The 45,361-nt window shown below is 60.9% G+C and carries 48 protein-coding genes; 34 read left to right on the top strand and 14 right to left on the bottom strand.

Translation table 11 applies throughout. The features are described 5' to 3' along the window. Nucleotides 1-143 precede the first annotated feature (143 nt). Together ACODTD_RS27945 and ACODTD_RS27940 are read right to left on the bottom strand one after the other, a co-directional pair. Nucleotides 144-1,364 carry a CaiB/BaiF CoA transferase family protein gene (locus ACODTD_RS27945; RefSeq protein ID WP_489105412.1) on the bottom strand — a complete coding sequence of 407 codons (1,221 nt, stop codon included), beginning with the start codon at nucleotides 1,362-1,364 and terminating at the stop codon, nucleotides 144-146. Between the two features lie 13 nt (nucleotides 1,365-1,377). Beyond that, nucleotides 1,378-2,559, bottom strand: coding sequence for an acyl-CoA dehydrogenase (locus ACODTD_RS27940; protein WP_011331834.1), 1,182 nt, complete (start codon nucleotides 2,557-2,559; stop codon nucleotides 1,378-1,380). Nucleotides 2,560-2,717: 158 nt separating this feature from the next. Between ACODTD_RS27940 and ACODTD_RS27935 the strand changes: the two genes are divergently transcribed. The 10 genes from ACODTD_RS27935 to ACODTD_RS27890 all read left to right on the top strand — a co-directional run bounded on the left by ACODTD_RS27935 (nucleotide 2,718) and on the right by ACODTD_RS27890 (nucleotide 12,560). Next, the gene (locus ACODTD_RS27935; protein ID WP_011331833.1) at nucleotides 2,718-3,617 is read left to right on the top strand and encodes a LysR family transcriptional regulator; all 900 of its coding nucleotides are present in this window, start codon (nucleotides 2,718-2,720) and stop codon (nucleotides 3,615-3,617) included. Between the two features lie 434 nt (nucleotides 3,618-4,051). Beyond that, complete coding sequence (locus ACODTD_RS27930) at nucleotides 4,052-5,173, top strand: Re/Si-specific NAD(P)(+) transhydrogenase subunit alpha (RefSeq protein ID WP_011331831.1); 1,122 nt, start codon at nucleotides 4,052-4,054, stop codon at nucleotides 5,171-5,173. A gap of 15 nt (nucleotides 5,174-5,188) precedes the next feature. Continuing rightward, on the top strand, nucleotides 5,189-5,509 hold the full coding sequence (locus tag ACODTD_RS27925; RefSeq protein ID WP_003220416.1) for an NAD(P) transhydrogenase subunit alpha part 2: 321 nt from the start codon (nucleotides 5,189-5,191) through the stop codon (nucleotides 5,507-5,509). Then, nucleotides 5,509-6,942: an NAD(P)(+) transhydrogenase (Re/Si-specific) subunit beta gene (locus tag ACODTD_RS27920; protein ID WP_489105411.1), complete on the top strand. Its 1,434-nt coding sequence runs from the start codon at nucleotides 5,509-5,511 to the stop codon at nucleotides 6,940-6,942. The genes ACODTD_RS27925 and ACODTD_RS27920 overlap by 1 nt, the downstream gene beginning before the upstream one ends. Nucleotides 6,943-7,156: 214 nt before the next feature. Next, nucleotides 7,157-8,650 (top strand): succinyl-CoA:acetate CoA-transferase ScpC, encoded by a 1,494-nt coding sequence (scpC, locus tag ACODTD_RS27915; protein ID WP_201819604.1) that lies wholly within the window; start codon nucleotides 7,157-7,159, stop codon nucleotides 8,648-8,650. 321 nt (nucleotides 8,651-8,971) lie between these two features. After that, nucleotides 8,972-9,187, top strand: coding sequence for a DUF1127 domain-containing protein (locus tag ACODTD_RS27910; protein WP_007911656.1), 216 nt, complete (start codon nucleotides 8,972-8,974; stop codon nucleotides 9,185-9,187). A 333-nt stretch (nucleotides 9,188-9,520) separates the two neighbouring features. Beyond that, complete coding sequence (locus tag ACODTD_RS27905) at nucleotides 9,521-9,838, top strand: DUF2388 domain-containing protein (protein ID WP_007953908.1); 318 nt, start codon at nucleotides 9,521-9,523, stop codon at nucleotides 9,836-9,838. 107 nt (nucleotides 9,839-9,945) lie between these two features. Next, nucleotides 9,946-10,254, top strand: a complete 309-nt coding sequence (locus ACODTD_RS27900) for a DUF2388 domain-containing protein (RefSeq protein WP_011331827.1) — start codon at nucleotides 9,946-9,948, stop codon at nucleotides 10,252-10,254. Between the two features lie 27 nt (nucleotides 10,255-10,281). Continuing rightward, the gene (locus ACODTD_RS27895; protein WP_011331826.1) at nucleotides 10,282-10,602 is read left to right on the top strand and encodes a DUF2388 domain-containing protein; all 321 of its coding nucleotides are present in this window, start codon (nucleotides 10,282-10,284) and stop codon (nucleotides 10,600-10,602) included. Next, nucleotides 10,599-12,560 carry a DUF7844 domain-containing protein gene (locus tag ACODTD_RS27890; protein ID WP_108558948.1) on the top strand — a complete coding sequence of 654 codons (1,962 nt, stop codon included), beginning with the start codon at nucleotides 10,599-10,601 and terminating at the stop codon, nucleotides 12,558-12,560. Before ACODTD_RS27895 ends, ACODTD_RS27890 begins: the two co-directional genes overlap by 4 nt. Before the next feature lie 67 nt (nucleotides 12,561-12,627). On the opposite strand, the gene ACODTD_RS27885 is transcribed toward ACODTD_RS27890, so the two are convergent. From ACODTD_RS27885 to trpB, 3 genes are all read right to left on the bottom strand, one after another. Further along, a complete protein-coding gene (locus tag ACODTD_RS27885; protein WP_197869030.1) occupies nucleotides 12,628-13,071 on the bottom strand; it encodes an anti-virulence regulator CigR family protein in 444 nt (147 codons plus the stop codon). Nucleotides 13,072-13,193: 122 nt separating this feature from the next. Then, a complete protein-coding gene (gene trpA / locus ACODTD_RS27880) occupies nucleotides 13,194-14,006 on the bottom strand; it encodes a tryptophan synthase subunit alpha (RefSeq protein ID WP_489105410.1) in 813 nt (270 codons plus the stop codon). Continuing rightward, nucleotides 14,006-15,238, bottom strand: a complete 1,233-nt coding sequence (gene trpB, locus ACODTD_RS27875) for a tryptophan synthase subunit beta (RefSeq protein WP_236192574.1) — start codon at nucleotides 15,236-15,238, stop codon at nucleotides 14,006-14,008. Before trpB ends, trpA begins: the two co-directional genes overlap by 1 nt. A 112-nt stretch (nucleotides 15,239-15,350) precedes the next feature. Between trpB and ACODTD_RS27870 the strand changes: the two genes are divergently transcribed. Further along, nucleotides 15,351-16,268, top strand: a complete 918-nt coding sequence (locus ACODTD_RS27870) for a LysR family transcriptional regulator (RefSeq protein ID WP_489105409.1) — start codon at nucleotides 15,351-15,353, stop codon at nucleotides 16,266-16,268. On the opposite strand, the gene ACODTD_RS27865 is transcribed toward ACODTD_RS27870, so the two are convergent. Next, nucleotides 16,241-16,567, bottom strand: a complete 327-nt coding sequence (locus tag ACODTD_RS27865; protein WP_011331820.1) for an ElaB/YgaM/YqjD family protein — start codon at nucleotides 16,565-16,567, stop codon at nucleotides 16,241-16,243. The two genes, ACODTD_RS27870 and ACODTD_RS27865, sit on opposite strands and share 28 nt — an antisense overlap. A 156-nt stretch (nucleotides 16,568-16,723) precedes the next feature. Here ACODTD_RS27865 and ACODTD_RS27860 point away from each other — a divergent pair, with 156 nt between their 5' ends. Both ACODTD_RS27860 and ACODTD_RS27855 read left to right on the top strand, forming a co-directional pair. Further along, nucleotides 16,724-16,939, top strand: a complete 216-nt coding sequence (locus tag ACODTD_RS27860; RefSeq protein ID WP_007953919.1) for a dodecin — start codon at nucleotides 16,724-16,726, stop codon at nucleotides 16,937-16,939. Between the two features lie 128 nt (nucleotides 16,940-17,067). Then, the gene (locus tag ACODTD_RS27855) at nucleotides 17,068-17,292 is read left to right on the top strand and encodes a DUF1161 domain-containing protein (RefSeq protein ID WP_011331819.1); all 225 of its coding nucleotides are present in this window, start codon (nucleotides 17,068-17,070) and stop codon (nucleotides 17,290-17,292) included. A gap of 61 nt (nucleotides 17,293-17,353) precedes the next feature. Here ACODTD_RS27855 and ACODTD_RS27850 read toward each other — a convergent pair whose 3' ends face one another. Next, a complete protein-coding gene (locus ACODTD_RS27850) occupies nucleotides 17,354-18,355 on the bottom strand; it encodes an LLM class flavin-dependent oxidoreductase (protein ID WP_489105408.1) in 1,002 nt (333 codons plus the stop codon). Nucleotides 18,356-18,598: 243 nt separating this feature from the next. Between ACODTD_RS27850 and ACODTD_RS27845 the strand changes: the two genes are divergently transcribed. Continuing rightward, nucleotides 18,599-19,030, top strand: a complete 432-nt coding sequence (locus ACODTD_RS27845; protein ID WP_011331817.1) for an OsmC family protein — start codon at nucleotides 18,599-18,601, stop codon at nucleotides 19,028-19,030. Between the two features lie 102 nt (nucleotides 19,031-19,132). After that, complete coding sequence (locus tag ACODTD_RS27840; protein ID WP_007953935.1) at nucleotides 19,133-19,372, top strand: DUF1161 domain-containing protein; 240 nt, start codon at nucleotides 19,133-19,135, stop codon at nucleotides 19,370-19,372. A gap of 6 nt (nucleotides 19,373-19,378) precedes the next feature. Here the strand turns inward: ACODTD_RS27840 and ACODTD_RS27835 are convergent, their stop codons facing one another. Both ACODTD_RS27835 and ACODTD_RS27830 read right to left on the bottom strand, forming a co-directional pair. Continuing rightward, complete coding sequence (locus ACODTD_RS27835; RefSeq protein ID WP_108558944.1) at nucleotides 19,379-19,798, bottom strand: PA0061/PA0062 family lipoprotein; 420 nt, start codon at nucleotides 19,796-19,798, stop codon at nucleotides 19,379-19,381. A 40-nt stretch (nucleotides 19,799-19,838) separates the two neighbouring features. Further along, on the bottom strand, nucleotides 19,839-20,261 hold the full coding sequence (locus ACODTD_RS27830; RefSeq protein WP_489105407.1) for a PA0061/PA0062 family lipoprotein: 423 nt from the start codon (nucleotides 20,259-20,261) through the stop codon (nucleotides 19,839-19,841). Nucleotides 20,262-20,319: 58 nt separating this feature from the next. Here ACODTD_RS27830 and ACODTD_RS27825 point away from each other — a divergent pair, with 58 nt between their 5' ends. Continuing rightward, entirely contained in the window at nucleotides 20,320-21,405 is a 1,086-nt protein-coding gene (locus ACODTD_RS27825) for an aminopeptidase (RefSeq protein WP_489105406.1), read from the top strand. 3 nt (nucleotides 21,406-21,408) lie between these two features. Here the strand turns inward: ACODTD_RS27825 and ACODTD_RS27820 are convergent, their stop codons facing one another. Both ACODTD_RS27820 and ACODTD_RS27815 read right to left on the bottom strand, forming a co-directional pair. After that, nucleotides 21,409-22,059 (bottom strand): HAD family hydrolase, encoded by a 651-nt coding sequence (locus ACODTD_RS27820; protein ID WP_489105405.1) that lies wholly within the window; start codon nucleotides 22,057-22,059, stop codon nucleotides 21,409-21,411. A 28-nt stretch (nucleotides 22,060-22,087) separates the two neighbouring features. After that, the gene (locus tag ACODTD_RS27815; RefSeq protein ID WP_064379538.1) at nucleotides 22,088-22,633 is read right to left on the bottom strand and encodes a gamma carbonic anhydrase family protein; all 546 of its coding nucleotides are present in this window, start codon (nucleotides 22,631-22,633) and stop codon (nucleotides 22,088-22,090) included. Nucleotides 22,634-22,695: 62 nt separating this feature from the next. On the opposite strand from ACODTD_RS27815, the gene prlC reads away from it, so the two are divergent. From prlC to ACODTD_RS27800, 3 genes are all read left to right on the top strand, one after another. Then, the gene (prlC, locus tag ACODTD_RS27810) at nucleotides 22,696-24,774 is read left to right on the top strand and encodes an oligopeptidase A (RefSeq protein ID WP_282475185.1); all 2,079 of its coding nucleotides are present in this window, start codon (nucleotides 22,696-22,698) and stop codon (nucleotides 24,772-24,774) included. Then, entirely contained in the window at nucleotides 24,771-25,061 is a 291-nt protein-coding gene (locus tag ACODTD_RS27805) for a YheV family putative zinc ribbon protein (RefSeq protein ID WP_197869021.1), read from the top strand. The genes prlC and ACODTD_RS27805 overlap by 4 nt, the downstream gene beginning before the upstream one ends. Nucleotides 25,062-25,175: 114 nt before the next feature. Beyond that, complete coding sequence (locus ACODTD_RS27800) at nucleotides 25,176-27,218, top strand: M3 family metallopeptidase (RefSeq protein ID WP_489105404.1); 2,043 nt, start codon at nucleotides 25,176-25,178, stop codon at nucleotides 27,216-27,218. Here ACODTD_RS27800 and ACODTD_RS27795 read toward each other — a convergent pair. Next, nucleotides 27,205-27,849: a phosphatase domain-containing protein gene (locus tag ACODTD_RS27795; protein WP_221615853.1), complete on the bottom strand. Its 645-nt coding sequence runs from the start codon at nucleotides 27,847-27,849 to the stop codon at nucleotides 27,205-27,207. The genes ACODTD_RS27800 and ACODTD_RS27795 overlap by 14 nt on opposite strands. A gap of 296 nt (nucleotides 27,850-28,145) precedes the next feature. Here ACODTD_RS27795 and ACODTD_RS27790 point away from each other — a divergent pair, with 296 nt between their 5' ends. From ACODTD_RS27790 to ACODTD_RS27765, 6 genes are all read left to right on the top strand, one after another. Continuing rightward, nucleotides 28,146-28,892 carry a gluconate 2-dehydrogenase subunit 3 family protein gene (locus ACODTD_RS27790; protein ID WP_221615852.1) on the top strand — a complete coding sequence of 249 codons (747 nt, stop codon included), beginning with the start codon at nucleotides 28,146-28,148 and terminating at the stop codon, nucleotides 28,890-28,892. 2 nt (nucleotides 28,893-28,894) lie between these two features. Continuing rightward, the gene (locus tag ACODTD_RS27785; RefSeq protein WP_011331807.1) at nucleotides 28,895-30,679 is read left to right on the top strand and encodes a GMC family oxidoreductase; all 1,785 of its coding nucleotides are present in this window, start codon (nucleotides 28,895-28,897) and stop codon (nucleotides 30,677-30,679) included. A 12-nt stretch (nucleotides 30,680-30,691) separates the two neighbouring features. Further along, nucleotides 30,692-31,993: a c-type cytochrome gene (locus tag ACODTD_RS27780; RefSeq protein WP_489105403.1), complete on the top strand. Its 1,302-nt coding sequence runs from the start codon at nucleotides 30,692-30,694 to the stop codon at nucleotides 31,991-31,993. A gap of 74 nt (nucleotides 31,994-32,067) precedes the next feature. Continuing rightward, complete coding sequence (locus ACODTD_RS27775) at nucleotides 32,068-33,126, top strand: PA0069 family radical SAM protein (protein WP_489105402.1); 1,059 nt, start codon at nucleotides 32,068-32,070, stop codon at nucleotides 33,124-33,126. A 237-nt stretch (nucleotides 33,127-33,363) separates the two neighbouring features. Further along, nucleotides 33,364-34,095, top strand: coding sequence for a carbonic anhydrase (locus ACODTD_RS27770; RefSeq protein WP_064592510.1), 732 nt, complete (start codon nucleotides 33,364-33,366; stop codon nucleotides 34,093-34,095). A 90-nt stretch (nucleotides 34,096-34,185) separates the two neighbouring features. Then, nucleotides 34,186-35,712: a SulP family inorganic anion transporter gene (locus tag ACODTD_RS27765; protein ID WP_489105401.1), complete on the top strand. Its 1,527-nt coding sequence runs from the start codon at nucleotides 34,186-34,188 to the stop codon at nucleotides 35,710-35,712. Between the two features lie 50 nt (nucleotides 35,713-35,762). Here ACODTD_RS27765 and ACODTD_RS27760 read toward each other — a convergent pair whose 3' ends face one another. Beyond that, entirely contained in the window at nucleotides 35,763-36,395 is a 633-nt protein-coding gene (locus ACODTD_RS27760; protein ID WP_489105400.1) for a hypothetical protein, read from the bottom strand. Nucleotides 36,396-36,764: 369 nt separating this feature from the next. On the opposite strand from ACODTD_RS27760, the gene coxB reads away from it, so the two are divergent. The 4 genes from coxB (at nucleotide 36,765) to ACODTD_RS27740 (ending at nucleotide 41,059) form a co-directional block, all read left to right on the top strand. Then, entirely contained in the window at nucleotides 36,765-37,892 is a 1,128-nt protein-coding gene (gene coxB, locus ACODTD_RS27755; RefSeq protein WP_011331801.1) for a cytochrome c oxidase subunit II, read from the top strand. Nucleotides 37,893-37,974: 82 nt separating this feature from the next. Next, entirely contained in the window at nucleotides 37,975-39,567 is a 1,593-nt protein-coding gene (ctaD, locus tag ACODTD_RS27750; RefSeq protein ID WP_007953983.1) for a cytochrome c oxidase subunit I, read from the top strand. Between the two features lie 27 nt (nucleotides 39,568-39,594). Continuing rightward, nucleotides 39,595-40,146 (top strand): cytochrome c oxidase assembly protein, encoded by a 552-nt coding sequence (locus tag ACODTD_RS27745; RefSeq protein ID WP_011331799.1) that lies wholly within the window; start codon nucleotides 39,595-39,597, stop codon nucleotides 40,144-40,146. Nucleotides 40,147-40,171: 25 nt separating this feature from the next. Next, nucleotides 40,172-41,059: a cytochrome c oxidase subunit 3 gene (locus ACODTD_RS27740; protein ID WP_011331798.1), complete on the top strand. Its 888-nt coding sequence runs from the start codon at nucleotides 40,172-40,174 to the stop codon at nucleotides 41,057-41,059. Between the two features lie 9 nt (nucleotides 41,060-41,068). Here ACODTD_RS27740 and ACODTD_RS27735 read toward each other — a convergent pair whose 3' ends face one another. Further along, nucleotides 41,069-41,272 carry a twin transmembrane helix small protein gene (locus ACODTD_RS27735; RefSeq protein ID WP_064379555.1) on the bottom strand — a complete coding sequence of 68 codons (204 nt, stop codon included), beginning with the start codon at nucleotides 41,270-41,272 and terminating at the stop codon, nucleotides 41,069-41,071. Between the two features lie 72 nt (nucleotides 41,273-41,344). Here ACODTD_RS27735 and ACODTD_RS27730 point away from each other — a divergent pair, with 72 nt between their 5' ends. From ACODTD_RS27730 to ACODTD_RS27710, 5 genes are read left to right on the top strand one after another with little or no spacing between them, the layout of a single operon-like run. Beyond that, entirely contained in the window at nucleotides 41,345-42,085 is a 741-nt protein-coding gene (locus tag ACODTD_RS27730) for an SURF1 family protein (protein ID WP_011331796.1), read from the top strand. Beyond that, entirely contained in the window at nucleotides 42,051-42,644 is a 594-nt protein-coding gene (locus ACODTD_RS27725; RefSeq protein ID WP_489105399.1) for a hypothetical protein, read from the top strand. Before ACODTD_RS27730 ends, ACODTD_RS27725 begins: the two co-directional genes overlap by 35 nt. A 10-nt stretch (nucleotides 42,645-42,654) precedes the next feature. Further along, the gene (locus tag ACODTD_RS27720) at nucleotides 42,655-43,734 is read left to right on the top strand and encodes a COX15/CtaA family protein (protein ID WP_011331794.1); all 1,080 of its coding nucleotides are present in this window, start codon (nucleotides 42,655-42,657) and stop codon (nucleotides 43,732-43,734) included. Further along, nucleotides 43,722-44,621, top strand: coding sequence for a heme o synthase (cyoE, locus tag ACODTD_RS27715; RefSeq protein WP_041475094.1), 900 nt, complete (start codon nucleotides 43,722-43,724; stop codon nucleotides 44,619-44,621). The genes ACODTD_RS27720 and cyoE overlap by 13 nt, the downstream gene beginning before the upstream one ends. Then, entirely contained in the window at nucleotides 44,618-45,253 is a 636-nt protein-coding gene (locus ACODTD_RS27710; protein WP_007953994.1) for an SCO family protein, read from the top strand. Before cyoE ends, ACODTD_RS27710 begins: the two co-directional genes overlap by 4 nt. The last annotated feature ends 108 nt before the right edge of the window (nucleotides 45,254-45,361 follow it).

The following is a 45,361-nucleotide window of genomic DNA, read 5'->3' as shown; positions in this document are numbered from 1 at the left end:
GTGGGGCGAATTATAGAGACTCAGAATCTGCCGTCAACCCTTAATTTCGCTTTTCTTTCAATAAGTTGCGGACAGGCCAAAAAACACTCAAGACCCTCTATATAAAAGAAGGATTCAGCACCCCTTCTTTATAGAGAGAACTTTCAGAGCACTCCATCCTCTTTCATCGCAGCCACTGCTCCAGCTCCAAGACCCAGCACCCGCTGCAAAACCTCCAACGTATGCTCGCCCAACAAAGGAGGCGCATGGCGATACTCAACAGGCGTCCGCGACAACCTAATCGGACTGGCCACCTGCGGCACCATCCCCGCCAGCGCGTGAGGCAGCTCAATCGCCAACCCGCGAGACTTCACCTGTGGATCCTCGAACACCTGTGACAGATCATTGATCGGTCCACACGGTACACCCGCCTGCTCCAGCTGAGCCACCCACTCAGCGGTCGTCTTGAAGACTGTTGCCTGACGGATCAACGGAATTAGAACAGCCCGGTTCGCCACTCGCAGCTTATTAGTCGCAAAACGCGGATCGTCCGCCCACTGCGGCTGCCCCGCCACTTCGGCAAATTTACGGAACTGCCCGTCGTTGCCCACCGTGAGAATGAAGTCGCCGTCAGCCGTAGGAAAATCCTGATACGGCACGATGTTCGGATGCGCATTCCCCAGCCGCTTCGGCGCAGTGCCCGTCGTCAGGTAATTCATCGCCTGGTTGGCCAGACATGCCACCTGTACATCCAGCAGCGCCATGTCGATATGTTGCCCACCGCCATCGTGATCACGATGAGCCAGCGCCGCCAGGATCGCCACGGTCGAATACAGGCCCGTCAGGATATCGGTCAGCGCCACACCCACTTTCACCGGCCCGGCCCCCTCATCACCCTCGGGTCGCCCGGTCAGACTCATGAGCCCGCCGAGACCCTGAATCATGAAGTCATAACCCGCACGCTTGGCATACGGTCCGGTTTGACCGAAACCGGTGATCGAGCAATAGATCAGATCTGGATTGATTGCCTTCAGCGACTCGTAATCCAGGCCGTAAGCCGCCAGGCCACCCACCTTGAAGTTCTCGATCAGGATGTCGGACTTGGCTGCCAGCTCCCGAACCAGCTTCTGACCTTCGGGACGCGTGAAGTCGATCGTCACCGATTGCTTGTTGCGGTTGGCCGACAAGTAGTAAGCCGCCTCGCTGGTGTTCTCGCCATAGGCGTCTTTAAGGAAGGGCGGCCCCCAGGCGCGAGTGTCGTCACCATTACCCGGGCGCTCGACCTTGATCACTTCCGCCCCAAGATCAGCCAGAATCTGACCAGCCCATGGGCCGGCCAGCACTCGCGATAAATCCAGTACCCGTAGATACGACAGCGCGCCCATGGTCGCTCTCCTGTTAATAGAACGCCTGCAGGCCGGTCTGCGCACGACCGAGGATCAGCGCGTGAACGTCGTGAGTACCTTCATAGGTATTCACCACTTCCAGGTTGACCAGGTGACGGGCCACACCGAACTCATCAGAGATCCCGTTGCCGCCCAACATGTCACGCGCCATGCGGGCGATCTCGAGAGACTTGCCGCAAGAGTTGCGCTTCATGATGGATGTGATTTCAACCGCAGCAGTGCCTTCGTCCTTCATGCGACCCAGACGCAGACAGCCTTGCAGTGCCAAAGTGATCTCGGTCTGCATGTCAGCCAGCTTCTTCTGGATCAACTGAGTGGCAGCCAACGGACGACCGAACTGCTGACGATCCAGGGTGTACTGGCGAGCGGTGTGCCAGCAGAACTCGGCAGCACCCAGCGCCCCCCAGGAGATGCCATAACGTGCGGAGTTGAGGCAGGTGAACGGACCTTTCAGTCCACGCACATCCGGGAAGATGTTCTCTTCCGGCACGAACACATTGTCCATGACAATTTCGCCGGTGATCGAAGCCCGCAGGCCGACCTTGCCGTGAATCGCCGGGGCACTCAGGCCTTTCCAGCCCTTCTCCAGTACGAAACCACGGATGTCGCCGGCATCGTCCTTGGCCCAGACCACGAACACATCGGCGATCGGGCTGTTGGTGATCCACATCTTGGCACCGGTCAGGCTGTAGCCGCCGTCGACTTTGCGTGCACGCGTAATCATCGCGCCCGGGTCGGAACCGTGGTTCGGCTCGGTCAGACCGAAGCAGCCGATCCACTCGCCGGACGCCAGCTTCGGCAGGTACTTCTGCTTCTGTGCTTCAGTACCGAATTCGTTGATCGGCACCATCACCAGCGAAGACTGCACGCTCATCATCGAACGGTAGCCAGAGTCGACACGCTCGACTTCACGGGCAATCAGGCCATAGCTGACGTAGTTGAGGCCGCTGCCACCGTACTGCTCGGGGATGGTCGCGCCCAACAGGCCGACCTCACCCATCTCACGGAAGATCGCCGGATCGGTCTTCTCATGGCGGAAGGCTTCGAGAACGCGCGGCGCGAGGCTCTGCTGGGCGAATTGCTCGGCAGTGTCGCGGATCATGCGTTCTTCTTCAGTCAGCTGTTGATCCAGCAGCAGGGGATCGATCCAGTTGAAGCTAGCTTTGCCGCCCATGAGTGAGTCCTCGCAAATCGGGTGAATTAACGTGGCATTGATCCTAGGCCCGCTTCGCCATCCCGGCAAACGAGGTTTTCGCATCCTGTTGTGCTAATTTCTCACTCCGAAACGTCGCGAAATGCCGATTGAGCGATGTATTAGTGAGGTTGACGTACATGCGCCGCAAGATACCCAGCACCACCGCCCTGATCAGCTTCGAAGCCGCCGCCCGTCACGAGAGCTTTACCAAGGCCGCCGAAGAACTTTCCCTCACTCAAGGCGCCATTTGCCGACAGATTGCCAGCCTGGAGGACTTCCTCAGCGTCGAACTGTTCCGACGCTCGCGTCGCGGGGTGAAGCTGACAGAAGCGGGCCTTTCCTACAGTCGTCGGGTCGCCACGCAACTCGACGCCGTTGAGCGCGACACCCTGTCGGTGATGGGTCAGCAAGGCACCAATGTGATCGAGCTCGCCGTGGTGCCCACCTTCGGCACGCAATGGCTGCTGCCAAGACTGAAGGACTTCCAGCTCAAGCATCCGGAGGTGACAGTCAACCTGACCAACCGCACGCGCCCGTTCCTGTTTGCCGACACCGATTTCGACGCGGCGATCTACTTCGGCGACGCCGACTGGTCCGGTACCGAATCCCACAGGTTGATGGGCGAGAATCCGATGCCGGTGTGCAGTCCTGCCCTGCTCGGCAACAAGACGCATCTGACACCCGATGAGATCGCCGATCTGCCGCTGCTCCAGCAAACCACACGCCCGTACGCCTGGCGACAGTGGTTCAACTCGCAACACCTGAACATTCCCCGCGACATGACAGGTCCGCGCTACGAGCTATTCTCCATGCTGGCCCAGGCCGCCATGCACGACATGGGCATCGCGCTGATCCCACCATTCCTCATTCAGCGCGAACTGGCCGAGAAACGCCTGGTGATTGCCAACCCGAACGCGCTCTCCAGCATCAAGGCGTATTACCTGATGATTCCGGAGCGAAAGGTCGAATCAGCGTCACTCAAGGCTTTTCGCGATTGGTTAGTGAGCCAGGCACACAGCTACAACCTAGAAGAATAAAGGGCTACAGCGATTGCTAACCCCGTAGTCAGGAAATCCAAAGCCCTACAGATATAACTATTTGTCGCAAATAGACAGACTGTATCCGAAAGTCGTACAGACGTCCCACAAGCGCCTGCCGACGTGGCTTTGCGCCCTCATTCGCGACTCATTGCGGCCTATTCACGTCACCGATGAGAAAAATCTTCAAATTCATCCAGACTCCTTGAAAGGCACGGCCTGCAAGGGATTCAACTGGCCATCTGCGACATTCGGTCACGGGATGACTTGTAGTTAATTTTCCGTCACCCGTCATAATCCCTTGAAGGGCATAAACTTCGCCTGCAAAATGCCGCGCCCCGCCCTGATTTGGCGGGATCGTGCTGATCGGCCGCCCCAGTCGCACCATCCGTAGTGCATGGGTTTACTCAATAAGATCACGCAGGAGATTTGACGTGCACATTGGTGTTCCTCTCGAAACCCAGACCGGTGAAACACGGGTTGCTGCAACCCCGGAAACCATTAAAAAGCTGATCAGCCAAGGTCATAAGGTCACTGTGCAAACCGGCGCCGGCGTTAAAGCCAGCGTTGTCGACAGTGCCTATGAAGCGGCAGGCGCAACCATTGGCAGTGCCAATGACGCGTTTGGCGCCGAGCTGATTCTCAAAGTGGTCGCGCCAAGCGATGCCGAACTGACGCTGATCAAGCGCGGAACGGTGCTGGTGGGCATGCTCAACCCATTCAACAACGACACCATCGCAAAGATGGCCGAGTGCGGGATTACCGCGTTTGCCCTGGAAGCGGCGCCACGTACCTCCCGGGCCCAGAGCCTCGACGTGCTGTCATCCCAGGCGAACATTGCCGGCTATAAGGCCGTGCTGCTGGCCGCTCATTACTATCCGCGCTTCATGCCGATGCTGATGACTGCTGCGGGCACCGTGAAAGCGGCGCGCGTGCTGATTCTGGGGGCTGGTGTGGCCGGGTTGCAGGCGATTGCCACGGCGAAACGTCTGGGTGCCGTCATCGAAGCGTCCGACGTACGTCCGGCCGTGAAGGAACAGATCGAATCCCTCGGCGCCAAGTTCGTCGACGTGCCTTACGAAACCGATGAAGAACGCGAATGCGCGGTCGGCGTCGGCGGTTACGCACGCCCGATGCCGGCGAGCTGGATGCAGCGTCAGGCCCAAGCCGTGCACGAGCGCGCCAAGCAGGCTGACATCGTCATCACCACCGCACTGATACCGGGCCGCAAGGCACCGACGCTGTTGAGCGCGGACACCGTGGCGCAGATGAAACCCGGCTCGGTGGTCATCGACCTCGCTGCAGCCCAGGGTGGCAACTGCCCGCTGACCGTGGCCGATCAGGTCGTGATCGAGAACGGCGTGACCATCGTCGGCCCGACCAACCTCGCCGGTGAAGTCGCCGCAGACGCCTCGGCGCTGTATGCACGCAACCTGCTGGACTTCCTGAAGCTGGTCTTCACCAAAGAAGGCCAGTTCGAAGTAAACCTCGAAGACGATATCGTCGCCGCGTGCCTGATGTGCCGCGACGGCCAAGTCATCCGCAAAAACGCCTAAGCAGGGATTCAGACGATGGAAGAGCTTATCTCCCCCGGTATCTACAACCTGATCATCTTCGTGCTGGCGATTTATGTCGGTTACCACGTGGTCTGGAACGTTACACCCGCGCTGCACACGCCGCTGATGGCAGTAACCAACGCCATTTCGGCGATCGTGATCGTCGGCGCCATGCTCGCGGCTGCACTGACCGTCACCCCGCTGGGCAAGACCATGGGCACCCTCGCCGTGGCACTGGCCGCGGTCAATGTGTTCGGTGGCTTCCTGGTCACCCGCCGCATGCTTGAGATGTTCAAGAAGAAAGCCCCGAAAGCAAAAGAAGAGGCGCCTAAGTAATGAGCATGAACCTCGTCACGACGCTCTACCTGATCGCATCGATCTGCTTCATCCAGGCCCTCAAAGGCCTGTCGCACCCGACCACGTCGCGCCGCGGCAACCTGTTCGGCATGCTCGGCATGGCGCTGGCAATCATCACCACGATCGGCCTCATCTATAAGCTGGGCGCTGAGCTGGCGACCGCAGGCATCGGTTATGTAATCGTCGGCCTGCTGATCGGCGGCACCGCCGGTTCGATCATGGCCAAGCGCGTTGAAATGACCAAGATGCCGGAACTGGTTGCGTTCATGCACAGCATGATCGGCCTGGCAGCGGTGTTCATCGCCATTGCGGCCGTGGTCGAGCCGCAGTCGCTGGGCATCGTCAAGCAACTGGGCGACTCGATCCCGGCGGGTAACCGTCTGGAGCTGTTCCTCGGCGCAGCCATCGGTGCAATCACCTTCTCCGGTTCGGTGATCGCTTTCGGCAAGCTGTCGGGCAAGTACAAGTTCCGTCTGTTCCAGGGTGCACCGGTACAGTTCAGCGGTCAGCACAAGCTGAACGCGGTACTGGGTCTGGCGACGCTGATCCTCGGCGTCACTTTCATGCTGACCGGCAACCTCGCCGCGTTCGCACTGATGCTGGCCCTGGCGTTCGTCATGGGCGTGCTGATCATCATCACGATCGGCGGCGCCGACATGCCGGTGGTGGTGTCGATGCTCAACAGCTATTCCGGCTGGGCAGCGGCGGGGATCGGCTTCTCGCTGAACAACTCGATGCTGATCATTGCCGGCTCCCTGGTGGGCTCCAGCGGTGCGATCCTCTCGTACATCATGTGCAAGGCGATGAACCGTTCCTTCTTTAATGTACTGCTCGGCGGTTTCGGCAATACAGCAGACGCCGGTCCTGCCGGCGAGAAAGAAGCCCGTCCGGTGAAATCCGGTTCGGCTGACGACGCGACTTTCCTGCTGACCAACGCTGACACCGTGATCATCGTTCCGGGTTACGGCCTGGCGGTGGCTCGCGCGCAGCATGCCCTGAAAGAGCTGACCGAGAAGCTGACCCACCACGGCGTGACCGTGAAGTACGCGATCCACCCGGTGGCCGGTCGGATGCCTGGCCACATGAACGTACTGTTGGCCGAGGCCGAAGTGCCGTACGACCAGGTGTTCGAAATGGAAGACATCAACTCCGAGTTCGGCCAGGCCGACGTGGTGCTGGTGCTCGGCGCCAACGACGTGGTCAACCCGGCCGCCAAGAACGATCCGAAATCGCCGATTGCCGGCATGCCGATCCTCGAAGCGTTCAAGGCCAAGACCATCATCGTCAACAAGCGCTCGATGGCCAGCGGCTATGCCGGCCTGGACAACGAACTGTTCTATCTGGACAAGACCATGATGGTGTTCGGCGACGCGAAAAAAGTCATCGAAGACATGGTCAAAGCGGTCGAGTAACCCTCGCCGGCAACACCGAACGCCCCGACTTGTCGGGGCGTTTTTGTTTGCGCAAACCGTCGGACAATTTGCCGCGTTGTTGCAGATCCAGTAACGGTGTTTTACTTGAAACCCGCTAAATAGACGCCTCGTTTGCGACCTTGGTAGCGGGACAGGCGCTCGCGAAATTCACTAGACTGCGCATCCTGCTACTCGCTGCCCGAGAAAATAATCCATGTACCGTGACCGTATTCGCCTGCCTTCGTTGTTGGATAAAGTGATGAGCGCCGCCGACGCCGCTGCGCTGATTGAGGACGGCATGACCGTCGGCATGAGCGGCTTCACCCGCGCTGGCGAAGCCAAGGCCGTGCCCCATGCGCTGGCCGAGCGAGCCAAGGTCACGCCGCTGAAGATCAGCCTGATGACTGGCGCCAGCCTGGGCAACGATCTCGACAAGCAACTGACCGAGGCCGGCGTCCTGTCCCGGCGCATGCCGTTCCAGGTCGACAGCACCCTGCGCAAGGCGATCAACGCCGGCGAAGTGATGTTCATCGACCAGCACCTGTCGGAAACCGTCGAGCAACTGCGCAACCAGCAACTGAAACTGCCAGACATCGCCGTGATCGAGGCCGTGGCCATCACCGAACAGGGCCATATCGTGCCGACCACTTCGGTGGGCAACTCGGCGAGCTTCGCGATCTTCGCCAAACACGTGATCGTCGAGATCAACCTGGCGCACAACGCTAACCTGGAAGGTCTGCATGACATCTATATTCCAACCTATCGTCCGACCCGCACCCCGATCCCGCTGGTAAAAGTCGACGATCGCATCGGCAGCACCGCGATCCCGATCCCGCCGGAGAAAATCGTCGCCATCGTCATTACCCAGCAGTCGGACTCGCCGTCCACCGTGTCATCGCCGGATGTCGATACCAAAGCCATCGCCGATCACCTGATCACCTTCCTCAAGCAGGAAGTCGATGCCGGGCGCATGACCAACAAGCTCGGCCCACTGCAGGCCGGGATCGGCAACATTGCCAACGCGGTGATGTGCGGCCTGATCGATTCGCCGTTCGAAGAACTGACCATGTATTCCGAAGTGCTGCAGGACTCGACCTTCGACCTGATTGATGCGGGCAAACTGAGCTTCGCCTCGGGCAGTTCGATCACCCTTTCGGAGCGGCGCAACAGCGACGTGTTCGGCAATCTGGAGAAGTACAAGGACAAGCTGGTACTGCGTCCCCAGGAAATCTCCAACCACCCTGAAGTGGTGCGACGCCTGGGTATCATCGGCATCAACACGGCCCTTGAGTTCGACATCTATGGCAACGTCAACTCCACCCACGTCTGCGGCACGCGGATGATGAACGGCATCGGCGGCTCGGGCGACTTCGCGCGCAACGCACACCTGGCGGTGTTCGTGACCAAGTCGATCGCCAAGGGCGGCGCGATTTCCAGCGTGGTGCCGATGGTCAGCCACGTCGACCACACCGAGCATGACGTCGACATCCTGGTGACCGAGGTGGGCCTGGCCGACCTGCGCGGCCTGGCGCCACGGGAACGCGCCCGGGTCATCATCGATAATTGCGTGCACCCGGATTACCGCCCGGCGCTGAACGATTACTTCGAAAAAGCCTGTGCGATCGGCGGCCACACCCCGCACATCCTGCGTGACGCCCTGAGCTGGCACATCAATCTGGAAGAAACCGGACGCATGCTGGCGGTGTAATCCGCACAGATTTTCCGCTGGCGCAAACACAGTTTCGTCAGCGGAATTTTGAAAACCGCCGCAGCCGTCAAAAACTGTACTGCTGTACCGGTCGTTTCCTACGGCTTTTACCTACTCGAATCATCGAACTGGGTAAAAATGCACCAAATAAGCGCAGACAGGTACAGTTTGCGCAATTTTGACCCGTACACCCCCTATAAACAGTTAACTGGTCACTCACAATACAGGTGAACTGTATCTAGAGAGTCTGGCCAAACGAGAGGATCATGGGCACCAGTTAAACCACTACCTAATCCCGCCACAAGCGGAAGGATGTCAACCATGGAACGTACACTCAGTTCCGAACTGTTCTTCGAAGACAAAGCTGTAAACACCCAGGCTTCCCTGCCTCTGCGCGTAATCGCCAATCTGATGCTGTGGCAGCGCCGCATCTCCAGCCGCCACCAACTGGCTCGCCTGGATTCGCGTCTGCTGGCCGATGCCGGTATCAGCGAAGCACAACGCTACGAAGAGCTGAGCAAGCCGTTCTGGCGCTAATCAGCGTCGCTGGCTCTGGTCGCTAGACCCACCGCCAGCAACCCGAATTGAACACACAAGACCCGTCGCGGGAAACCGCGACGGGTCTTGTCGTTTCAGGGCAGAAAAATCTGAATATCCAGCCCGAAACACCAGACAGGTACAGTTTCCTAAAAATAGATTAATAACAAGTACAGTTACGCAAAATGTGTTCAGGCCAGCATCCTGACCACTGTGCGGATTCCCCACGGAGGCCTAAGATCCATGCAGAACGTGGCGAATGCTGTGCGACTGGCGTCTGACCTTCAGACACCGAGCCACCTCTCAATACGGTTTATCCACAGGAGTTCTCCCATGTCCCGTCTTCGTCTGCTCAGCGCCGCAGCCCTGCTGGCCGTCGCTGCCAACGCCAGCGCCACCAGCTTCATCGTGACCACCGACGCCGTGGTTGGCGCGCTGAAGTCCTCTTCCGATGCCACTTCCGATGTCACCTCGTCCTTCCGTGACGACAAGATCGTGCTCGCTGCCCGTGACGACGCTGCCAGCTTCGTAGCCAGCGAAGGCGAAATCCGTGGCGTGAAACTGGAGAGCGCTCTGGATCACATCCGTCATCAGGCTCCGCAACTGAACGCGACCGACGCACAGTTGGCCCAAGCCATCCTGACGATCTAAGCGACAGAAACATCGCGGGGCACGCCGGTCGTGTCCCGATGCTTCGGCGCTGGCTCTAGTCCGGGCATTGCGCTAGCCTTGGGACTCGCCAACAACTGCCGAGTCTCATGCGTTTTCTTACAAATCTGCTTATCCCCTCTGTACTGATCACCGCCTGCTGGGTTCCTCTGGCAGACGCCTTCGATGTGTCCACGCAGAACACCGTTGTCAGCGTCTGGGCCACCGGCATGGTGTCTTCCGCGCCGTTCGACCGTAAACTGATCGTCGCCGCGCACGACGATGCCGCAGCGTTCGTTGCCAGTGACGGCCAGATGCGCGGCGCACAGCTCGAATCCGCCCTGCATTACCTGCGCAAGAGCCGGCCAAAACTTCATGTCAGCGACCTTGAACTGGCACAGGCAATTCTCGTCCAATAGTCATCCCTGTCCTTTCGGAGTCGTTCCATGCGTAGCCCGCTGATTGCTGCCACCCTTGGCCTGCTGTTGTTGGCCGATATGGCCCAGGCGCACACCCTGGTAGCCACCAGTAACATCATCGTCCGCGCCTCCCAGCGCACCATCGATTTCACTTCCGACACCACTACGTCGATTCGCGATTCGAAAATCATCCGCGAAGCCCACGACGACGCTGCCAGTTTCGTGGCCAGCGACGGTGATATCCGTGGTGCAAACCTGGAAGCGGCCTTCAATACCTTGCGCACCCGCGTACCGGAAGCCCGCGACGCCAGTGATCAGGTACTCGCCGAAGCCATCCTCGCACTGTGAGGTCACTCGGCGCCTGGCTGCTGGCCGGGGCGTTGTTGCTGCTTGGCAACAGCGCCCACGCCGGCCTGCAATTGCGGCTCAAGACCGATGGCTTGAGCCCCGCCCAACAACAGGCCAGCCAGGCGCTGCTCGATGAAGCCATGCAGGCATTGCCGCCGAGCTTCATCGAACGCCTGGACCGGCGCATCGATGTCGGCTGGACCGACGACATGCCCGGCAACGCCTATGGTCAGGCGACGCTCGTCTCCGAGCTGGACCTGAACCGCAAACTGCTCGCCAGCCTCACCGATGGCAGCGCGGCCACTCAAAAAACCAATCGCCCCCACGGCACTGTACGCCGGGAACTGCTGGCCACGGTGCTGCACGAAATCACCCACATTTACGATCGCGCGCGCTTGTGGCCGGCGGCCGAACGCACGCTGATCCAGCGCTGTACCCGCCGCAACAACAGCGCCGGGCTGATCGGCATTCCCGATGAGTGCCGCGGCCAGAACGGTCGCCGCTTCACCCTCAGCGATGATCCACGCCTGCTCGATCTCGCCGGCTGGCAGCAATACGTTGGCCGTCGTGGCGAACGTGAACAGCACAACCGGCAGATCGCTCGCAGCCCCGACCTCTACGAAATCTCCAGCCCGAAGGAGTTTGTCGCGGTCAACATGGAGTATTTCCTCCTCGACCCGAGCTACGCCTGCCGCCGCCCGGCGTTGTATCGCTATTACCAGCAGCACTTCGGCTGGGCACCCCCGGCAAAGGATGAATGCGCTAAAACTTTCGCCTTCCTCAATGCCGGCAACGACTTTGCCAAACAGCCCCTGGGTCAGGTCGATCCGGAACGCGTGTACGCGGTGGATTACCTGTTGGCCGAAGCCAACCAGAACTGGGTCAGTCGTTGGGGCCACAGCATGTTGCGTCTGGTGATCTGCGCACCGGGGCGGCCACGTGGGCCTGACTGCCGACTGGATCTGGACCAGCATCTGGTGCTGTCATACCGCGCCTTCGTCGGTGACGTACAGCTGTCGAGCTGGGACGGGCTGGTCGGTAAATACCCGTCGCGTCTATTTGTGTTGCCGCTGGCGCAGGTGATCGACGAATACACCAAGACCGAACTGCGCAGCCTGGCGTCGGTGCCTCTGAATCTCTCGCGCAGCGAAATCGAGGGCGTGGTCGAACACGCCGCCGAAATGCACTGGAGCTACGACGGCAATTACTTCTTCCTCTCCAACAACTGCGCGGTGGAAGGCCTGAAACTGCTACGCAGCGGCAGCAACAACGCCCGGCTCACCGGCCTCGACAGCATCATGCCCAACGGTTTGCTGGAAGTGCTGAAGGGCCGAGGCCTGGCTGACACCAGCGTGCTCGATGATCCGAAAGAGGCGTTGCGCCTGGGTTATCGCTTCGACTCGTTCCGTGATCGTTATCAGGCGATGTTCGATGTGTTGAAGAAGCAATTGCCGATCAAGCAGACAACCGTTGAAGAATGGCTTTCGCTGTCCGCCGAAGAGCGTCGCCCATGGTTCGAACGGGCTGACCTGCGCACCAGCGCCGCGCTGCTATTGCTGGAGCAAGCCAGTTTCCGCCGCCAACTGTTGCTGGCTCAGGATGAGGTCAAGCAACGCTACCTCGGCGCCCGGGAGCTGGAGAACGGTGGCATGGACAAGGCCAACGCGACCTTGCAGCAGATCCTCGCCAACAGCGGCTTCCTCAGCCGACCGGCAGAACTGCTCGACTCCCGAGGTTATGGCCTGCCTCAACCGAGCGAGTTCAGCAGGCTTGAAGCGGAAAGCAGCCAGCGTCAGAAACAGTTGCTGGCCCTGACCGGCGATCTGGATAAAGAAGTGCGCGCACTGCTGGAGCCCAAACGAGCGGCCGAGATTGCGGCCAGCGAGGCCAACGTAAAGCAGATCGGCGAGCACCTGCGCAAACTGCACAAAGCCTCGGGCGGACTGGAGTTGCCCTGAAAAACAACGGCCCCGAAAACAAAAGACCGCAGCCTGTGAGGCTGCGGTCTTTTTTATTGCCTGACGATCAGTACAGAACGCCATCCAGCACTTCGTAAACGATCCCGGTGCCCACCGCGATCAGCACGATGTCACCACCGGCGCGACGCCATTCATAACCCGGGTAATACGGCAGGCGACTCAACGCCCGGTTATCCAGCCGCTCGCCGTAATAGCCATGGGGCAGCGGTCGGCCACGGACCAGGTGGATGCCTGGAGGGGGCGGCGCACCGCGAACGAAATAGCCATGATTGTCACGGATCACCTGACGCACCGGGCCGAAGTCCCGAGGCGGCGGGCCGCCGCGATGGTTGCTTTGCCAATCATGGTGATCGCCACCTCGATTGTCGTAGTGGCCCTGCTGCGGGCCGCCGTGGTCGTGATCGTCGCGCGGATCGGCGCTGGCCAGCAGCGGCGCTGCGCTGATCATCAGCGCGCCCAGACTGGCAATCAGACGTTTCGGCATTTTCATCGGATCTTTCCTCACTGCACTGACAGCAAAAAGGGGTTCAGAACCTGGCTCTGAACCCCTCGGTCTTGCTCAATTAGTCTGTGCCGCGAAGCCCTAATTCCTCTGTATCAGGAACTTTACCTTCAGCTGACGCGAGCCTTACGCACGCCTTCGGACAGCGCCGAGCACAGGCTCAGCACGCCGTCGATGGCCTGGTCCGGCGTGGTCGCGTTGGCGATGTGATCGATCAGCGCCGAACCCACCACCACACCATCGGCCAGACGCGCAATGGACGCGGCCTGCTCCGGCGTGCGGATACCGAAACCGATGCTGATCGGCAGGTCGGTATGACGACGCAGACGCGCCACCGCCTCTTCGACGTGTTCCAGCGTCGCCGCGCCGGCACCGGTCACACCGGCAACCGACACGTAGTAAACGAAGCCGGAGCTGCCATTCAGCACTTTCGGCAGACGTGCATCATCGGTAGTCGGAGTGGTCAGGCGGATGAAGTCGATGCCCGCCGCCTGGGCCGGGTCGCACAGCTCCGAGTTGTGCTCCGGAGGCATGTCGACCACGATCAGGCCGTCCACGCCCGCCTCTTTGGCTTCGGCGATGAAACGCTCGACGCCGAACTTGTGGATCGGGTTGAAGTAACCCATCAGCACAAGCGGCGTGTCGCTGTTGTCCTGGCGGAACTCGCGCACCATTTGCAGGGTTTTGCTCAGGTTCTGTTTGGCACCGAGGGCACGGATGTTCGCCAGCTGAATCGCCGGGCCATCGGCCATCGGGTCGGTGAACGGCATGCCCAGTTCGATCACGTCGGCACCGGCTTTCGGCAGGCCTTTGAGGATCGCCAGCGAGGTGTCGTAGTCCGGGTCGCCAGCCGTGACGAAGGTCACCAGGGCGGCGCGGTTCTGTTCCTTGAGTTCGGCAAAGCGGGTTTGCAGGCGGCTCATCAGTGTTTCTCCTGCTTCGATTGTTCCATGTGGTGCATGACGGTCTGCATGTCTTTGTCGCCGCGGCCGGACAGGTTGACCACCATCAGGTGATCCTTCGGCAGTTTCGGTGCGCGTTTGAATACTTCGGCCAGGGCGTGGGCGCTTTCCAGTGCCGGGATGATCCCTTCCAGACGGCAGCACTGGTGGAATGCGGCGAGGGCTTCGTCGTCGGTCACCGAGGTGTACTGGACGCGGCCGATGTCATGCAACCACGCGTGTTCAGGGCCGATGCCCGGATAGTCGAGGCCGGCGGAAATCGAGTGGGCATCGATGATCTGGCCATCGTCGTCCTGCAGCAGGAAGGTGCGGTTGCCGTGCAGCACACCCGGTACACCGCCGTTGAGGCTGGCCGCGTGCTTGCCGGTCTCGATGCCGTAACCGGCGGCTTCGACGCCGATGATTTCAACGCTCTTGTCGTCGAGGAACGGGTGGAACAGGCCCATGGCGTTGGAACCGCCGCCGATGCACGCCACCAGGCTGTCCGGCAGGCGGCCTTCCTGGGCTTGCAGTTGATCGCGGGTTTCCTTGCCGATCACCGCCTGGAAGTCGCGAACCATGGCCGGGTAAGGGTGCGGACCGGCCACGGTGCCGATCAGGTAGAAGGTGCTGTCGACGTTGGTCACCCAGTCACGCAGCGCTTCGTTCATTGCGTCTTTCAGGGTGCCGGTACCGGCGACCACCGGGATCACCTCGGCGCCCAGCAGCTTCATGCGGAACACGTTGGCCTGCTGGCGTTCGATGTCAGTGGTGCCCATGTAGATCACGCAGTCCAGACCGAAACGCGCAGCCACGGTGGCGGTGGCCACGCCGTGCATGCCGGCGCCGGTCTCGGCGATGATGCGTTTTTTGCCCATGCGCCGCGCCAGCAGGATCTGGCCGATGCAGTTGTTGATCTTGTGCGCGCCGGTGTGGTTCAGCTCTTCGCGCTTGAGGTAGATCTTGGCGCCACCGCAGAACTCGGTCAGGCGCTCGGCGAAATACAGCGGGCTCGGACGTCCGACATAGTCACGCTGGAAGTAGGCCAATTCTTCTTTGAACGCCGGATCTTCTTTGGCCGCTTCGTATTCGCGGGCCAGGTCGAGGATCAACGGCATCAGGGTTTCGGCAACGTAACGGCCGCCGAACGAGCCAAACAGGCCGTTGGCGTCAGGGCCGTTACGCAGATCGGAGGTGTTCGAAGTCTGGGTCATGGTTCGCTCCAGCGGATTTCACGAGAAGACAATGGCGTTCACTCTACCCCTGACCTTCCAGGCTGAAAACCGATAAGATCGCCACAACCTGTCAGGAAAACTCACAGATATCATGAGCCATGACCTTCCCCCGCTGAACGCCCTGCGCGCCTTCGAAGCCACCGCCCGGCTGAACAGCGTCAGCCAGGCTGCCGAACAGCTGCACGTAACGCACGGTGCGGTCAGTCGCCAGCTCAAGGTGCTGGAAGAGCACCTCGGTGTCAGTCTTTTCGTCAAGGACGGTCGTGGCCTGAAACTCACAGATTCCGGCGTTCGCCTGCGCGATGCCAGCGGCGAGGCGTTCGACCGTTTGCGCAGCGTCTGCGCCGAACTGACCCAAAGCACCGCCGATGCGCCGTTCGTGCTCGGTTGCTCCGGCAGTCTGCTGGCACGCTGGTTCATTCCGCGATTGGGACGCTTGAATGCCGATCTGCCGGACTTGCGTCTGCACCTGTCGGCCGGGGAAGGCGATCTCGATCCGCGCCGTCCGGGGCTGGATGCACTGCTGCTGTTCGCAGAACCGCCGTGGCCGGCAGACATGCAGGTCTATGAGCTGGCCAGTGAGCGCATCGGCCCGGTCATGAGCCCGCTGTTCAGTGGCTACCAGCGCCTGCAATCGGCACCGCCCATTGCCCTGCTCGACGAACCCTTGCTGCACACAACCTCACGCCCGCAAGCCTGGCCGAGCTGGGCGCAGCAAAGCGGCCTCGACGCCAAGGCGTTGAAGCTGGGGCAAGGTTTCGAGCATTTGTATTACTTGCTGGAAGCGGCCGTCGCCGGGCTGGGCGTGGCGATCGCGCCGGAACCGCTGGTGACCGAAGACTTGAAGGCCGGACGCCTGGTCGCGCCGTGGGGTTTCAGTGAAACCTCGGCGCAACTGGCGTTGTGGCTACCCAAGCGCGCCGCAGACGGACGCGCCCGGCAATTGGCGCAGTGGCTCAAAAACGAGCTGCGCCAGGCGGATCACTCGCCGCGCTTGAACAGCAAGTAAGCGGCCAGCAGACCCAGCGCACCAACCGCCACACCGGCAGTCGTCCACGGGTGTTCCTGCGCGTAATCGCGGGTGGCGATCCCGGTCTCGCGGGTTTTGACTTTGACTTCTTCGTAGGCATCGCTGAGCAGGCTGCGCGAATGTTTCAGCGCACTTTCGGCATTGCTTTTCAGCGCCTTGAGGGTCTTGCGCGACTCGTCAGAAGCGTCGTCCTTCAGGCTTTCCAACGATTTGAGCAGACTCTCGATCTCCGCTTCCATGCTTTGCAACGAGGCTTTGCGTAACGAGGTGTTGGCCATGGTGGCTCTCCTGCATTGGTGATGAGTGGCGTGTGTTGGTTGGGACTTCAGCGTTTCTGGAAAGTGCAGAAAATCTGAACTTCCTCTCGCCCGGATCGCCGAAATCAACACGGCAAATCGCTGCTAGGCTCAATTGCACACGTCAAGGAGAACACCATGAGTGACCATCACACCTACAAGAAAGTCGAGCTGGTCGGTTCGTCCACCAGCAGCATCGAAGACGCGATCAACAATGCGTTGGCCGAGGCCAACAAGAGCATCAAGCATCTGGAATGGTTCGAAGTGACCGAAACCCGCGGCCACATCAAGGACGGCAAGGCGGCGCACTTTCAAGTGACCCTGAAAGTCGGGTTTCGGATTGCCAGCAGCTGAGTTTGGTCTACGCTTCTGAACTTGCGCGCTGGCCGAGTGCCATAGGAATGGCAATGCGCTACGAGGTGAGCGCATCGAGCGAAAGGCTCGCTGCCCGCCTTAATTAATCCGACCAGGGAGTGCGACCGATGAAGAAGTTGATATTGGCAGTAGGTTTGTTGAGCCTTGCGGGTGGTGCGTTTGCTGCCGGCAAGCCCTGTGAAGAACTGAAGGCCGAAATTGCGGCCAAGCTGGATGCCAAGGGCGTTTCCGGGTATTCGCTGGAGGTTGTCGACAAGGGTGCAGCCAGTGGCGGCAAAGTCGTCGGTACCTGCGAAGGCGGCGCCAAAGAGATCGTCTACACCCGCGGCTGATCACGCCGGAAAAACAAAAGCCGACGCAATGCGTCGGCTTTTTTCTGAACGGCTATCGGGTTCAGCCCTTCATCACCTGCGCCAGCAGCTCGTAGGAGTGCAGGCGGTCGGCGTGTTCGTACAGGTCGCAGGTGAAGATCAGTTCGTCAGCCTGGGTCTGTTCGATCAGCACTTCCAGCTTCGCGCGGATTTTCTGCGGACTGCCGACCATCGCCAGACCGAGGAAATCCCCCACCGCCTCACGCTCGTGGGGCAACCACAGGCCGTCCATGGTTTTTACCGGCGGACGCTGCACCAGACTTTGCCCACGCATCAGCGCGAGGATTCGTTGGTACACCGACGTTGCCAGGTAATCGGCCTGCTCATCGGTATCGGCCGCCACCAGCGGCACGCCGAGCATCACGTACGGCTTGTCGAGTACCGCTGATGGCTTGAAGTGGTTGCGGTAGACGCGAATCGCCTCGTGCATGAAGCGCGGTGCGAAATGCGAGGCGAAGGCGTAGGGCAAACCGCGCTCGCCGGCCAGTTGCGCACTGAACAGGCTGGAACCGAGCAGCCAGATCGGTACATTGGTGCCGGTGCCCGGCATCGCGATCACGCGCTGATCAGGGGTGCGCGGCCCGAGAAAGCGCGCCAGTTCAGCCACGTCTTCAGGGAAATCATCGGCACTGCCGGAGCGCTCGCGGCGCAGGGCACGGGCAGTCATCTGATCGGAACCCGGTGCACGGCCCAGGCCGAGGTCGATCCGACCCGGATAGAGGCTTTCAAGGGTGCCGAACTGCTCGGCAATAACCAGCGGCGCGTGGTTGGGCAGCATCACGCCACCGGAGCCGACCCGAATGGTCGACGTGCCGCCGGCCAGATAACCCAGCAACACCGAGGTGGCGGAACTGGCGATGCCATCCATGTTGTGGTGCTCGGCGACCCAGAACCGCGTGTAGCCGAGCTTCTCGACGTGCTGTGCCAGATCCAGCGAGTTGCGCAGCGACTGGGCCGGGCTGCCGTTCTCGCGCACCGGCACCAGGTCGAGGGTGGAAAACTTTACGTCGGACAGTTGCTTCATAAACCTGCATCTCCGATTGAGGGCGCAGGTGTGTTCTTGGCGAACGCAAACCTGCCCAATTCATAAGCGTGTTCTGTGCAATGAGGGCATATACCCGAGTTTCAATAGCCGATCCGAAATTTCCTACTAAAAAAGTCAACGATTTACTTGGGCTGAACTTTGTCCCGGCGTCTATCCTCAGAAGCCTTGCAGGCAAAAACCACGACGGCGCGACGTTTCGCGCCCGAATTGAAGGAGGCACACATGGCTATCGTGAAGAAGGCATCCGCGCATTGGGAAGGTGACCTGAAAACCGGCATCGGCTCGATTTCCACCGAAACCGGCGTCCTGCGTGAAGCGCCCTACGGCTTCAAGGCGCGCTTCGAGGGCGGCAAGGGCACCAATCCGGAAGAACTGATCGGCGCTGCCCATGCGGGCTGTTTCTCCATGGCGTTCTCGATGATTCTCGGTGACGCCGGGCTCAAGGCCGACAGCATCGACACCCAGGCCGAGGTCACGCTGGATCAGGTGGACGGCGGCTTTGCGATCACCGCAGTGAAACTGATTCTCAAGGCAAAAATTCCGGGAGCGACCCAGGCGCAGTTCGAGGAGCTGAGCAACAAGGCCAAGGAAGGTTGCCCGGTGTCCAAGGTGCTGAATGCGAAAATCAGCCTCGACGCCTCACTGGTCAGCTGACTGCTTGAGCCGGATCAGAACCCGCCAGGCAAAAATGTGGTCGAATAAGTGACAGCAGCTTTCGCGCATCTTCGTGCGCGCTGCTTCGATGGAGCTTCAACCATGAAACGTTTTGCCTTGGCGGTTATCTGTGGCGTGCTGGCAACGTCGGCCTTCGCAGCGCCCAAAGACTGCGAAGAACTCAAGCAAGAGATTGAAATCAAGATTCAGGCGAATGCCGTGCCCTCCTACACCCTGGAGATAGTCTCCAAAGAGGAGGCTGAGAAACACGACATCGCCATGATCGTCGGCACCTGCGACAACGGCACCAAAGCCATCATCTATCAGAAGAACGACCGCTGATACGCCTCAGATGATGCAGTTGACTTCGCGATCCTCGGCGACGATTTCCCGCTTGTCGTTATACAGGCGGGCACTCGGGGTGAAGGCCAGAGAACGGCCTTCCAGCCTGTAGCGCTGCCCCGCTTCGAAATGATCGTAGCGGATGGTCAGATAACACAGGCGCTCCACCGGGCCGGTCATCAGGCTGCCGCCTCCCCCGAACACTTCAAAATCGAAGCGCACCCTCAACTCATGGCTTCCGGGCGTTACCTGAAAGAAACGCCCGTCAGTCAGCCGCTGGTTGTCGAGACGCTCGGCCATCAGCAACTTACCACCCGGGGACGGCGTCGAGAATTCGACCCAGGCCATGTTCGGGTCGACGGGGGGCAATGGTGTCTGGCAACCGGCGAGCAGGCCGGCGGCGAGCAACAGCATCAACGTGCGCATGATGAATGTCCGTGAGTTCGGACATCCAGCATAACGCCGATCAGGTTCGCTGGCAGCCTGCCGGCGTGCCCTGGCCCACCACGTTGCGTTGTTGATCGTAGAGTTTGGCCCACGGGCGGAAACCGATGCTTCCCGCCTGCAACTGATAACGCTGGCCGGCGTTGAAATCCTTGAATTTCACGCTCAACTGACAATCACGCCATAGCGGCTCGGCATCCGGGCCGATGTTGGTCGCCTCGACCGGAAATTGATAACGCACCCTCAGCTCATGGCTGCCGGGCTGCACTTCGAAATAACGATGATCGACGGAAGCCTTGTCGTCGACTTCCAGCGCCTGGAGCGCCGTGTCCTGTTGCCGGGCATCCAGATCGATCCAGGCTTGCGAGGGGTCGGGGGTCGGCATTCCGAATCCGGCACAACCGGCCAGCGTCAGCACGCTTCCTGTCAGTATCAACATGCGCATAGCGGAGCTCCAATGGGCGGGATAGTCTTGGGCAGACTTTCCGGGGGGATTTCTTATTTTGATCAGGCCGCTTCCAAGCCATGGGTTACTTGATCGCGTTTTGCGGATTTTGTTTCCGGGTGTGATGATTTTGTTGCTCAACGGTTGCTCAAGCCTGAGCTATTACGGCCAGCTGGCCAGCGGTCAGCTGCAGCTTTTGCGGGCGCGGGAGCCGGTGGCCAAGGTGATCGCCGACCCGGCTCGCGACACCAAGCTGCGTACTCACCTGGCCCAATCCCAGAAAGCCCGGACCTTCGCCAGCGAACACCTGCACCTGCCGGACAATCAAAGCTATCGCCTCTACGCCGATATCGGTCGGCCGTTTGTCGTGTGGAATGTGTTCGCCACCCCGGAGTTTTCCCTGAGCCCGCAGAACCATTGCTTCCCGATTGCCGGTTGCGTGGCCTATCGCGGCTACTACAGCCAGAGCGCGGCGCGGGGCGAAGCCGCGATTCAGCGACTGCAAGGCATGGACGTGTCAATCGGCGGCGTCGAGGCCTACTCGACCCTCGGCTGGTTCAACGACCCGATCCTCAATTCGATGATGGGCTGGGGCGACGAGCGTCTGGCGACGCTAATCTTCCACGAACTGGCCCATCAGCGCTTCTATGTTAAGGACGACACCGAGTTCAACGAGTCTTTCGCGACTTTCGTCGAGCAGGAAGGTACGCGGCAATGGCGAGCGTTTCGCGGCTTGCCCCCGGAAAACGACTCGAAGCTCAGGCAGCGCGATCAATTCATTCAGTTGATCCTCGATACCCGCTCACGCCTTGAAAAACTCTATGCGCAGCCATTGGCGACGGCGCAGATGCGCGAGCGCAAGGCGGCGGAGTTCGAACGGTTTCGACAGGATTATCGAGCGATGCGCGATGGCCAGTGGGCTGGCGACAAACGCTATGACGCCTGGGTCAATGCGCCGTTGAACAACGCACGGCTGTTGCCGTTCGGGCTATATGACCAATGGGTACCGGCGTTTGCGGCGTTGTTCGGGCAAGTGAAGGGAGATTGGCAGCAGTTTTATGCGCGGGTCGAACAGCTGGGTAAATTGCCGGCGGACAAGCGCAAGGCAGCACTGCGTGAGCTGGCTGCCCTTCGCCCGGATTGAAGATCAGCGCTGCAAAAACGCCTGATGCAGCTCCGCCAGCGTCTCGAAGTGATACGCCGGTGCTTCAGCGCTCAGCTCTTCATGGCTGCCAAAACCGTAACCCACGGCCGCCGCGTCCAGACCGTTGCTGCGAGCACCGATCAGGTCGTGCTTGCGGTCACCGATCATCAACGTACTGGCCGGGTCCAGTCTTTCCTCGGCGATCAGGTGGGCAATCAGCTCGACCTTGTTGGTACGGGTGCCGTCCAGTTCGCTGCCGTAGATCACCTTGAAGTGTTTGGCAAAATCAAAGTACCGGGCGATTTCCCGAGCGAACACCCACGGCTTCGACGTCGCGATATACAGCTGCCGGCCCTGGCCGCTCAGGGTTTCCAACAACGGCGCGACGCCGTCGAACACCCGGTTCTCGTACAGGCCGGTAACCTTGAAGCGCTCGCGGTAGTAATTCACCGCCTCCCAGGCCTTGGCTTCGTCGAAACCATAAAACTGCATGAACGCCTGCAACAGCGGCGGGCCGATGAAGTGTTCCAGTCTGGTCAGATCCGGCTCGTCGATGCCGAGTTTGCTCAAGGCGAACTGGATGGAGCGGGTGATGCCCTCACGCGGGTCGGTGAGGGTGCCGTCAAGGTCGAACAGTACGGTCTGGTAATGCATGAAAAATCCCGGGCGGTAGAAAGAAAAGTCAGAGCTGGTCGTAGCCTTCAGCCAGATGCAGGTCCTTGAGCTTCACGTAGTTCGCCGCGCTATAGGTGAAAAAGGCGTTTTCCTTGTCGGTCAGCGGGCGGACCTGTTTCACCGGACTGCCCACGTAAAGAAAGCCGCTTTCCAGGCGCTTGCCCGGTGGCACCAGGCTACCGGCGCCGATGATCACATCGTCCTCGACCACTGCGCCGTCCATGACGATGCTGCCCATGCCGATCAACACGCGGCTGCCGACGGTGCAGCCATGCAGCATGACCTTGTGGGCGATGGTCACGTCATCGCCAATCAACAGCGGAAAGCCGTCTGGATTGAACGGGCCGGCGTGGGTGATGTGCAGCACACAGCCATCCTGCACGCTGGTGCGCGCGCCGATACGGATGCGGTGCATGTCGCCGCGGATCACCGTCAACGGCCACACGGAGCTGTCTTCGCCGATTTCGACGTCGCCGATCACCACCGCCGAGCCGTCGACAAAAGCGCCTTGGCTCAAGCGTGGGGTGTGATTCTGGTACTTGCGAAGGGACACGATTAGTTCTCTCTCTGTCGCCGATAGCTGCGGTGGGTGTCGATTGTAATTAAGATGGGCGCATGTTTCTTCCAGCCAAGGTGCCAACCGTGAGCGTGAACAACCCTCTTCTGCAGTCCTACGACCTGCCGCCGTTCTCCGCGATCCGTGCCGAACACGTGCAGCCGGCCATCGAAACCATCCTGGCCGACAACCGCGCCGCCATCGCCGAGATCCTCAAGACCCAGGGCCAGAACCCGACCTGGGCCGGGCTGGTGCTGGCGATGGACGAACTCAATGATCGCCTGGGCGCTGCCTGGAGTCCGGTCAGCCACCTCAATGCCGTGTGCAACAGCGCCGAACTGCGTGAAGCCTACGAGTCGTGCCTGCCGGCATTGAGCGCCTACTCCACCGAAATGGGCCAGAATCGCGAGCTGTTCCAGGCCTATGAAGCCCTGGCCAACAGCCCGGAAGCCGCCAGTTTCGACGTCGCCCAGAAAACCATTCTGGAACATGCGCTGCGCGATTTCCGCCTCTCGGGTATCGATCTGCCCGAAGCCGATCAGAAGCGCTACGCCGAAGTACAGAGCAAGCTGTCCGAGCTGGGCAGCCGCTTCTCCAACCAGTTGCTCGACGCCACCCAGGCCTGGACCAAGCACCTGACCGACGAAGCCGCCCTCGCCGGCCTGACCGATTCGGCCAAGGCGCAAATGGCTGCTGCCGCACAGGCCAAAGGCCTCGACGGCTGGCTGATCACCCTGGAATTCCCGAGCTACTACGCGGTGATGACCTACGCCCAGGACCGTGCGCTGCGTGAAGAAGTCTACGCTGCCTACTGCACCCGTGCGTCGGATCAAGGCCCGAATGCCGGCCAGAACGACAACGGCCCGGTGATGGACGAAATCCTCGACCTGCGTCAGGAGCTGGCCAAGCTGCTGGGTTTCTCCAGCTTCTCCGAACTGAGCCTGGCCACAAAAATGGCTGAATCCAGCGATCAGGTGCTGAGCTTCCTGCGTGATCTGGCCAAACGCAGCAAACCGTTCGCCGCCCAGGACCTGCAACAGCTCAAGGCTTACGCCGCCGAACAGGGCTGCGCCGATCTGCAAAGCTGGGACAGCGGTTTCTACGGTGAAAAACTCCGTGAACAACGCTACAGCGTCGCCCAGGAAACCCTGCGCGCCTACTTCCCGATCGACAAAGTGCTGGGTGGGCTGTTCGCCATCGTTCAGCGTCTGTACGGCATCGAAATCGCCGAACTGAAAGGCTTCGACACCTGGCACCCGGACGTGCGCCTGTTCGAAATCAAGGAAAACGGTCAGCACGTCGGCCGTTTCTTCTTCGACCTCTACGCCCGCGCCAACAAGCGCGGCGGTGCGTGGATGGATGGCGCCCGCGACCGTCGCCGCACCGTCGACGGCGTGCTGCAAAGCCCGGTGGCCAACCTTGTGTGCAACTTCACCCCGGCCGACAGCGGCAAACCTGCGCTGCTGACCCACGATGAAGTGACCACCCTGTTCCACGAATTCGGCCACGGCCTGCATCACCTGCTGACCCGCGTCGAGCATGCCGGCGTTTCCGGTATCAACGGCGTGGCGTGGGACGCGGTCGAGCTGCCGAGCCAGTTCATGGAAAACTGGTGCTGGGAGCCGGAAGGTCTGGCGCTGATTTCCGGCCACTACGAAACCGGCGAGCCGCTGCCGCAGGATCTGCTGGAAAAAATGCTCGCGGCGAAAAACTTCCAGTCCGGCCTGATGATGGTGCGTCAGCTGGAGTTCTCACTGTTCGACTTTGAACTGCACGCCACCCACGGCGACGGCCGCAGCGTCGCGCAAGTGCTGGAAGGCGTACGCAACGAAGTCTCGGTAATGCGACCTCCGGCCTACAACCGCTTCCCGAACAGCTTCGCGCACATCTTCGCCGGCGGTTACGCGGCGGGTTACTACAGCTACAAATGGGCGGAAGTGCTGTCGGCGGATGCCTTCTCCAAATTCGAAGAAGACGGCGTGCTCAATGCCGACACCGGTCGCGCGTTCCGCGAAGCGATCCTCGCCCGCGGAGGTTCGCAGGCGCCGATGGTGCTGTTCGTCGACTTCCGTGGCCGTGAGCCGTCGATTGACGCACTCTTGCGCCACAGCGGCCTGAGTGAGGACGCGGCAGCATGAGTGAGGCATCCGTGAAGACCAAAAAACGCTTTATCGCCGGGGCGGTCTGCCCGGCGTGCAGCGAGCCGGACAAACTGATGATGTGGAGCGAGGACGATGTCCCGCACCGTGAATGCGTGGCGTGCGGCTACAGCGATACGCTCAATGCCCAAGGGCTGTCGGTTCCAAAAGAGCTGGGCACGCGGGTCAACACCAGCGCGCTCAAGCCGGCACCGGACAAAACGGTTCAGGCGGTGCAGTTCTTCCCGAATCCGAAGCTGAAGAAAAAGCCCGACGAGCAGCACTGATCCAGACCCCCACCTTCCACGATTCGTCGGTGGAAGGTGGTATTGGCTTAACACCTGTCCCCCGCACTTGCTTCGTAGGCTGGCCTTTTGCGCCACGCCTCGAAGGAAGCTGCCATGCCCGACACCAATCCCCTCCTGCAACACTGGACGCTGCCACCCTGGCCGGCGATTCGCGCCGAGCATCTCGTGCCGGCAGTCAACCGCATCATTACCGACAATCGACGCATCATCGCCCAGGTGATCGCCAGTCAAACCGAGCATCCTGGCTGGGATGACCTGGTGCTGAGCATCGACGAAGCCGACGCCCGCCTCAGTGAAATCCGCTCGATTCTCGAAACCCTGTCGGTGGGCAGGTCCGACGATGCCGTCTGGCTTGTAGAAAGCGCCAAGGCGCATCTGGCGATCAATCAGTATCGCTCTGAAAAAGCCCACAATCGCCGGTTGTACGAGACCTATCAGCGTTTGGCGCAGAGCTCGATCGCCGGCAGTTTCGATGAGGCGCGCAACATCGCACTGTCGCGAATTCTGCGCCGATTCAAGCAGTCGGGCATTGAGCTTCCCACTGAACAGCAGCAGGAGCTGGCGCGGTTGAACCGCGAGATCGGAGGCTTGGAATTCGTATTTCTGGACAACCTCGAGCGCTGGGCCGAGGCGTGGAGCAAACGTGTTGACGATGTGGCACTGCTTACGGGCCTGCCGCCGGCGATGAAGGATCGGCTGGCACTCGCCGCACGCCAGACCGGCCATGACGGCTGGTTGATCCGCCTGGACCAGAACACCTTCCAGCACATCCTCAAATACGCCGAGAACCGCGCCTTGCGGGAGGAATGCTATGTGGCCTACATGACCCGTGCCTCCGATCGAGGGCCGCTGGCCGGCCGCTTCGACAACGCCCCGGTACTGAAGAAGCTGCTCGCCTTGCGCCAGCAGAAAGCCCGTTTGCTCGGTCATGAAAACGCCGCGCAACTGAGTCTTGCCAAAAACAGCGCCGGGACAACGGCATGGGTTAGTGGTTTTCTACAGCGTCAGGCGGCGCAACTGGCACCTACCCTCGCGCAGGATTCAGAACAACTGACAGACTTCGCGCAGCAACGCGGGATCGACCGGGTCCAGCCGTGGGATGAAGACTTCCTCGCCGAACAATGGCGCCAGCAGCAGTTTCCCGGTGCGCTTGAAAACCTGCGGGATTACTTCCCGCTCGAGGGCACCCTGCGCAGGCTCTTGCTGTTTTGCGAACGAATGTTCGGGATCCGCATCGTCGAGCAATCCGGCGGTGGGCACTTGCACGACGATGTGCACCTGCTGGAAATCAGCGAGCATGAGCAGGTCATCGGCTACATCTACCTCGATCCGTTTCACCGCGATGGCGCTGCGGATTTCCCCGGCACCTTCACGCTGCGCAACCGCCGGATCAATGCCGAAGGCCGCCCGGCGCTGCCGATTGCCCTGCTCTACAGCAATTTCACACCGGCCAGCGATACCCATCCGTGCCGGCTCGAGCTCCACGATCTGCGGGTGCTGTTTCATGAATTCGGCCATTGCCTCCAGCACGTGCTGACGCGCTCGCCCCATCACAGCCTGTCCGGCATCCTTCAATTGGGCCATGAAGCGGCGGAGTTTTCCGGGCAATTGTTCGAGCAGTGGTGTCTGTCGCGTGAGTTTTTGCTGTGGCTGGGTGCTCATTTTCAGACGGGCAAACGCTTGAGCGCAGCAAGGGTCGACGCGGCATTGTCAGCCAGTCAGGCCCATTCCGCCCGGCAACAGGCCTTGTTGCTGATGGGGGCAATGATCGATTTCGAGCTGCACCTGACCCACGGCGATGGGCGCTCGGTCGAGGAGACTTGCACCGATGTGCAGCGCAGCCTGGGTCATCTGCAACTGCCGGACGATCACCGCTTCGCCAATGGATTCGATTACATGGTGACCCAATACGACGCCTCGGTTTATGCCTACGTCTGGTCGGGCGTGCTGGCTCAGGAAGCGTTCAAGCGCTTCAGCCGGGACTGGGTGTTCAATGCGCAAACCGGTCGTGAGTTTCGCGCAACGTTCTTTACACCGGGTGCGGGGCGTCCGCTCCTGGATGCGGTTGAAGCGTTCATCGGCCGGCCGGTCGCCGGCCTCGTAAATGGGGAGGCCGGAAGGATTACTTCAGATTGACCGTCTGAAACCAGCTCTTCATCGAGCACGTGGCAAACGCGCTGGTGCTGCAATCGCCATTGGCCAGCGCGGTGCGCAACTTATCGACATCGGCCTGCATCACGTAGCGCACGCTGTCGCGGAAGTGACCACTTTCACCAAAGCCGCCCTGAGTCATTTCGTTCAGGGCGTCTTCCTTGCTCCAGCCCTGCACGACGATCCGGTACATCGCCGCCATCAGGCCGGTGCGATCGGAACCGTGCTTGCAGTGCATCAACACCGGGCCATCGGCCTCGGCGGACTGAATGGCACGCAGGGTCTTGAGCACATCACTGTCGTCCACGTGATTGGTGCGATAGGGCAATTGCACCTGATGGATACCGGGGGCTTTCAGCCAGTTGGAATCCGCTTCCGGCAGGAAGTTGATGACCGTGACCACCTTCAGGTTGTTCAGCAACGGCACCGCGCCGTCATCGGGGAGTGCACTGCGGTAAAGCGTGGGCGACATCTGGAACAGGTTGTATTGCACTTCTACCGGTTGCGCCCACTCGACGGGACGGGAAGCCAGAGTGTCCGCGGCTTGAGCTGAAGTCCAGCCGAACAGGGCAAGCAGCGACAAACAGAGTACGGAGGAAAAACGCGTCAGGAACATGCTTTACGGCGACCGTGTGGGTTTCGTCAATGAAGGCCGCAGCTTGCGAGCTTCGCAGTCAAATCCCTGTGAGGCGCTTGTAAAAGAATCGTGAATATCGCGATTCCCTTGATCGAAAAGCGCTGTTTTTTTGGGTGAATCGGTTCATCCGGTTGCTTAGCCTGCTACCATTTGTCACATCATGTTGCAGACGCGTCCCCTTCCCCCGGTCATTCCGGCCACGTCGCAGCCAGAAAATTCTTGAGCCGTTCGCAGAAACGGCTGACAACCATCAATGCCTGATGAGGTGCACCCCCATGTCTGATGAAGATCGAGACAACCCGCGGCGTGAGTTTTTGCGCAAATCCCTGACCCTGATTCCAGTGGTTACCCTCGCCGGCAGCGGACTCGGCAGCACCGTGCTGCAAGCCGCGCCGGAAAGTGCGCCTGCCACGCCCCCGGCGAAACCGGCCGCCGTTGAAGCCAGTACCTATCAGCCAAGCTATTTCACTGCCGAAGAGTGGGCGTTCATCAATGCCGCCGTCGCGCAATTGATCCCCAACGACGCACAAGGCCCAGGTGCACTCGAAGCTGGCGTGCCGGAATACATCGACCGTCAGATGAACACGCCGTACGCCGCCGGTGCCCTCTGGTACATGCAAGGGCCATTCAACGCCGACGCTGCGCCCGAGATGGGCTGGCAGAGCAAACTGGTGCCAAAAGAGATCTATCGCCTCGGCATTGCCGCCACGGATCAGTGGGCAAAATCCATCAACGGTAAAACATTTGCCGAGCAAGACAGCGCTACCCGAGACGATCTGCTCAAGCAGCTTGAAGCCGGAAAACCGCAATTCGACGCGGTTCCGGCGAAGATTTTCTTCAGTCTGCTGTTGCAGAACACCAAGGAAGGGTTCTTCTGCGACCCGATCCACGGCGGCAATAAAGGCATGGTCGGCTGGACCATGATCGGCTTCCCCGGCGCCCGCGCCGATTTCATGGATTGGGTGGAACGCAACGAGCAATACCCCTTCCCGGCAGTTTCGATTCGCGGCAAGAGGGCGTGAGCATGGCAACGGTAATGAAGAAGGTCGACGCAGTGATCGTCGGTTTCGGCTGGACAGGTGCAATCATGGCCAAAGAGCTGACCGAGGCCGGCCTCAACGTGCTGGCGCTGGAACGCGGGCCGATGCAGGACACCTACCCTGACGGCAACTATCCCCAGGTGATCGACGAACTCACCTACAGCGTGCGGAAAAAACTCTTCCAGGACATTTCCAAAGAGACTGTCACCATCCGTCACAGCGTCAACGACATCGCCCTGCCAAACCGCCAGTTGGGCGCGTTCCTGCCGGGCAATGGCGTGGGCGGCGCCGGCTTGCACTGGTCGGGCGTGCACTTTCGGGTCGACCCGATCGAGTTGCGCATGCGCAGCCACTACGAAGAGCGCTACGGCAAAAGCTTCATCCCCAAGGACATGACCATCCAGGACTTCGGCGTCAGCTATGAAGAGCTGGAGCCGTTCTTCGATTTCGCCGAAAAAGTCTTCGGCACCTCCGGCCAGGCCTGGACGGTAAAAGGCCAACTGGTCGGCCAGGGCAAGGGCGGTAACCCGTACGCACCGGATCGCTCGAATCCGTTCCCGCTGCAAGCGCAGAAGAACACGGTTTCCGCACAGCTGTTCGGCAAAGCGGCTACCGAAGTCGGTTACAAACCCTACAACCTGCCATCCGCGAATACGTCAGGGCCGTACACCAACCCCTACGGCGCGCAGATGGGCCCGTGCAACTTCTGCGGTTTCTGCAGTGGCTACGTTTGCTACATGTATTCCAAGGCTTCGCCAAACGTGAACATTCTGCCGGCGCTGAAGCCACTGCCGAATTTCGAATTGCGGCCTAACGCTCATGTGCTGCGGGTCAACCTCGACAGCACGAAAACCAAAGCCACCGGCGTCACCTACATCGACGGCCAGGGCCGGGAGATCGAGCAACCGGCGGACCTGGTGATCCTCGGCGCGTTCCAGTTGCACAACGTGCGCCTGATGCTGCTCTCCGGCATCGGCAAACCCTACGACCCGGTCAGCGGTGAAGGTGTGGTCGGGCGCAACTTTGCCTACCAGAACATGGCCACCATCAAGGCGTTCTTCGACAAGAACACCCACACCAACAACTTCATCGGTGCCGGCGGCAACGGTGTGGCGGTAGATGACTTCAACGCCGACAACTTCGATCACGGGCCGCATGGCTTCGTCGGTGGCTCGCCGATGTGGGTCAACCAGGCCGGCAGCCGACCGATCGCCGGCACCTCCAACCCACCGGGCACCCCGGCCTGGGGCAGTGCGTGGAAACGCGCCACTGCCGATTACTACACCCACCAGGTGTCGATGGACGCCCACGGCGCGCATCAGTCCTACCGTGGCAACTACCTCGATCTGGACCCGGTGTACCGCGATGCCTACGGCATGCCGCTGCTGCGGATGACGTTCGACTGGCAGGAAAACGACATCAAGATGAACCGCTTCATGGTCGAGAAAATGGGCAAGATCGCCGAGGCCATGGGCCCGAAAGCCATCGCCGTGATCGGCAAGAAAGTCGGCGACCACTTCAACACCGCGTCGTACCAGACCACCCACCTCAACGGTGGCGCGATCATGGGCACCGACCCGAAGACCAGCGCGCTCAACCGCTACCTGCAGAGCTGGGACGTGCACAACGTGTTCGTTCCGGGTGCCTCGGCATTCCCGCAAGGCCTGGGTTACAACCCGACCGGGCTGGTTGCTGCGCTGACCTACTGGTCGGCGAAAGCGATCCGCGAGCAATACCTGAAAAACCCCGGCCCGCTGGTTCAGGCTTAAGGAGCGATGACCATGAAAACTCTCGTTATCGCGACCCTGGCGCTGCTCGGCAGCGCTGCCGCCCACGGCGCCGAAATTGATCAATCCTTGATCAAAAAAGGTGAATACCTCGCCCGTGCCGGCGACTGCGTGGCCTGCCACACGGCCAAGAACGGCAAGCCGTTCGCCGGTGGCCTGCCGATGGAAACCCCGATCGGCACGATCTACTCGACCAACATCACACCGGACAAAACCGGTGTCGGTGACTACAGTTTCGAGGACTTCGACCAAGCCTTGCGCCATGGCGTGGCCAAAAACGGCAGTACCTTGTACCCGGCGATGCCGTATCCGTCCTACGCCCGTGTCAGCGAACCCGACATGCAGGCGCTCTACGCCTACTTCATGCACGGCGTGGAACCGGTGGCGCAAGAGAACAAGGCCAGCGATATCCCGTGGCCCTTGAGTATGCGCTGGCCACTGATGGGCTGGCGCTGGCTCTTTGCGCCGAAGGTCGAGGACTACAAACCCGCGTCGGACGATGCCGTCGTCAGCCGTGGGGCATATCTGGTGGAAGGCCTCGGACATTGCGGCGCCTGCCATACGCCACGGGCCTTGACCATGCAGGAAAAATCCCTGAGCGCAGCCGAAGGCAGCAGTTTTCTGTCAGGCAGTGCGCCGCTGGAAGGCTGGATCGCCAAGAGCCTGCGCGGCGACCACAAGGACGGTCTCGGCAGCTGGAGCGAAGAACAACTGGTGCAGTTCCTCAAGACCGGGCGCAGCGACCGCAGTGCGGTGTTCGGTGGCATGAGCGACGTGGTCACCCACAGCATGCAATACATGACCGACGCCGACCTGACCGCGATTGCTCGTTACCTGAAATCGCTGCCGGCCAATGACCCTGCCGACCAGCCGCACCAGTACGACGAAAAAGCTGCCAAGGCCTTGTGGAACGGTGACGACAGTCAGCGCGGTGCGTCGGTCTACATCGACAACTGTGCGGCGTGCCACCGCACGGACGGCCATGGCTACACCCGGGTGTTCCCGGCGCTGGCAGGCAATCCGGTGCTGCAATCGGACGACCCGACTTCGCTGATCCACATCGTGCTCAAGGGTGGAACGCTGCCGGCGACGCACGCGGCACCGTCCACCTTCACCATGCCCGGTTTCGCCTGGCGCCTGTCGGATCAGGAAGTGGCGGATGTCGTGAGCTTCATCCGTGGCAGTTGGGGCAACAAGGGCGCGCCCGTCAAGGCCGCTGATGTCGCCGAATTGCGCAAGGACGATATGAAGCAAACCTCGAACGATGACCTCGGCCAGGTGACACAGCACAACTGACTGTTCGCCAAACGGCACTGGTCAGATCGACAGCGCCTCGATACTGTATATATAAACAGTATCGAGGCACTGCCATGTCCACCCCTCTTCCTCCGCGCGGTCGCGGCACCGCCACCAACCCGCACAACCGCTTCGCGCCGAGTCGCTCGGTGGCCGAGGATGACGGCTGGTTTCAGGAAGTGCCTTTGACCCAAGGCACCGAAGTCAGCTTTGAGACGGCAAAGACCATCATCACCCGCAACACCTCGCCGGACCTGCCCTTCGACCGCTCGATCAATCCCTATCGCGGCTGCGAGCATGGCTGCATTTATTGCTACGCACGTCCCAGCCACGCCTATTGGGACATGTCGCCGGGGCTGGATTTCGAAACCAAACTGATCGCCAAAACCAACGCGGCACAGCTACTGGAAGAACAGCTGGGGAAAAAAGGCTATCAATGCGCGCCGATCAATCTCGGCTCCAACACCGATCCCTATCAGCCGATCGAACGCGAACACAAAATCACCCGCCAGACCCTGGAAGTGCTGCTGCGCTACCGGCACCCGGTGACCATCGTCACCAAGGGCTCGCTGATCCTGCGCGACCTCGACCTGCTCACCGAACTGGCGCAACAACGGCTGGTGGCGGTGATGATCAGCCTGACCACCCTGGACGACGAGCTCAAACGCATTCTCGAACCCCGCGCTGCAGCGCCCAAGGCCCGGTTGCGGGCGATCCGGGTCATGCGCGAGGCGGGGATTCCGGTCGGTGTGCTGTGTTCGCCGATGATTCCGATGATCAACGACAGCGAAATCGAAAGCCTGCTGACCGAGGCCCACGCGGCCGGCGCCCAGAGCGCGGCCTACATGATGCTGCGCCTGCCGCTGGAAGTGGCGCCGCTGTTCGAGGAATGGCTTGAGGCGCACTACCCGCAACGTGCGGCGCATGTGATGAGCCTGATCCGCCAGAGCCGTGGCGGCGAGCTGTACGACAGCCGTTTCGGTGCCCGGATGCGCGGCGAGGGTCCGTTCGCCGATCTGCTCGCCCAGCGCTTCGCCAAAGCGATCAAGCGCCTGGGGCTCAATCACCGCGAAGGTTTCAACCTCGATTGCACGGCCTTCTGTCCACCGGGTCGCCAGATGGCGCTGATTTAGGGTCAATTGGCCTATGGTTGAGAGGAAGTAATGCTTGACCGGTTTACCCCGGTCACGTTTTTTGTGACCTGGAACACACGTTCTAGAGCGCTTGATTCAGTTTGAGTTAAGTTTCGGCGGTTACCTTGTTCATCGAGTGACTGACGGGTCGGGATGACCCGGATGTTCTAAACAGCCACTGGCTTCACACCGGAATACACGGGAACGACTCCCCGAATCCGCCAATGAGGATGAATCATGAGTGACAAGGATAAACAGCCGTTGGCTGCGTCGGCGCAAGCCGCCCCTGTGGCGGAATCCGCCGATGCAGCGTTGAAGCGTATCGTTGACGGCTTTTTGCATTTTCATCATGAGGTCTTTCCGCAGCAGGAAGAACTCTTCAAGAAACTCGCCACGGCACAGTCGCCACGGGCGATGTTCATCACCTGCGCCGATTCGCGCATCGTTCCTGAACTGATCACCCAGAGTTCGCCCGGCGATCTGTTCGTGACCCGTAACGTCGGCAACGTTGTGCCACCCTACGGCCAGATGAACGGCGGCGTTTCCACCGCCATCGAATACGCGGTTCTGGCCCTCGGCGTGCAGCACATCATCATTTGCGGCCACTCCGACTGCGGCGCCATGCGCGCGGTGCTCAACCCGGACAGCCTGGAAAAGATGCCGACGGTCAAAGCCTGGCTGCGCCACGCCGAAGTCGCGAAAACCATGGTGCATGACAACTGCAACTGCGCCGACGAAAAAGAAAGCATGCCGATCCTCACTGAGGAGAACGTCATCGCCCAACTGCAGCACTTGCGTACCCATCCTTCGGTAGCCTCGCGCATGGCGAACGGTCATCTGTTCATCCATGGCTGGGTCTACAACATCGAAACCAGCGAAATCAAAGCTTACGACGCGGATCAGGGTTGCTTCCTGCCGCTCGACGGCAGCCATCCGATTCCGGTGGCGACGCCCAAAGCGCGCTTCTAAATCCTCCTAAAAATCCGTGTGGTTTGACGCCGGCCGCTGTTTCAGCGGCCAGGCCTTGCCACGCCTGAAGAAAACTTCGGGAGTATCGCCATGCGTGCGGCTCAATTGAAAGCTGTGTTGCCACGGGAGCTGCTCGCTTCAGTGGTTGTGTTTCTGGTCGCGTTGCCGCTGTGCATGGGCATTGCCATTGCGTCAGGGCTGCCGCCGGCCAAAGGCCTGATCACCGGGATCATCGGCGGTCTTGTGGTGGGCTGGCTGGCGGGGTCGCCGTTGCAGGTCAGCGGGCCGGCGGCGGGTCTGGCGGTGCTGGTGTTCGAGCTGGTGCGCCAGCACGGCATCGAAATGCTCGGGCCGATCCTGCTGCTCGCCGGTTTTCTGCAACTGGTGGCCGGACGCCTGAAGCTCGGTTGCTGGTTCCGGGTGACGGCGCCAGCGGTGGTATACGGCATGCTCGCGGGGATTGGCGTGCTGATCGTGCTCTCGCAAGTGCATGTGATGCTCGATGCGTCACCGAAACCCTCCGGCCTCGACAACCTCACGGCATTCCCCGGCGCAGTGGCGCAGGCCTTGCCGTCCTTTGGCTGGCAGGCCGGGTTGCTCGGGCTGTCTACCATAGCTGTGATGTGGCTGTGGGAGAAATTCCGCCCGCATTCGCTGCGCTTTATTCCGGGCGCGCTGCTCGGTGTCGGCCTGGCGACAGGCGCCAGCCTGCTGTTGGCGTTGCAAGTGAAACGAGTTGAAGTGCCTGAGAATCTCGCCGAAGCCATCGACTGGCTGAAACCAGCGGACCTGCTCAGTCTCGCCGATCCAACGCTGCTGATCGCCGCGTTCGCCGTGGCCTTCATCGCCAGCGCCGAAACCCTGCTGTCCGCCGCGGCGGTGGATCGCATGCACAGCGGCCCACGTTCGGATTTCGACCGTGAGCTGTCGGCGCAAGGTGTCGGCAACATGCTCTGCGGTCTGGTCGGCGCGCTGCCGATGACCGGGGTGATCGTGCGCAGTTCGGCCAACGTCCAGGCCGGCGCCACCACACGCTACTCAACGATTTTCCATGGCCTGTGGCTGCTGGCGTTCGTGCTGTTGCTGTCGAGCCTGCTGCAGAGCATTCCGGTGGCGAGTCTGGCGGGTGTTCTGGTCTACACCGGTTTCAAACTGGTGAATCTCAAGGCGTTCCGTGGTCTGGGGCGTTATGGCCGGATGCCGATGTTCACCTACGCCGCCACGGCGCTGGCGATCATCTTCACCGACCTGTTGACGGGCGTATTGATCGGTTTCGGCCTGACTTTGTTGAAACTGGCGTTCAAGGCCTCGCGCCTGAAAATCAGCCTGATCGATCTGCCGCAGGAAGGGGAAATGGAGTTGCGTCTGGTGGGCGCCGCGACGTTCCTCAAAGTGCCGGCACTGACTCAGGTGCTGGGCAGCATTCCGCCGGGCACGACGGTGCATGTGCCGCTCAACAACCTGAGCTACATCGACCATTCGTGTCTGGAACTGCTCGAAGAGTGGGGCCGGGCGAATGCGGCCAAGGGGGCGAAACTGTTGATCGAGTCTCGCGGTTTGAAGCGACGGCTCGAGGGGCGGATCCGCACCACCACCGGGATCGGTGCGTCGGGCTGAAAACACTGGGGGAACAGAGCAATCTGTTCCCCCAATCGTTTGCGCAGAGATCAAGCAGCAGGCTGATCCAGCTCCAGGCCCACGCCCAGACGGCGGCTCATGCACGGCCAGCGTTTCCATGCCGCACCGGTGTCCGGGCTGCTGAGTTTCTCGCGGTAGGCTTCCACCGACTCCAGCGCAAAGCTGTCGTCGTCGAGCATGCTGTCCACCGCGTGATGCACCACTTCGTCGAGTTGGTTGGCAAATTCCTCACCGATCAACTGGTGAGCAATCAGATTGGCGACCGTCATGTCCAAGGGGATCAGTGGCTGGCCGAAATGCTTGATGTACAGGTCGTTGACCTCTTCGACAAAACGGTGCGCCAGATAGGCTTCGTCCATCAGACTGTCCAGGCCCACGGGTGGCTGGAGGAAGTACTGCTCGGCGATTTTCAGCACCGGTTTGATCTGCGATTCGATTCCCGCTTCCCTGGCGACTTCATTGGCTGCATCCAGCAGGTCTGGCACTTCGTCGATGTAGGCGGCGACAAAACGCGTCAGCACACCGTTGGCGTCGGTTTCCGGCAACTGGATCGCCGGGTGCAGGTGTTGCATTTGAGCTTCGAGCTGACGGGTCAGCTTTCCGGTTTCAATCTCGTGTTGTCGGGCTATGTGTATTTGCTCGCGCAATGCGGCGGTGTTCATGAAAACTCCAGGAAACAAGGCAATGAAATAGGGAAGACATAACTTAGCTGGCTTACGAAAAATGCTAAGACGCATTTGTCATAATTATTTCATCCTTGATGCACCGGCGTTATATCGGTTTGCCACCACTCGTCTGCATCCTTCTCCATTCGTGCCCTGGAACGCAAGTGCCAGCTGTTTCATTCGATTTACGTCCGCACATTGCATTTTTCAGCCGCTGTCTATACTCGCCAGTGAATGGAGTTAGCTGATGACGCCCGACTGCACCCGCAGCAAGGCCCGGCGATTCAAGTTCGTAGTCTGATGCAGCCGATCCCTTGCCGCAGGCGAAAGCCGGCGGGATAACAAGAACGATAAGGGGAACCCGCAATGATGCGACATCCACACGTCTGGATGGGCCTCCTGTTGTGGTCGATTTTCAGCCCGGTGCAAGCTGCCTGGACTGTGAATATGGCGCCTGGAGCGACTGAAATCAGTCACGCAGTATTCGACCTGCACATGACCATTTTCTGGATCTGTGTGGTGATCGGGATCATCGTCTTCGGCGCCATGTTCTGGTCGATGATGGTGCACCGCCGTTCTACCGGGCAGGTCGCCGCAAAATTCCACGAAAGCACCACCGTCGAAATTCTCTGGACCGTCGTCCCGCTGCTGATCCTGGTGGCGATGGCCGTTCCGGCGACCGCGACCCTGATCAAGATGTACGACACCAGTGAGCCGGATATCGATATCCAGATCACCGGTTATCAGTGGAAGTGGCACTACAAATACCTGGGCCAGGACGTCGAGTTCTTCAGCAACCTGGCCACCCCCGCCGAGCAGATCCACAACAAGGAAGCCAAGGGCGAGCACTACCTGCTCGAGGTCGACAAGCCGCTGGTGCTGCCGACCGGGGCCAAGGTGCGCTTCCTCGTGACCTCCGCCGACGTGATCCACTCCTGGTGGGTGCCGGCCTTCGCGGTCAAGCGCGATGCGATCCCCGGGTTCGTCAACGAAGCCTGGACCCGCATCGACAAGCCCGGCCTCTACCGTGGCCAGTGCGCCGAGCTGTGCGGCAAGGACCACGGCTTCATGCCGATCGTGGTCGACGTCAAGGAGAAGGCCGACTACGAAAAATGGCTCGCCGAGCGCAAGGCCGAAGCGTTGCAGCTCAAGGAGCTGACCAGCAAGGAATGGACCCTCGACGAACTCAAGGAACGTGGCGACAAGATCTACCACACCACCTGCGTCGCCTGTCACCAGGCTGAAGGCCAGGGCCTGCCGCCGATGTTCCCGGCCCTCAAGGGCTCGAAAATCGCCACCGGCCCGAAAGAGGCGCACCTGAGCATTGTCTTCCACGGCAAGCCCGGCACCGCCATGGCGGCGTTCGGCAAGCAGCTGTCGGAAGTCGATATCGCAGCGGTCGTGACCTACGAACGTAACGCCTGGGGCAACAACAAGGGCGACATGGTCACGCCAAAAGAAGTGCTGGAGCTGAAACAGGCGGAAAGCAAATGAGCCGGTCTATTGCGTACTTCGTGAACCGGTCGGGGCCCTGCGCCTCGGCCTGCCCAGTCCACTCACTTGAAGGAGACCGGCCATGAGCGCTGTCATCGATGACCACGGTCATGCCGACCACGACCACGCCCACGGCCCCGCCAAAGGCCTGATGCGCTGGGTGCTGACTACCAACCACAAGGACATCGGCACGCTGTACCTGTGGTTTGCATTCTGCATGTTCCTGCTCGGCGGCTCGTTCGCCATGGTGATCCGCGCCGAGCTGTTCCAGCCCGGATTGCAGATCGTCGAGCCTGCGTTCTTCAACCAGATGACCACCATGCACGGCCTGGTGATGGTGTTCGGTGCGGTGATGCCGGCGTTCGTCGGCCTCGCCAACTGGATGATCCCGTTGATGGTCGGTGCGCCGGACATGGCCCTGCCGCGGATGAACAACTTCAGCTTCTGGCTGCTGCCGGCGGCGTTCCTGCTGCTGGTCTCGACCCTGTTCACCCCCGGTGGCGGGCCGAACTTCGGCTGGACGTTCTACGCGCCGCTGTCCACCACCTATGCCCCGGAAAGCGTGACGTTCTTCATCTTCGCCATCCACCTGATGGGGATCAGTTCGATCATGGGCGCGATCAACGTGATCGCCACCATCCTCAACCTGCGCGCCCCCGGCATGACCCTGATGAAAATGCCGCTGTTCGTCTGGACGTGGCTGATCACCGCGTTCCTGCTGATCGCGGTGATGCCGGTGCTGGCCGGGTGCGTGACGATGATGCTGATGGACATCCACTTCGGCACCAGCTTCTTCAGTGCCGCCGGTGGCGGTGACCCGGTGCTGTTCCAGCATGTGTTCTGGTTCTTCGGCCACCCCGAGGTGTACATCATGATCCTGCCGGCCTTCGGTGCCGTCAGCCAGATCATCCCGACCTTCTCGCGCAAGCCGCTGTTCGGCTACACCTCGATGGTCTACGCCACGGCGAGCATCGCGTTCCTGTCGTTCATCGTCTGGGCGCACCACATGTTCGTGGTGGGCATCCCGCTGGTGGGCGAATTGTTCTTCATGTACGCGACGATGCTGATCGCGGTGCCGACCGGGGTGAAGGTGTTCAACTGGGCCAGCACCATGTGGCAAGGCTCGATGACCTTCGAGACGCCGATGCTGTTTGCCGTGGCGTTCGTGATTCTGTTCTCGATCGGCGGTTTCTCCGGGCTGATGCTGGCCATCGCTCCGGCGGACTTCCAGTACCAGGACACCTACTTCGTGGTCGCGCACTTCCACTACGTGCTGGTGCCGGGGGCGATCTTCGGGATCTTCGCGTCGGCCTATTACTGGCTGCCGAAATGGACCGGCCACATGTACGACGAAACCCTGGGCAAGCTGCACTTCTGGCTGTCCTTCGTCGGCATGAACCTGACCTTCTTCCCGATGCACTTCGTGGGTCTGGCGGGCATGCCCCGGCGAATTCCGGACTACAACCTGCAGTTCGCCGACTTCAACATGGTGTCGTCGATCGGCGCGTTCATGTTCGGTGCCACGCAGATCTTCTTCCTGTTCATCGTGATCAAGACCATCCGTGGCGGCGAGCCGGCTCCGGCCAAACCGTGGGATGGTGCCGAAGGTCTGGAGTGGAGCGTGCCGTCACCGGCGCCGTATCACACCTTCACCACGCCGCCGGAAGTGAAATGAACCCTGTAGCCGTTGAGGGCCGCCACCATGGCTGACTCGATTTCGATGAAGAAGCTGGTCACCCGACTGCTCGGCGTGGTGGTGGCGATGTTCGTCTTCGGTTTTGCCCTGGTGCCGATTTACGACGTGATGTGCAAAGCGTTCGGCATCAACGGCAAGACCGCCGGGCAGTACGAGGGCGAGCAGACCGTCGATGCCTCGCGGCAAGTGCGGGTGCAATTCCTGTCGACCAACACCGCCGACATGCCTTGGGACTTCTACCCCAAGCATGACGAACTGACGGCCAACCCCGGCGCGGTGAACGAGATGATCTTCATCGCGCGCAATCCCACCGACAAACCGATGAGCGCTCAAGCCGTACCGAGCATCGCGCCGAGCAATGCGGCGGCGTACTTCCACAAGACCGAATGCTTTTGCTTTACCCAGCAGGTGCTGCAGCCCGGTCAGCAGATCGAGATGCCGGTGCGTTTCATCGTTGACCGCGACATGCCCAAGGACGTGAAGCACCTGACGCTGTCCTACACGCTGTTCGATATCACCGCCCGACATCCTCCGGTGGCTGCAAACACTGGCGGTTAAGCGTGCCCGATAAGGAGAACAATAAATGGCAACTCATGAGCACTATTACGTCCCGGCCCAGAGCAAGTGGCCGATCGTCGCCACGGTGGGGATGTTCGTCACCGTGTACGGTCTGGCGACCTGGTTCAACGATCTGAAGGCAGCGCGTCCGGAATCCCACGGCCCGCTGATCTTTTTCGTCGGCGGCCTGTTGCTGGCGTACATGCTGTTCGGCTGGTTCGGCACGGTGATCAAGGAAAGCCGCGCGGGCTTGTACAGCCCACAACTGGACCGCTCGTTCCGCTGGGGCATGAGCTGGTTCATCTTCTCCGAGGTGATGTTCTTCATTGCCTTCTTCGGTGCGCTGTTCTACGTGCGACACATCTCTGGCCCGGCGCTGGGCGGCGAAGGCACCAAAGGCATCGCCCACATGCTCTGGCCGAACTTCCAGTTCACCTGGCCGCTGCTGCACACGCCGGATCCGAAACTGTTCCCGCCGCCCAAGGAAGTCATCAGCCCTTGGGGCCTGCCGCTGATCAACACCATCCTGCTGGTGAGCTCCAGCGTGACCATCACCATCGCCCACCACGCGCTGAAGAAAGGCCATCGCGGCGCGCTGAAACTGTGGCTGGCGATCACCGTGCTGCTGGGCTGCGCGTTCCTCGGCTTCCAGGCCGAAGAATACATCCACGCCTACCACGAACTGGGGCTGACCCTCGGCTCGGGCATCTACGGCGCGACGTTCTTCATGCTCACCGGTTTCCACGGCGCCCACGTGACCATCGGCACGATCATTCTGTTCGTGATGCTGATGCGCATCATGAAGGGCCATTTCGACAACGAACATCAGTTCGGCTTTGAAGCGGCGAGCTGGTATTGGCACTTCGTCGATGTGGTGTGGATCGGCTTGTTCATCTTCGTTTACGTGCTCTGAGGAACAGAGCTACCAAGGCGCGTGCGACACCAGTTGGCCGCTGTAGAAACCCCAGGCGATCAAGCCGACGGTGCAGGCGGCCAATGCCACCCGAACACTCAAGGCGATCACCAGCCGATTCGAGCTGCTGTCGTCCTTGACCAGGAAAAACAGGCCGCTGAACAGGCTGACCACCGTGGCAATCAGCATCAGGACGATGGCTGCTTTGAGCATGGGAAGAACTCCGGGGGAACAAGCGATGCAGTTGAGTATAGCGATCGCGTTCACTGATTTTCTGGCGCGACCATGAAGCGCTTCCGGCCGGGCGTGGTGCCGACCCTGGTGGTCGGCCTGCTGCTGCCGTTGCTGATTTCGCTGGGCTTCTGGCAGCTGGGCCGGGGCGCGGAGAAAACCGCCCTGCTCGCCAGCTACGCCGAACGCCGCGCCGCCGAACCGATGGCCAGCACCGAGTTGCTGCACAGCGCCGATCCGGCCTTTCGCCGGGTGCATCTGCACGGCCAGTTTGACGCCGCCCACAGCCTGTTGCTGGACAACCGTCAGCGCAACGGCAAGGTCGGCGTCGAATTGCTGCAACCGTTTCAGGATCAGCGCAGCGGCCAGTGGCTGCTGGTCAATCGCGGCTGGCTGCCATGGCCGGACCGGCGCACGGCCCCGCAGTTCAACACACCGGTCGACGCCGTGGATGTCGATGCCTGGGTGTATGTCGCCCCCGGCGCCACCTTCCAGTTGCATGCCGATCCGGTCAGCAGCACCTGGCCGCAAACCGTCACCGCCGTCGAACCCACGAAGCTGTGGAAAACCCTCGAACGCGACGGTTTCGCCTACGAATTACGCGCCGAACCCGGCCCCGCCAGCTATCAGGCCGACTGGCCGGTGGTCGCGATGGGCCCGGAAAAACACCTCGGTTACGCCGTGCAGTGGTTCGCCATGGCCACCGCCCTGCTCGGTCTCTACCTCTATCTCGGCTGGCACAACGCAAAGGAGAAACACCATGGGAGCGGCCATGAATCCACCCAGCATGTCTGAAGCAAAAGCCCCGGCCAGTCGCCGTCGCGGACGCATCCAACTGCTGTTGATCGTGCTCGGCGTGGTCGGTCCGATGATCCTCGCCACCGGCATGTACAAGTTGCAGTTCTGGGTGCCGGAAGGTCGCAGCTATCACGGCGAACTGATCGGCAACGGCCAGACCCGCGCCGACCTCGGCATCCAGGCTGACGAAACGCGCTGGCAGATGCTGGTCACCGCACCGAAGGATTGCGCGGTGGACTGCCAGCAACTGGTGTACCTGGCGCGGCAGATCCAGATTGGCCTGGGCCGCGAAGCCGGGCGCGCCAGCCACGCCCTGGCCGCTGCACAACCGTTGGCTGCCGAATACGAAGCCAAGCTGACCCGCGAATATCCGCAGCTGCAACGCTACCCGCTGGACGCAGCGACCTTCAGCAAGGCCACGGGCGACAAGGCCACGCCGCAACTGTGGATCATCGATCCCCACGGCAACCTCGTGCTGCGCTACGACCCGAGCGTCAAGGGCAAGGATCTGCTCAACGACCTGCGCCACCTGCTGAAACTGTCGAACATCGGATAAGGGCATCGTCATGGCCAAACCAGGATTTCGCCTCGCGCTGTTTGCCACCCTGCTGGCACTGATCGTGGTGCTGCTCGGCGCCTACACCCGCCTGACCCACGCCGGCCTCGGCTGTCCGGACTGGCCGGGCTGCTACGGGTTCATCAGCGTGCCGAAAAGCGAAGCCCAACTGGCCCATGCCGAACTGCATTACCCCGACTCGCCAGTGGAGGCGCATAAAGGCTGGAACGAGATGATCCATCGCTACTTCGCCGGCACCCTCGGCCTGCTGATCTCGATTCTGGCCGGGCGCGCGTGGGTTAACCGCCGTCATCCGGGGCAACCGCTGAAGCTGCCGCTGTTTCTGCTGGCGGTGGTGTTCGCCCAGGCGGCGTTCGGCATGTGGACGGTGACACTCAAGCTCTGGCCGCAAGTGGTGACCGGGCATTTGCTCGGTGGCTTCGCGACGTTGAGCCTGCTGTTTCTGCTGACGTTGCGACTGTCCGGCGTACTGCCGGCACTGACCGTGCCCAAGCGTCTGCAATATTGGGCGACTGCCGGATTGCTGTTGGTGATCGGCCAGATTGCTCTCGGCGGCTGGGTCAGTTCCAACTACGCGGCGGTGGCCTGCATCGACTTCCCGACCTGCCACGGCCAATGGCTGCCCCCGGCAGATTTCGCCAACGGCTTTCACCTGACTCAACACATCGGCCCCAATTACCTGGGCGGGCAACTCGACAGCGATGCGCGCACGGCAATTCACCTGACCCACCGCATCGGCGCGTTGCTGGTGACGGTCGTCCTGCTCGGTCTGGCCTGGCAACTGAAAGTGGTGGGCATGACGCGACTGGCCGGGCTGGTGCTGATCGCCCTCGGCGCGCAGATCACCCTCGGCATCAGCAACGTGCTGTTCCATCTGCCGCTGCCGGTGGCCGTGGCGCATAACGCCGGCGGTGCAGCGCTGCTGCTGACCATGGTGCTGGTCAACTATCACGCGCGAACCAGTCTGGTTCGGGTCAGGCAGCCGATGATCGCGCGCTGGCGCCTCAGCCCGCGCAAACACTCGGCGGCGCCCATCACTATTAAAGGAGAGACGCCATGGCGATTCTGATCGGCGAACGTCCGGCGCAGGCGCTGTGGCGTGATTACCTGGAGCTGACCAAACCGAAAGTCGTGGTGCTGATGCTGATCACCTCGCTGGTGGGCATGTTCCTCGCGACCCGCGCCGGGGTGCCGTGGACGGTGCTGGTGTTCGGCAACCTGGGGATCGCGTTGTGTGCCGGTGGCGCGGCGGCGGTCAATCATGTGGTGGACCGGCGCATCGATGCGGTCATGGCCCGCACCCACAAACGGCCGCTGGCCGACGGCCGGGTTTCGCCCACAGGCGCACTGACCTTTGCGCTGGTGCTGGCACTGCTCGGCCAGGCCCTGCTGCTGACCTTCACCAATCCGCTGACTGCGTGGCTGACCCTGGCCTCGCTGCTCGGCTACGCGGTGATCTACACCGGTTTCCTCAAACGCGCGACGCCGCAGAACATCGTCATCGGTGGCCTTGCCGGCGCCGCGCCGCCGCTGCTCGGCTGGACCGCCGCGACCGGCCACGTCAGCGCCGAACCGTTGCTGCTGGTGCTGATCATCTTCGCCTGGACCCCGCCGCACTTCTGGGCGCTGGCCATCCACCGCAAGGAGGAATACGCCAAGGCCGACATTCCGATGCTGCCGGTCACCCATGGCGAGCACTACACCAAGGTGCACATTCTGCTGTACACCTTCGCCCTGCTGGCGGTCAGCCTGTTGCCGTACGTGATCCACATGAGCGGCCTGCTGTACCTGATCTGCGCGCTCGGTCTGGGAGCCAGGTTTCTGCAATGGGCCGTGGTGCTGTACCGTGGCACTCGGCCGCACGCGGCGATCAACACCTTCAAGTACTCTATCTGGTACCTGTTTCTGCTGTTCATCGCCCTGCTCGTAGACCACTACTTACTGTTGAACCTATGACTCGAACCCAGAAAACCGTCTTCATCCTCGTCGCTGTGATCGCGCTGATCCTCGGCCTGACCGTCAACAAAGTGCTGAGCGGCAAGGGCCAGGGCGACCCGACCGCACTGATCGACGCCGGCATCATCCTGCTGCCGCAGAGCCGCAACCTGCCGGACGTGACGATGACCAATCAGGACGGCCAGCCGGTCACGGTCAACGAGCTCAAGGGCAAGTGGAGCCTGCTGTTCTTCGGCTACACCTTCTGCCCGGACATCTGCCCGACCACCCTCGCCCAGCTGCGCCAGATCAAAAGCGAACTGCCGAAGGATGCTGTGGATAAATTGCAGATCGTGCTGGTCAGCGTCGATCCGAACCGCGACAACCCTGCGCAGTTGAAGCAGTACCTGGGCTACTTCGATCCACAGTTCATCGGCCTGACGCCGAAGTCGATCGACGAGCTGCAGAAGGTGGCGAACGCAGTGAGCATTCCGTTCATTCCGGCGGACACCAGCAAGCCGAATTACACGGTGGATCACAGCGGGAACCTGGCGGTGATCGGGCCGGACGGGACACAGCGCGGGTTTATTCGCGCGCCGTTGAACAACGCCAAGCTGGTTGCGCAGTTGCCGGTGATGTTGAACCGCAAGTAAAAACTGAACGCACGAAAAAGGGGACGCCACTGGCGTCCCCTTTTTCGTTTTGATGTCTCGTCCTGAATAAGGTTTACACCTTCTGACCCATTCTCAGGAGGGAGTAAT

The organism is Pseudomonas sp. FG35, assembly GCF_057809295.1.
The sequence above is the reverse complement of the archived record's forward strand: the minus strand, read 5'-3'. Positions and strand labels throughout refer to the sequence as shown.

What these genes read in the sequence shown, in the direction of transcription:
- ACODTD_RS27760 (WP_489105400.1), bottom strand. Translation starts at nt 36,395, where the DNA reads ATGAACACCGCCGCATTGCGCGAGCAAATACACATAGCCCGACAACAC.
- ACODTD_RS27730 (WP_011331796.1), top strand. Translation starts at nt 41,345, where the DNA reads ATGAAGCGCTTCCGGCCGGGCGTGGTGCCGACCCTGGTGGTCGGCCTG.
- ACODTD_RS27735 (WP_064379555.1), bottom strand. Translation starts at nt 41,272, where the DNA reads ATGCTCAAAGCAGCCATCGTCCTGATGCTGATTGCCACGGTGGTCAGC.
- ACODTD_RS27710 (WP_007953994.1), top strand. Translation starts at nt 44,618, where the DNA reads ATGACTCGAACCCAGAAAACCGTCTTCATCCTCGTCGCTGTGATCGCG.
- prlC (WP_282475185.1), top strand. Translation starts at nt 22,696, where the DNA reads ATGTTTCTTCCAGCCAAGGTGCCAACCGTGAGCGTGAACAACCCTCTT.
- ACODTD_RS27765 (WP_489105401.1), top strand. Translation starts at nt 34,186, where the DNA reads ATGCGTGCGGCTCAATTGAAAGCTGTGTTGCCACGGGAGCTGCTCGCT.
- ACODTD_RS27940 (WP_011331834.1), bottom strand. Translation starts at nt 2,559, where the DNA reads ATGGGCGGCAAAGCTAGCTTCAACTGGATCGATCCCCTGCTGCTGGAT.
- ctaD (WP_007953983.1), top strand. Translation starts at nt 37,975, where the DNA reads ATGAGCGCTGTCATCGATGACCACGGTCATGCCGACCACGACCACGCC.
- scpC (WP_201819604.1), top strand. Translation starts at nt 7,157, where the DNA reads ATGTACCGTGACCGTATTCGCCTGCCTTCGTTGTTGGATAAAGTGATG.
- ACODTD_RS27820 (WP_489105405.1), bottom strand. Translation starts at nt 22,059, where the DNA reads ATGCATTACCAGACCGTACTGTTCGACCTTGACGGCACCCTCACCGAC.
- coxB (WP_011331801.1), top strand. Translation starts at nt 36,765, where the DNA reads ATGATGCGACATCCACACGTCTGGATGGGCCTCCTGTTGTGGTCGATT.
- cyoE (WP_041475094.1), top strand. Translation starts at nt 43,722, where the DNA reads ATGGCGATTCTGATCGGCGAACGTCCGGCGCAGGCGCTGTGGCGTGAT.
- ACODTD_RS27780 (WP_489105403.1), top strand. Translation starts at nt 30,692, where the DNA reads ATGAAAACTCTCGTTATCGCGACCCTGGCGCTGCTCGGCAGCGCTGCC.
- ACODTD_RS27770 (WP_064592510.1), top strand. Translation starts at nt 33,364, where the DNA reads ATGAGTGACAAGGATAAACAGCCGTTGGCTGCGTCGGCGCAAGCCGCC.
- ACODTD_RS27835 (WP_108558944.1), bottom strand. Translation starts at nt 19,798, where the DNA reads ATGCGCACGTTGATGCTGTTGCTCGCCGCCGGCCTGCTCGCCGGTTGC.
- ACODTD_RS27900 (WP_011331827.1), top strand. Translation starts at nt 9,946, where the DNA reads ATGCGTTTTCTTACAAATCTGCTTATCCCCTCTGTACTGATCACCGCC.
- ACODTD_RS27800 (WP_489105404.1), top strand. Translation starts at nt 25,176, where the DNA reads ATGCCCGACACCAATCCCCTCCTGCAACACTGGACGCTGCCACCCTGG.
- ACODTD_RS27855 (WP_011331819.1), top strand. Translation starts at nt 17,068, where the DNA reads ATGAAGAAGTTGATATTGGCAGTAGGTTTGTTGAGCCTTGCGGGTGGT.
- ACODTD_RS27725 (WP_489105399.1), top strand. Translation starts at nt 42,051, where the DNA reads ATGGGAGCGGCCATGAATCCACCCAGCATGTCTGAAGCAAAAGCCCCG.
- ACODTD_RS27895 (WP_011331826.1), top strand. Translation starts at nt 10,282, where the DNA reads ATGCGTAGCCCGCTGATTGCTGCCACCCTTGGCCTGCTGTTGTTGGCC.
- ACODTD_RS27830 (WP_489105407.1), bottom strand. Translation starts at nt 20,261, where the DNA reads ATGCGCATGTTGATACTGACAGGAAGCGTGCTGACGCTGGCCGGTTGT.
- ACODTD_RS27945 (WP_489105412.1), bottom strand. Translation starts at nt 1,364, where the DNA reads ATGGGCGCGCTGTCGTATCTACGGGTACTGGATTTATCGCGAGTGCTG.
- ACODTD_RS27910 (WP_007911656.1), top strand. Translation starts at nt 8,972, where the DNA reads ATGGAACGTACACTCAGTTCCGAACTGTTCTTCGAAGACAAAGCTGTA.
- trpB (WP_236192574.1), bottom strand. Translation starts at nt 15,238, where the DNA reads ATGACCCAGACTTCGAACACCTCCGATCTGCGTAACGGCCCTGACGCC.
- ACODTD_RS27790 (WP_221615852.1), top strand. Translation starts at nt 28,146, where the DNA reads ATGTCTGATGAAGATCGAGACAACCCGCGGCGTGAGTTTTTGCGCAAA.
- ACODTD_RS27740 (WP_011331798.1), top strand. Translation starts at nt 40,172, where the DNA reads ATGGCAACTCATGAGCACTATTACGTCCCGGCCCAGAGCAAGTGGCCG.
- ACODTD_RS27925 (WP_003220416.1), top strand. Translation starts at nt 5,189, where the DNA reads ATGGAAGAGCTTATCTCCCCCGGTATCTACAACCTGATCATCTTCGTG.
- ACODTD_RS27860 (WP_007953919.1), top strand. Translation starts at nt 16,724, where the DNA reads ATGAGTGACCATCACACCTACAAGAAAGTCGAGCTGGTCGGTTCGTCC.
- ACODTD_RS27775 (WP_489105402.1), top strand. Translation starts at nt 32,068, where the DNA reads ATGTCCACCCCTCTTCCTCCGCGCGGTCGCGGCACCGCCACCAACCCG.
- ACODTD_RS27795 (WP_221615853.1), bottom strand. Translation starts at nt 27,849, where the DNA reads ATGTTCCTGACGCGTTTTTCCTCCGTACTCTGTTTGTCGCTGCTTGCC.
- ACODTD_RS27805 (WP_197869021.1), top strand. Translation starts at nt 24,771, where the DNA reads ATGAGTGAGGCATCCGTGAAGACCAAAAAACGCTTTATCGCCGGGGCG.
- ACODTD_RS27865 (WP_011331820.1), bottom strand. Translation starts at nt 16,567, where the DNA reads ATGGCCAACACCTCGTTACGCAAAGCCTCGTTGCAAAGCATGGAAGCG.
- ACODTD_RS27935 (WP_011331833.1), top strand. Translation starts at nt 2,718, where the DNA reads ATGCGCCGCAAGATACCCAGCACCACCGCCCTGATCAGCTTCGAAGCC.
- trpA (WP_489105410.1), bottom strand. Translation starts at nt 14,006, where the DNA reads ATGAGCCGCCTGCAAACCCGCTTTGCCGAACTCAAGGAACAGAACCGC.
- ACODTD_RS27845 (WP_011331817.1), top strand. Translation starts at nt 18,599, where the DNA reads ATGGCTATCGTGAAGAAGGCATCCGCGCATTGGGAAGGTGACCTGAAA.
- ACODTD_RS27850 (WP_489105408.1), bottom strand. Translation starts at nt 18,355, where the DNA reads ATGAAGCAACTGTCCGACGTAAAGTTTTCCACCCTCGACCTGGTGCCG.
- ACODTD_RS27920 (WP_489105411.1), top strand. Translation starts at nt 5,509, where the DNA reads ATGAGCATGAACCTCGTCACGACGCTCTACCTGATCGCATCGATCTGC.
- ACODTD_RS27885 (WP_197869030.1), bottom strand. Translation starts at nt 13,071, where the DNA reads ATGAAAATGCCGAAACGTCTGATTGCCAGTCTGGGCGCGCTGATGATC.
- ACODTD_RS27745 (WP_011331799.1), top strand. Translation starts at nt 39,595, where the DNA reads ATGGCTGACTCGATTTCGATGAAGAAGCTGGTCACCCGACTGCTCGGC.
- ACODTD_RS27720 (WP_011331794.1), top strand. Translation starts at nt 42,655, where the DNA reads ATGGCCAAACCAGGATTTCGCCTCGCGCTGTTTGCCACCCTGCTGGCA.
- ACODTD_RS27870 (WP_489105409.1), top strand. Translation starts at nt 15,351, where the DNA reads ATGAGCCATGACCTTCCCCCGCTGAACGCCCTGCGCGCCTTCGAAGCC.
- ACODTD_RS27905 (WP_007953908.1), top strand. Translation starts at nt 9,521, where the DNA reads ATGTCCCGTCTTCGTCTGCTCAGCGCCGCAGCCCTGCTGGCCGTCGCT.
- ACODTD_RS27785 (WP_011331807.1), top strand. Translation starts at nt 28,895, where the DNA reads ATGGCAACGGTAATGAAGAAGGTCGACGCAGTGATCGTCGGTTTCGGC.
- ACODTD_RS27840 (WP_007953935.1), top strand. Translation starts at nt 19,133, where the DNA reads ATGAAACGTTTTGCCTTGGCGGTTATCTGTGGCGTGCTGGCAACGTCG.